Here is a 57,438-nt window from a genome sequence, read left to right on the forward strand (position 1 = left end):
GTATGCGCGAAATCAGACGCGCAACATGCTCCTGCGAACAGGCGACTGCACTGAATGACTGGTTTGGTTTGCCCTCAATGCTGTAACTCCGGCGATCGCAGCTGCGCGAGATAAACCCGTCAGGATGATGGGTGTCGACGGTCAGGGTAAACAGCGCAAAAGGTTTACCGGCCTGTGAGAGTTCCTGATATTTCTCAAAGACTTCATCCAGCACGGTGTCGTCGTAATAACCCCAGTTATTGCGGTAGGTGGGATCGGCAACGCGGCTTTTCAGTTCCTGCGAACCATACAGGTTTTCGGGATCGAAACCGTGCGATTTCAGGAAGATATCTTTACCGGCAAAGCGCAGATCGGCGCCCTGAATAAACCAGTTCTGGTAGCCGGAGTTTTTCAGGATGTCGCCCAGACAGACGTTCTGGGGATAGAAACTGGAGAGTGACGCCGACGCATTGCCATCAAACGGCGCAAACAGTGGAATGCCACACTGTGAGGCAACCATGCCCGCGATAGTGTAATCGGTGCCAGGCAGCTGTTCGGTTTCGCTGAAGTCGATGCTCTGCTCTTTCTGCCGGCTTAGCTCCGGCGCTAAGCCAGGAAAAGCGATGGGGTTAAAATAGGTGCGCTCTAAGCTTTCACCATAGATGTAAACCACGTTGAGGTGCGGCTGCTCAATGCGATTACGCGGCACTCTGTAGAAGTTGTCGAAGTCAGAATCCGCCAGTTGGGTATGCGACACAATCAGCGTCGCGACCTGGCGAAAAGCCGGGGTGGTCTGCACGGAGCCGAGCGCGCAGACAGCCGCAAGCAGCGACCAGCCCATGTGATGGGGACGCTTACGCCGACGCAGAATCCACGACAGCAGGCAGAACAGCAGAAACAGTACGATGATCAGGCCAATCGCCGGCACCACATATTTACTGACGCCCGCGCCGGTCAGGCTATTGGTCAGGGTATACAGCACCGCATCGTTGATGCCGTCACCCGTAAAATAGTTGCTGGCATAAAGGGTGGCGTTCAGCACAACGAAAAGCACCAGCAGAATCAGAACAACAATAAACCAGAATTTGTTACGCCCGGCTTTACAGGAATAAATGGCAATAGCGGCCAGAAACAAGGCGACGGACACCAATTCGGACAATGGGAAATCCTCTTTTCAGGGTTACGCGAGGCTTCACGCAACCAGCCATCTTCGGGGGATGGTTTTTCGACAATCTATATTGGCTGTCATCCGGCTGCAACATATCCGGCCCGAATTGTGCGGTGGAGAGCAGATTGGTTAATTGTCATTCCAGAAGGGAGGTTATCAGGCGTGACGGTGGCTGGCGCGCACCGTCGGCAGAGCAGAGGTCAGGACGTTTTTCAGAGTTTGCCGGTGAGATATTGTGCTTCGCCGTCGGCAAAACTCCAGTCACCTTTGTCGTTGGTGATAAAGCTGATCATTAAATCGTTGCCCTGCACACCACAATGTTCGCGCAGCTCACGTGCCAGCTCCGCCATAAAATGCTGTTTCTGTTCGCTGCTGCGTGGGCTGGTATAGACCCGCACCATCACCAGATTATCGCTGCGTGTAAATCCCAGTCCGGTATCCTGAAACACCATCTGATAGCGCTTGTTTTCCTGAACAATCTGGTAGCGATCGCGTTCAGGCACGTTAAAGGCCGTAAGCACAGCGCGGTGTGCTGCATCCAGTAGTGTACGAAGTTCGGATTCTGAACGACCCTGAATAACATCAAATTGCAGCAGTGGCATAGCGAATTCCTCATCATGATTAATAACGCTATGGTGACCGCTTTATCCGGCGGGAAAAAGCGCGTAGCCTGAAATGATTATTCACTATAGTGAACAATCACAATGAAAGAGATGAAAACGGATGCGCTGTGGGATCATCTGCACTGGCTGACCGTACTGGCAGAGCAGGGCAGTTTTACCCGCGCGGCAGAGCGGCTCGATGTCAGCAAAGCGGCGATGAGTCAGAAAATCAAAGAGCTGGAAGAGATGGCGGGTGTGTTGCTGGTACAGCGCACCACGCGCAGTGTGCGACTGACGTCAGCAGGCGAGAAGCTGGTGGAGGACCTCCGCGAACCGTTTTCCCGCATCGAGCAGAGTTTTTTCAGCGTGAGGGATACCGCCGGACCTGTGCGGGGTCTGGTGCGGATGACCGCGCCAGTGGCGTTTGCCCGTCAGCAACTGGTGCCAATCATTGGCGAGTTTCTGCGTGACTATCCGCAGGTGCGTCTGCAGCTGGATGTGACCGACCGCATCGTGTCACTGAGCAGCGAAGGCTTTGATCTGGCGATTCGACACAGTGACACGCTACCGGAAACCCATGTCGCGTTGCCGCTATGCGATACCCGGACGTTGCTGGTGGCCTCACCCGCCTATCTCAGCCTGCAGGGTGTACCGCAGTCGCCACAGGATCTGAAACAGCACAACTGTCTTTACTACCCACGTGGCATCGAGTCACCGCGCTGGCGGTTTGAGACGACAACGGATAGCGAACAGGTGCAGGTGCGGATTCAGGGCAGCTTTGCCACCAACAACAGCGAGTCAATACGCGATGCGGCGCTGCAGGGACTGGGGATTGCGATGCTGCCCGATTTCAGCGCCCGTGAGGCGCTGGCAGCCGGTACATTGCGGCAGGTGCTGCCGGCGTGGCAGCCTGTTGAGGCCTTTGCCGCCCGCCTGTGGATCGTCCGGCCCTGGGCGGCGCAGGTCCCCCGCGCGGTCACCACGTTCACGCAGTGGCTACGCGCGCGCTTTGACTGCTGAGGGCAATGCCAGCGCAGGTGGCGTGGTCTGCATCATCTCGCCGATCAAACTGCTGCGGTTATACAAACCCAGCCGCAGATTGAAGTCGAGATGCAGTCGCTCGTTGCCGGTTAATTTGATAATCGGCGGTGGCGTCTGTGGCCGCTGATGAAACATCACGGACTGCGCAAAGGCGCTGCTGCTGTCGGCATGTAAACGCTGATAGTACCAGGCGCTGGCTTCGCCTTTACGCAGATAGAGATTGGCCCGCCGGTATTCACGCATTGCAACCTGCTGTGCCAGCGACAGGAGCTGGCGCGAGGGATTATCAATATTCTGCACAATCAGCGGAAAATCATCGCGCTTCTTCAGTTCATGGAAATAGTTGCGGATACCGACGTTTTTAACCGGCGCCAGTTGTTTCAGCCATTCGCGAATAAACGGGTTTTGCGGTGGCGCGGCCAGAAACCAGCTCTCAGTAACCGGCGCCAGCAGGTTCATCGTTGACTGCTCGCGGTAGTAACCGATGAGATCCATTGGCCGTGCCTCGTGCGCGCGATGCACCCAGACGAGGTTCTCAAACAGCAGGGTGCTGCAGTCGATGCCGATGCCACCATAACGGTGAATCAGCTCAAGCCGGATAATTTCACTTTTATGTGCCAGCGTCAGATCCGAAGAGATAAAGCTGAGTTCGGGCAGCCACTGCGACAGCGTGCGCTGTGTAATCAGATACACCTGGTGATCGGGATTATCCCGCCGGATTTTACTGATGTTCAGCGCCATTGAGGTGGGCAGGTGATCGTTATGCCAGACCATCCAGACAATTTTTGGAATCTCCGGCAGATCTTTCTGCTGCGAGACCAATACGACATTATCTTCCTGTCCCGGATCATATTCCGGTGCCTGACAGAGTCTCTGCTGTTTCTTATTCCATAACATCTGGCTACTGAACGATATTCTTTTCCAGTTACGCCAGATTTTATGCGCTGGACGTTGGCGATGTGAAGTCATGGTGCACCTGTTATTTTTATTTTCCCGTCACAGTACAGGCTCTGCCCGTTCCGCGTGCGGCGGCAACGGCTGGCATTGCATACTGGCTGCAATTCCGATGAGTGCGGGAATGAATGAATGGTTTTCCCTGGTGGCGACGCAGTGGTTTAGCGCGCGGAAGTTTCCTCACGGCTGTTTAATTGCACTGCACCTTTTTAATAAAGCATTATTTACCCATTAGCTATGTCTTTTTTTGATTTTAGGATAATACGGAAATAATCCGGTCACCTTAGCGAAATAATAATATTGTCGCTGTTAATCATTTATTTAAATATGACGAAATCTTTAATTAAGGAATATCTTAATATCATGCTTTATTATCGGGCTGACATAAGGCCTGGTCACCGCAGTCGTGAATATTGCACTTAATAGGTGGGGTAAGCCCGGCTCATCAATCCGCAGCATCAGACAGGCTGAAGAGGATTGTCTACGCTTAAGAAGAACTTACTGAGAAAGGAGTGCGCATGCAGAGTGAAGCTTACGGTTTACTGGCGGTCGATAAGCAGGGTAATCGCGTCCTGTTTCTTAATCCGGAAACCTTCGCGGTCGAGCGGGAACTGAACGCTTTTCCACCGCGGCCGCATGAACTCCTGATGCTGGTCCCCTGGGGTAAGGCCTATGTGCCTATTTATGGCGACGGCGTTCATGATAATAACCCGCATCCGGGTCATAAAGTGGCGGTCATTGATTTACAGCGTCGCGAGATCAGTGGCTTTATCGATCTGTCGCCGCTGCGGGCACCCCACAGCGGACAGCTGGGGCGCGATGGCAAAGTCTATCTCTGCTGTGAGCAGAGTGCCGCCGTGGCGGTGATCGATCCGCAGACTGACAAAGTAGAAAAAATTATCCCGATTCCTTCTCACAATGCGCATCGCCTGACGCTGTCACCCAGCGGCCGCAAGCTGTTCACGGATAACGAAGAGGATGCGACCATCACCGTTGTGGATCTCTGTGAAGCGGAAGGACGAGTGATCGATACCATCCTGCTTCCTGGCCCGATTGCGGGCATTGCCGCATCACCGAAGCACCCTTATCTGGTCGCCAGTGCCGCTGACGCGCCGCTGCTCTATCTGATCGATCGGCAGAGCCACCGTATTCGCCAGCGCATTACGTTGCCGGGTCATCAGCAGCCTTGTCAGGTGGTTCGCTTCAGCGCCGATGGCGAACAGCTGGTGGCAATAGGGGATCAGGAACCGCGGGTGACACTGTTTGACGATCTGCTGAATCCGCTGGGCGATATCAGCGTGGGTAACATGCCGATGGATGGCTGCTTCACGCCCGACAGGCAACAGCTGCTGATTGCCAATCAGGATGATGGCACGCTGAGTGTGATCGATCTGGCACAGCGTAAAGTCATTGCCACGCCGCGTGTTGGCACGGGCTGTGAGGTACTGGGCTATTTTCCGCTCGGTCAGATAAACGGACGATGATAGATCGCAGTGCTCCAGTGCCGGCTGCTGGCATGCTTCTCTGCCTGCCAGCCGCGTTTTCGTAACTCACGCGCAATCATTTTGTTCATGATGCCGTGGCCCAGCAGCAGTACCGTGCCTTGCTGTGAATGATCGATCAGTTTTTCTGCCGCCGCCGAAGCGCGGCTGCGTGCATGTTGCAGCGACTCCGCGTCGCCTGCATAACCGCAAAACCACAAAAGCCGCAGCAGGGCCAGCCAGCACACGGTCGGTAATTGTACCTCACCGGTTTTCACCAGCGGCACGGCGACTTCGCTGAACAGCGCATCAACCTCATGGGGTTCCAGACCGAGCTGGCTCAGTGAGGATTGCGCGCGGGGCAGGGGACTGCAGACGATAAACGTAGCCTGACGGGCAATTTCGATGCTGCGCGGCGGCGGTCCGTCACTGACCTGTGACAGATCGTACGCTTCGCACCAGTCAGCCAGTGCCTGCACACTCTGGCGACCCGCCGCCTGGTGGTCAGGTTTACCGTGTCGCATCAGAATAATTTTCATCGTATCTCTGTCCGGCCTTTTGGTCAGGGTAACGCATTGCCTGTGTTTACGGTGATTTTTCAGAATAAACAGCCAGTGTCATTTGCAGGTAATCTGCGCGTGCGATAACTGAAAATGATGAAGGGAACGTTGCCCCTTTTATCGTGCTTAATGATTAGTGAATCAGATAACTTACAGGCGCTGGTAACTTTTTTTGTGCAATAAGAAGGCGTTTAACTCGCTGAATTTGCGCAAAAAATGGGTGATGACGGAATGTTATAATGAAGTTTTTCTAACAAATATCGTCAGGATCTATTGATTTATCTACGCGCGTAGATACACTAAGTCCCCAGTGATTGCTCACGGTGCCCGATGCACAGTAGGCTCCATCGATTGTTAAGTTATATTCGCTCAGTTTAAGCGACCGGTGAAAAATACACCGGCGAAAGGGGGCGATGAATACGATTCCAACACCAGGGAATCCTTTAACCTTTCATCATGGTTCGCCCACTGAACGTCGTCACCGGGGGATTCCGCTTTCATCAGGGAATCGACCCATGGACGGGCGTTTATCGATCTGCATACTCATTCAGGGATAGGGTTATGACGGCACACAATTCCGTTAAGCAGCAGGCATCACTGTCATCCACTTCAGCCGCCGATGAGCGGTTTGACACCCCTTCAGGCCGCAAAGATTTCTGGCGCGCCACTTTCTCATGCTGGCTCGGAACGGCAATGGAGTACGCGGATTTCGCGCTCTATGGCCTGGCTGCCGGTATCATCTTTGGCGACGTCTTCTTTCCCGAATCAACCCCAGCCATGGCGCTGCTCTCCAGCTTCGCGACCTGGTCAGTCGGCTTTGTTGCCCGGCCCATCGGCGCGTTGTTTTTTGGCTGGCTCGGCGATCGCAAAGGCCGAAAGGTCGTCATGATCTCCACCATTATTCTGATGGGTGCTTCCACAACCTTTATCGGCTTAATCCCGGGCTACGCCTCTATTGGCGTATGGGCGCCTGCCTGCCTGGTTCTGCTCCGCTTTACACAGGGATTCGGCGCGGGTGCGGAGTTATCGGGCGGCACGGTGATGCTGGGCGAATATGCGCCGACAGAGCGCCGCGGACTGGTCTCTTCTGTGATCGCGCTGGGTTCCAATAGTGGCACGCTGCTGGCTTCGCTGGTCTGGCTGCTGGTGGTGCAGATGGATCAGCAGAGCCTGCTGGAGTGGGGCTGGCGCATTCCTTTCCTCAGCAGTGCGCTGATTGCACTGGTTGCGCTGTGGATTCGCCGTCATTTGCGAGAAACGCCGGTGTTTGAGCGCAGAAAAGCGGAGATGGAAGCGGAACGTGCTGGCATGAAGGCAGCGTCGGTGGTCGATCAGCGGCCTTTCTTCCAGCGTACCCGCGCTTTCTGGACCATGGTTGGCCTGCGCATCGGCGAAAACGGCCCTTCCTATCTGGCGCAGGGCTTCATCGTGGGTTACGTCGCAAAAGTGCTGATGGTGGATAAGTCTGTACCGACCACCGCCGTGTTTCTCGCGTCGCTGCTGGGCTTCCTGATCATTCCTTTAGCGGGCTGGCTCTCTGACCGCTTTGGTCGCCGGATCGTGTATCGCGTTTTCTGTCTGTTGCTGATGTTTTACGCCTGGCCTGCTTTTACGCTGCTGGATACCCGTGAACCGATGCTGGTGATTCCGGTAATCGTGGTCGGTATGGCGCTGGCGTCACTGGGTATTTTTGGCGTGCAGGCGGCCTGGGGTGTCGAGATGTTCGGTGTTCATCATCGCTATACCAAAATGGCGGTGGCTAAAGAACTGGGCTCGATTTTGTCCGGCGGCACCGCACCGCTTGTTGCCGCTGCTATGCTTTCTTATACCGGTCACTGGTGGCCGATTGCAGTCTATTTCTCGGCAATGGCCGCCATTGGATTCTTTACTACCTTTGTCGCGCCTGAGACGCGAGGGCGAAATCTGAATCTGCCTGAAGATGCCATCTAGCAGTACCTGAGGATCTCATCTGCCAGAAGAGAGCGACAACCAGCAGGCCGTGTAAAGCGGCCTGTTTTTATGGAGGGACATGATGTGCCTAAGTCATTAACGGGAAAAGTGACCCGCAGAGAAGTTGCGAAAGCGGCAGGCACCTCAGTGGCAGTCGTCAGTTATGTCATTAACAACGGGCCGCGTCCGGTCGCTGAGGCCACCCGTCAGCGGGTACTTGAAGCGATTAAAGCGACGGGTTACCGGCCAAATGCCGCAGCACGCGCACTGGCATCCGGTAATACCAAGACCTTTGGATTGGTGGTGCCTAATATCGGCAATCCTTTTGTCGCCTCCATGGCGCACATGTTGCTGCAGGAGTCGATGAACCACGGTCACGTTATGCTGCTGGGAGATGCCGGTGATGACCGCAGGCGAGAACTGGAGTTAATTCAGGGACTGCTTAACCGTCAGGTGGATGGGCTGTTTTACAACAGCGTCGATCGCCATCCTTACATTGATTTGATTAAAGCCAGCGGTACGCCGCTGGTGATGCTGGAGCGGGTTGAGCCACAGCCGGGCGTTAACATGCTGCGGGTGAATGAACGTCAGGCCGCCTGGCAGGTAACGGCGCATCTGTTAAGTCACGGCTATCAGCAGGTCGGCATTATCAGCGGTCCGGTCGATATGCTCAATGCACAGGATCGCATCCAGGGCTGGCGTGATGCAATGCAGGATCGTGGCCTGCACATTGATGAGTCGCTGATGTTTCCCGCCAGCTACACCCCTCAGGGTGGCTACGAGGCAGCGCAGGCTATGATCGCGCGGGGTTGTGTGCCGCGTGCACTGTTTACCAGTAACGAAGGTCAGGCGATTGGTGCGCTTCGCGCCTTTTCCGAACATCAGATTCGGGTGCCGCAGGATGTGGCGCTGGTCTGCTTTAACGGAACCAATCACTCGTCATTTCATGTCCCGAAATTAACGACTGTGCGCCAGCCACTGCGTGACATGGCCCGCTCTGCGATTCAGATGCTGAAAGAGGGCGAGAGCGAAGCGCAATTGAAGGAGTTTCCACACTATCTTGAAATCGGTGAATCCTGCGGTTGCCAGCCGCAAAGTCAGAGTTAACGTATAAAAATATGAAAAGAATCATTATTGATTGCGATCCCGGCAACGGTATCGCGGGTGCCAACACCGATGATGGGCTGGCGATTGCGCTGGCATTAGCTTCACCTGCACTGTCGCTGGAATTAATCACTACCGTGGCGGGCAATACACCCAGCGACGTGGGCGCGCGCGTCGCCAAAGATCTGATTGTCCGGCTGGGATCGTCTGTTCCGGTCATCCAGGGTGCGACGCAGGCGTTACAGGAAGATCCTGCGCCGTGGCGTGAAACGCTGGATAATCGGGTCAATCAGCTTGCGCTGAGTGAGCTGTGGAAGGGCGTGCGTCAACCAGCAGATGTTGCAGCGGATGCGTTTGATGCTGCTGACGCGATGGGCAAACTGATTTGCGACAATCCGGGCGAAATTACCCTGGTGGCGATTGGCCCGCTGACGAATGTGGCGCTGGCAATGCAGCGCTATCCTGCGATGGCAGACTCTGTGGCAGAAATTGTCATCATGGGTGGCGTGTTTACGCTGGATGATTATATCAAAGACACCAATTTTGGCCTGGATCCGGAGGCTGCGCATCAGGTATTGCACAGCGGTGCCGCCGTGACGCTGGTGCCAATGGATGTCACCACGCAGACGCTGCTGACCCAGCAGGATCTCACCCGTCTTACTGCTGTCGATCATCCGCTGGCCGATTTTGTGCGAGACACGCTGCGTCCATGGATCAACTATTCCATGGAAACGCGTCAACTGGCGGGATGCTGGATCCACGATGCACTGGTTGTGGCCTGGCTGCTGAACCAGCGGGTCGCGTCTGGCATCGATTACCGTGTCGATATCGAGCTACGTCCCGGTGCAACGCGCGGTAAAAGCTGGCGTTATCGTCAGCCGCTACGGCTTGCTGTCGGCGTACCTGAGCACTGCGGCGCATGGGTTCATGTGCTGCACCGCGTCGATAACACGATGCTGTTGTCGATCATCGAAGAAGCCTTTAAGCGGCTGACTGAGATGGGCGATTAACTCACCCGCTTACTGGCGCGCCTGATAGGTTTGCATGATGCGGCAATGACCCTCAAAGGCTGATAAACGCTGTCAGGAGGTGTGCAGCATCAGGGCTGGATCAAGAGATGCAAAGCATTACATCGCTTCGCACACGTCGATCCAGCGGGCGTTGGTCAGCTCAGCCATCTGCTGTGGCGAGATGCGGACGGCACTGTGGATAGCGCCAGCGGCGGGTAACACTTCGTCGAAACTGCGCAGTGAGACATCACAGTAAACGGTCAGCGGATTCTCCAGACCGAACGGACAGACGCCGCCAACCGGATGGCCGGTCCAGTTAATAACCTCATCAACGCTCAGCATCCGCGCTTTTGCGCCTAGCGCGGCTTTCAGCTTGCGATTGTCCAGCCGGGCATCGCCGCGTGTCACAATCAGCACGACGTCGTTTTTCACTTTCAGTGACAGGGTTTTCGCAATCTCTCCTGGCGTCACGCCATGGGCGCGCGCAGCCATTCCGACCGTTGCAGTGCTTTCTGCCAGCTCGATAATTTCAATTTCAGGGGCGTGTTCGGCAAAGAACTGGCGCACGGACTCCAGACTCATCTTTCTCTCCAGGCTGATCGAAGGCGTAAAAATTGCCACAAGCCTCAGTGCCTGTAAACGAGATAAACGGAGAATTCGTGGTAATTACGTCTGTTTAGCTGCCGCTCAGGGTGCAATTGCCGCATTGTTCGACATCAGGAATGCGATACCGCTGGCAACAGCTGCGACGGACCAGTTCGCCATTACGCATGATCATGGTGCGGTAGAGCGGATTTTCGCTGCCATCCAGCAGTTTCTGGTTAAAGAATAGCGCCTGCTCCAGTTGCAGCACCAGCGTCTCATCGATCTGACTTTTCAGCTCACCCAGAAACCACTGCAATGAGTAGCCCATGTTGTTCCAGATGAGTCGGGCGTTGATATCACCATGCTGAGTAATACCATTAACCACCGGGATCAGATGCTGCTGAATCAGCCGATCAATGCGCTGCTGAGGGTTAAGATAGCGGGCTTCTTCATCCTCCTGCACATCAATCCAGAACGTGGCCGGATGACCATTCTCATGAAAACCGACACGAATATGCTCTGGTGAGCAGTCCAGCGCGCGCGACTCCTGTAACAACGCCATGATCATCGGGGGCAGCAGCAGGCCAAAATACCATTGCGCCCACAGAGAGAGCACCGGCTTTGCTTCACGAACCGCATCAGGATGATCGCGATAGAGATAATCGCTGTAGCGCTGGATAAGTTGGGCAAAAGCCTCTGATTGTGACCAGGCAACGAGTGTCTGCGTGTCGTGCGGAGCGGGCTGGCTGAATTTAACAGAATCAAGAAGATAACTACGCTGTTGCTGCAGCTGCTCGTGCAGACTTTCCGCCAGTGGACGGTCATTCTGCCGAAAGATCATCGACTGAGCGTTGAAACGCTGTTCCTGAGCTGAAACGGTTGCCATGACGACTCGCGAAAAGTGTAGATAAGAAAGCAAATGATAATCGTTATTGATTAACTCTACAAGTCGCGTAAAAAAACGTCGCTGCCATCGGGGATTGGGTGGGGAATGCGATCAGCGAACAAACCCGTCTGCGCAGTGCAGAACCGGCCATAGCGCGGCAATGTCAGGGTTATTACCAGCCGAGTTGTGCTTAATCAGGCTGGTTCACTTAAGGTCTCATGCTGTTTTCGCGGAAGATCTTCCCAGGCAAGAATAGTATTCCGGCCCTGATTCTTAGCCACATATAATGCGCTGTCAGCATTGGCTACCGCCTGATCAAAATCATTATCGTAGATAGGCGCAATGCCGGCGCTGATGGTGACGTGGGTTGAAACAGTCTCATTAAAAAGATGGGGTATTTCTAAATCCAGCACATACTGACGGATGCGCTCTGCCAGTTTCATGGCGATGGAGCTGTTCACATTGGTCATTAACACCAGAAACTCTTCGCCGCCATAGCGGGTGACGACATCGCGTGAACGGACTGCATCCCGAATAGCCACAGAGACCCGCGCCAGTGCCTGATCACCCATCGCATGCCCATAATTATCGTTGTAGGCTTTGAAATGATCGATATCCAGCAGCAGCACATAGTGGCTGCCAGCATGGTTTTCCAGAATATTGTCCAGTCGGTTCTTCAGGCCACGACGGTTATACAGTCCGGTCAGTGGGTCGAGCATGCTGAGGTCACTGAAGGTCTCTTTCTCTTCATAGAGTTGGTGCATCAGCCGCAGGGTAAAGTTGTCGGCACGGCGACGCATAAGATGCTGGAGTGAGAAACCAATCAGCGGCAGCATAATGGTCAGCAGAATCAGCGGCAGGTGCTGCCCATTATCAAGTAGTAATACGGTGAGCACCGGTGGCGCGACATGGAGACAAAAAGCCCCCAGATAATCGCTCAGGGCGATGGCACTAACAAATAACACACTGATCAAACTGATAATAAGAAAGCCGCCATCAAAATAGAATACCTGATGAAAACGATAATTAATGTGCCAGGCCCAGAGCGCGCCCAGCACCAGCGCGACAGGATTTAAAAGGGGGAGTTTTACTTTAGACCATATTAAATGTGCAATTAACATTATGCCGCTAAAAGATGCGACACAAATTACCGGCAACGTGGTATCGATTTTCTCATTGCTCATTATTGGCAGCAGATAAAATAGCGAAACGGCGATATTTAAAAACAGAAAAAGCATCACTGAAAGCCGGTATTTACTCTGTTTCAGTTCTTCATATGATTGTAATTTCATTATAAATACTCGTGACGACCCTGAAATACCAAAGCGCAAGCCGGCATAAACAGGTTGTGCCAGACAGTGAGCAAATTATTGCTGGTGCTGTTATTAAAGGTGTTATCGGTCGCAATCTAGCATTTTCCAACTGGTCTGTCATCTTCGTTGCCAGGCGTGACAAAAACAGGCTGCAAGCAAAGCAAAACTGACATATGATAATGGGAATGCTTATCATTTGAGGTTTGCGTCATGGGAATAGCGATTATTGCGGCCTGCGGTTTGTGGGGCGTCAGTTGGGCGCTGGGTAAAAAACTGGATAGTGCGTGGGGCGTATTGTTGCCCTGCATCGCGCTGCCGCTGTTCGCGTTATGGGAACCCAGCTTCAGCCAGTGGCGGCTGGTGATGACAGTTGCGCTGCTGCTGACTGTCGTCATGCTATTTAACCAGCGTCTGCGTCACTATCTGTTATTGCCTTCGTGTCTGGCGTTAGCAGGTGGACTGGCGGCGATCTCTGTGAATTTTCATCTGAGTTAATACAGGCGTAAAGGCGTAAAGCGGGTGTTCAGGGTGTCGCGACCGGGAAAGTGAATGCCACGGGAAGAAAACAAAACAGGAAAGGGATAAAGCGACGCTGCAACAATGCAGCTGAGACCAGCAGGAAAGCCAGAGGATGACAACGTTGGTGCGAAGAGAGGGACTTGAACCCTCACGTCCGTTAAGACACTAACACCTGAAGCTAGCGCGTCTACCAATTCCGCCACCTTCGCATCGAGTTGTCTGTTCATATCACCGCAATGGTGCGAAGAGAGGGACTTGAACCCTCACGTCCGTTAAGACACTAACACCTGAAGCTAGCGCGTCTACCAATTCCGCCACCTTCGCGCAGTGCTCGCGATATGAAACATGTGATTTTGGTGCGAAGAGAGGGACTTGAACCCTCACGTCCGTTAGGACACTAACACCTGAAGCTAGCGCGTCTACCAATTCCGCCACCTTCGCATACCCGTAACATCCTGAGAATGTTACAACCACGGAGGCGCATTCTAGAGATTTTACTCTTTGCGTCAACAACTATTTCGTCGGGCTGAAACGATCGCTGTAAAAAGCAACGTTTTCAGCCCGGCAACGCGATTAATGACGTTAAAAGCCCTTATCGTGTTTTGGCACCACGACCATAGACGGCGCGATAAACTTTAAAGCGGCCGGTCTGTGCGATGACTTCGTGGCTGCCGAAAGCTTCATCCAGCACCTGCGGATAAGGCAGGAACGTGTTCGCAACAATACGCAGTTCGCCACCGGTGTTCAGGTGCTTTACTGCTCCCCGGATCAGCGCCTGTGCGGCGTCGAGGCTGGTCTGGGTGCCTTCATGGAACGGCGGGTTAGAGATAATCATGTCGAAACGGCCGGTCACGTCAGAGAAGACGTTGCTGGCGAAAACTTCGCCCTCGATGCCATTGGCGGCCAGCGTCAATTTACTCGCTTCAATGGCTGCGGCATGCACGTCGCACAGCCACAGGCGTACTTTAGGCGAACGGGCAGGCAGTGAGGCGGCAATTACGCCTGCGCCACAGCCCATATCCAGCACTTTACCTTTAGTGTGCGGGGTAAAGGTCGACAGCAGCAGGGCGCTGCCGCTATCCAGACCGTCACGGCTGAAGACGCCAGGCAGAGTGTGAATGGTCAGACCATCCAGCTGATACTGATGACCAAAGGTGCTGGCATCGAATGCAGGCTGTTTGTCGAGGCGACCATGATAGAGACCACAGCGACGCGCGCTGTCGATCTTCTCCAGCTTCACCCACGACTCCAGCATGCCTTCGGCACTGCGGACGCCGCTGCGGTTTTCACCCACCACGAACACGTCGCAGCCCACTGGCAGCATCGAGAGCAGGTTCTCCAGCTGGAACTGTACTTCCGGCTTATTTTTGGTCCAGAAGTAGACCAGGGTATCGCATCCCTGCACATCTTCCGGCTGCGCAACCATTCCGTAACGCGCCTGCTCGCCCATACGGCGGCTCAGGTTTTGCCAGTGATGATATTGCTGGGTGTGAACGCGCGATGAGGCGGTTTCCAGCTGAGCGGGCAGGTCATCCTGCAGATCGCCAGCAAATAAAACATGGCGGGCGGTAAATTCATCACTGTGGCGCAGAATGACTTCGCTGGCCGGGGTAAAAGCAGACATGTAGGGCTCCTGTAAGATCTGAGCGGGGATTATAGTGGTTTGTTGGCGCATGTTCGATGGGTTTGCTAGCATAGCGTCGCATTCAGCTAGCAGAACAGGTAACACCATGACGTCCAGGCGCGACTGGCTTTTACAGCAAATGGGAATTACGCAGTATCAGCTGCGCCGCCCGCGCGTGCTTCAGGGCGAAATTGCCGTCACGCTGGCACCGGACACGCAGTTAATTATTGTCGCTGACGCGCCACCCGGTCTGCATGAACCGCTGATGCGCGATGTGCTGCATACCCTCAATCTGCAACCCGCTCAGGTAATGACCGTGACGCCGGATCAGCTGCAGATGCTGCCGGAAACGCTGAACTGCGCGGGCTGGCTGCTCGGCGTAGAGAGCGAACAGACTTTTAATGGCGTGGCATTAACCAGCGCCTCTTTCAATGAACTGATCAGCAGCGGCGTCGCCAAACGCGCGCTCTGGCAACAGATGTGTAACCATGACAGCCATCTCTTTACTCACCCCTGACGACCTGGCGCAGGCCTTTGCCATTGAGCGTCGTAGCCACGCGTTTCCCTGGAGTGAAAAGACGTTTGCCAGCAATCAGGGCGAGCGCTTTATTAATTTACGTCTCGACGCCGACGGCAAAATGGTCGCCTTTGCCATTACTCAGGTGGTGCTGGACGAAGCCTCGCTGTTTAACATCGCGGTCGATCCTGACTTTCAGCGCCGGGGATATGGCCGCCAGCTGTTGCAGCATCTGATCGATGAGCTGATCAAACGCAACGTGCTGACGCTGTGGCTGGAAGTGCGGGCCTCGAACCTGCCCGCCATTGCGCTCTATGAGCAGCTTGGATTCAATCAGGTCAGTCGTCGCCCCAACTATTATCCCACCGCCAGCGGCCGTGAAGATGCCATTCTCATGGCCCTGACGCCGTAGTGGTGTTAAGGAGCTTTAATGACAGATAACTGGGACTGCATCCTGTTTGATGCGGACGATACCCTTTTCCATTTCGACGCCTATGCCGGTTTGCAGCGCCTGTTCGCCGGCTATGACGTGCAGTTCACCGACCAGGATTACAGCGATTATCAGGCGATCAACAAGCCGCTGTGGGTCGATTATCAGAACGGCGCCATCTCAGCGTTACAGTTGCAGACTCAGCGTTTCAACCACTGGAGCGAAAAGCTCAGCGTGGCACCAGAGATCCTCAACAGCGGCTTCCTCAGCGCGATGGGCGAGATCTGCACGCCGCTGCCGGGCGCGGTCAGCCTGATGAACCAGCTGCATGGCAAGGTAAAGATGGGGATCATCACCAACGGCTTTACCGCGCTGCAGCAGACGCGTCTGGAGCGCACCGGCTTCCGTGATTACTTCTCGGCGCTGGTAATCTCTGAGCAGGTTGGCGTGCCAAAACCGGCGGCCGCGATTTTTGACTACGCGCTGGAGCTGATGGGCAATCCGGATCGTGAGCGGGTGCTGATGGTGGGGGATACGCCAGAGTCAGATATTCTGGGCGGGATGAACGCGGGAGTGAAAACCTGCTGGCTCGATCATGGCACCCGACCGCTGCCAGAACATATCAAACCCACCTGGCAGGTTAAATCGCTGGGTGAGCTGGAAGCGTTGTTGATTGGCTAACGGAACACGCCTCGCAAATCCACATTTTTCCACTAATAAGGCCGCATTGCATGCCTTCAGACTGCTGAAAAACTCAAATCAAGGCACATCTGGCAACGATTGATTAGCTCAATACGCAGGGAACCGGGTCAGAGGAGGAAAGCGTCCCGCGCCATGGAGGGCGCGGGCCGAGCGGGCCAGGGATTGGCGTAAGCGACTTTCCGATCTGACCCGCTTTCCTGCGCAGGCTCGGTCTCACAGCGATCAGGCCAGGGTTTGTCAGCAGTCTGAGGCCCACACAGCGGGCCTTTCTCGTTTTATCTTTACCGCAGCGCAGAACACTACTCTTTCTTCTCGTCGTCCTCATCCCGGTCCTCTTTCACCGGGGTGCTGGCGGTAAGCAGGAACGGCGACTGCTGCCAGCGGGTGCGGCGATGGCGCAGCAGGGTGCGGGAGAGAATAATGCCGATCGCCAGTGCCAGCAGCATCATCAGACGCAGAATATTGGTGGTGTTATCGACCTGATGCGAGTCGGTGACCAGCACGTGGGTATCCAGCGTCACGCGCAGGAAGCCCAGCGGGCCATCGCTCCCGGCCAGCGGCTGCACAATCTGATGGTTGAAATAGCTGCCTGCGCGCTGACCATCGAGCGCCAGCCGATCACGCACATTAATATTTTCACCGCTGTGCGCCACCAGACTGCCGTCGCCGTCATACACCGACGCATCCAGAATACGACTGTTAGCCGTCATCTGGTTAAGAATGGCTTCTATCTGAGTGCGGTTATTTTCACTGTTGTCCATCAACGGCTTAAGACTAAACGCCACCTGGCTGGTCAGTGTATGTGCCAGCTCCTCGACCTGTTCAGAACGCGCCGCCTGATGACCAAGACTGAACCAGGATGCGCCCTGCATCAGCACAACCAGCAGCGCCATGGAGATCAGAACGATCACGGTCCGATGTAAGCGAAATTTCAGTGCGGTTTTAGCCATTACTCATCCGGGTCATATCACAACAGAAAGCCTGGAGATTATGTTGCCAGAAGCGGCGCAGACAAGGTAGCCTCTTGCGTGGTTTTGTTGTCCCTACAGGAGCTCTGATGCCAAATCGTTTAACCTGGTGCGATCTTCCCGCCGATGTTTCCCTCTGGCCGGGTTTGCCCCTTTCTCTTAGCGGTGATGAAGTGATGCCGCTGGATTATCGCGCTGGCCGCACCGGCTGGCTGCTGTATGGCCGCGGGCTGGACAAGCAGCGGCTCACCGATTACCAGCACCAGCTGGGGGCCGCGATGGTGATCGTCAGCGCCTGGAACGTCGATGAGTATCAGGTGATTCGACTGGCAGGATCGCTGACGCCGTTTGCCAGCAAGCTGGCGCACGATGCCGGGCTGGATGTTGCGCCGCTGGGCAAAATCCCGTATCTCAAGACGCCAGGCCTGCTGGTGATGGATATGGACTCGACCGCGATTCAGATCGAGTGCATCGATGAGATTGCAAAACTGGCGGGCTGCGGCGAGCAGGTGGCGGAAGTCACGGAGCGTGCGATGCGCGGCGAACTCGACTTCACCGCCAGCCTGCGTCAGCGCGTCGCCACGCTGCAGGGCGCAGATGCCAATATTCTGAAACAGGTACGTGATGCTCTGCCATTAATGCCAGGCTTAACGACGCTGACGCAGAAGCTGCAGGCGCTGGGCTGGCAGATTGCTATCGCTTCCGGCGGCTTTACCTATTACGCCGAATACCTGCGCGACAAGCTGCATCTGTCGGCGGTGGTGGCCAATGAACTCGAAATTCGCGACGGCAAACTGACCGGCAACGTGCTGGGTCCGATTGTCGACGCACAATACAAAGCCGATACCCTGAAGAAGCTGGCGGAGCGTTTTAATATCGCGCCGGAACAGACGGTGGCGATCGGCGATGGTGCCAATGACCTGCTGATGATCAAAGCCTCAGCGCTGGGCATTGCGTTCCATGCTAAACCTAAGGTGAATGAGCAGACCGCGGTCACCATTCGCCATGCCGATTTAATGGGGGTGTTCTGCATCCTTACCGGCAGCCTGATCCACGAAGAGCGTTAACTGAGGTATTGATTTGGCCAAAGCGGCAAAACGCGCATTTGTCTGTAACGAATGTGGCGCAGATTACCCACGCTGGCAGGGCCAATGCAGCGCCTGTCACGCCTGGAACACCATCACCGAGGTGCGCATTGCTGCCTCGCCTGCTGCTGCGCGTAACGAGCGCCTGAGTGGCTATGCCGGCAGCGCCGGAACCAGCCGGGTGCAGAAGCTCTCTGAAATCAGCCTGGAGGCGTTACCGCGCTTCTCGACCAGCTTCAAAGAGTTTGACCGGGTGCTGGGCGGCGGGGTGGTGCCGGGCAGCGCCATTCTGATTGGCGGCAGTCCTGGTGCGGGGAAATCCACGCTGCTGCTGCAGGTGATGTGCCGGTTGTCTGAGGGGATGAAAACCCTGTACGTCACCGGTGAAGAGTCACTGCAACAGGTTGCGATGCGCGCCCATCGTCTGGGATTACCCACCGAAAATGTCAATATGCTGTCGGAAACCAGCATTGAGCAGATCTGCCTCATCGCCGAACAGGAGCAGCCGCAACTGATGGTGATCGACTCGATCCAGGTGATGCACATGGCGGAGATCCAGTCATCACCCGGCAGCGTCGCGCAGGTGCGCGAAACCGCCGCTTACCTGACGCGCTTCGCTAAAACGCGCGGCGTCGCGATCATCATGGTCGGTCACGTGACTAAAGATGGCTCACTGGCCGGGCCGAAAGTGCTGGAGCACTGTATCGACTGTTCGGTGCTGCTGGATGGCGATGCCGACTCCCGTTTCCGCACCCTTCGCAGCCATAAAAACCGCTTCGGTGCGGTCAATGAGCTGGGGGTGTTTGCCATGACAGAGCAGGGCATGCGTGAAGTCAGCAACCCGTCCGCTATCTTCCTGTCACGGGGCGAAGAGGTTACCTCTGGCAGCTCGGTGATGGTGCTGTGGGAAGGCACGCGTCCACTGCTGGTGGAGATTCAGGCGCTGGTCGATCACTCCATGATGGGCAACCCACGCCGCGTGGCGGTGGGTCTGGAGCAGAACCGCCTGGCGATACTGCTGGCCGTTTTACATCGTCATGGCGGATTGCAGATGGCGGATCAGGATGTATTCGTCAACGTGGTTGGTGGTGTTAAAGTCACCGAAACCAGTGCGGACCTGGCGCTGATGCTGTCGATGGTGTCGAGCCTGCGCGATCGTCCGTTGCCGCAGGATCTGGTGATCTTCGGCGAAGTGGGACTGGCCGGTGAGATCCGTCCGGTGCCCAGCGGTCAGGAGCGCATCTCTGAAGCGGCGAAGCATGGCTTCAAACGCGCCATTGTACCGGCAGGGAATGCACCGAAAAAACCGATTGCCGGGATGCAGGTTTTCAGCGCGAAGAAGCTGGCCGATGCGCTGGCGATTCTGGACGATCTGTAATGCGCCTGCGGCCTGCCAGCCGGCGTCGCGGGCAGGCCGCTCCCACCTTAACCGCATTGATGCAGGAGGCACGACATGTCGTCGTTTGATTATCTGAAAACGGCTATTCGCCAGCAGGGCCATACGCTGCAACAGGTCGCTGATGCCAGCGGCATGACCAAAGGCTATCTAAGCCAGTTGCTCAATGCCAAAATCAAAAGCCCCAGCGCGCAAAAACTGGAGGCGCTTCACCGATTCCTGGGCCTTGAATTTCCGCGCCGCGATAAAACGGTGGGCGTGGTATTTGGTAAGTTTTATCCGCTGCACACCGGCCATATCTATCTGATTCAGCGCGCCTGCAGTCAGGTGGATGAGCTGCATATCATTATGGGTTATGACGAGCCGCGTGACCGTGAACTGTTTGAGAACAGCGCGATGTCACAGCAGCCTACGGTCAGCGATCGCCTGCGCTGGCTGCTGCAGACCTTTAAGTATCAGAAAAATATCCGCATCCACGCCTTTGATGAGGAGGGGATTGAACCCTATCCGCATGGCTGGGATGTCTGGAGCAAGGGCGTCAGCGCGTTTCTGAGCGAGCACGGCATTGCACCTGATTGCATCTACACCAGTGAAGCGCCCGATGCGGAGATGTATCAGCAGCACCTTGGCATTCAGACCGTGCTGGTCGATCCCAACCGATCCTTTATGAGCATCAGTGGCGCGCAGATTCGTCAGGATCCGTTCCGCTTCTGGGATTACATTCCTACGGAAGTGAAGCCGTTCTTTGTGCGCACCGTGGCGATTCTCGGCGGCGAGTCGAGCGGTAAATCGACGCTGGTGAATAAGCTCGCCAACATCTTTAACACCACCAGCGCCTGGGAATATGGCCGCGACTATGTCTTCTCCCATCTGGGCGGTGACGAAATGGCGCTGCAATATTCCGATTACGACAAGATCGCGCTGGGTCAGGCACAGTACATCGATTTCGCCGTTAAATACGCCAATAAAGTGGCGTTTATCGACACCGATTTTGTGACCACGCAGGCATTCTGTCTGAAGTATGAAGGGCGCGAACATCCCTTTGTGCAGGCACTGATCGATGAATACCGTTTTGATCTGGTGATTCTGTTAGAGAATAACGTGCCCTGGGTCGCAGATGGATTGCGCAGTCTGGGCAGTTCCGTGGATCGGCGGGAGTTTCAGTCGATGCTGGTGACAATGTTGCGTGAAAACAACATCGAATTCCTGCACGTGCAGGAAGATGATTATGATGCGCGTTTCCTGCGCTGCATTGAGCTGGTCAAAGCGATGCTGGGCGAGAAAAACGCCCAGCCGTAACGCCAGCTGTGACCCGGTCTGCCGCACGGCAGCCGGGTCAGCGCATTAATAGACCATGACCACTTTGCCGCGCATGTGGCCTTCCAGCACACGCTGATGGGCGGCAGTTAACGTCTCAACGCTTAAGCCGTGCAGCGTTTCGCTCAGCGTGGTTTGCAGTTTACCTTCATCCAGCAATGCTGATACCGCATCCAGAATCTCGCCCTGACGCGCCATATCCGGGGTATTAAACATGCTGCGGGTGTACATCAGCTCGAAGTGCAGTGCCGCACTCTTCAGCTTCAGTTGATCCATCGACAGCGGATGTTCGTTTTCCACGATGGTGCAGATATGACCCTGTGGTGCGATCAGCTTCGCCATCGTCTCCCAGTGACCGTCGGTATCGTTCAGGCAGAAAATATAATCAACCTGCTTAATGCCCTGTTTCTCCAGCTCACCGATCATATCTTTGTAATTGATCACCACATCGGCTCCGCGATCGCGGCACCACTGGGCGGAATCTTCACGCGAGGCAGTCGCAATGATCTTCACTTTGCTGCGCAGCTTCGCCAGGGGGATCGCCAGTGATCCAACACCACCTGCGCCGCCAACGATCAGCAGAGTCTGATCTTCCGATGCCGTCTCCAGGTTCAGTCGTTCAAACAAACCTTCCCATGCGGTCAGGGCCGTCAGTGGGATCGCGGCAGACTGTGCCCAGTCCAGACTCTCTGGCTTATGGCCGGTGATGCGTGAGTCCACCAGCTGCTCAGTGCTGTTGCTGCCTGGACGGGTCAGATCGCCGGCGTAGAAGACTTCATCGCCAGGCTTAAAGTTGCTGACTGAGCTGCCCACTTCCAGCACAACGCCGCTGGCATCCCAGCCCAGGATACGTGGCTGCTGTAAGCCGTTCTTCTTCGCCCCTTTGTGCACCTTGGTATCAACCGGGTTGACCGAGGCGGCTTTGACCTCGACACGCAGGTCATACTCGCCTGGCGTGGGGGTTTCAGGGAAAATTTCAGTAAAGTGTTCAGGATTTTCGGGATTAATTGCGATAGCGCGAATAGACATAACGTTTTCCTGTGTAGTTAAGCAAAGAGTCTGGCTCTTTTCTCTGACAGCCTGGTCGGGAGTCGGTGTACATACTCTCTATGGCAAGACCAGCTGTAATGATGAAGACAGGCCTTAAGTGTAGAACCTGATTTTAACGGTGATAAGATGGACAATCTTTCATAGAGTGTTCGTCTGAGGTGAACAATGGCATTTCGTCAGTGGCAGGACATGGCGCTGTTTGCGCTGGTGGCGGAGTGCGGCAGCTTTACCGGCGCGGCAGAACGCGCAGGCCTGCCTAAATCCAGTGTCAGTCAGCGTATCAGCCAGCTGGAGCAGCGGCTGGGGATTCGTTTGCTGAATCGCACCACCCGCCAGCTCAATCTGACTTTTGCCGGTGAGCGCTATCTGCTGCATTGTCAGGAGATGATGCAGGCCAGTGAACGCGCCGATCAGGCTATCGCCAGCCTGCGTGAAAACCCCAGCGGTCGTCTGCGCATCACCAGTCCGGCGGGCATTGGGGCCACACTGCTGGCGCGCTGTAATGCAGCGTTTTTGCGTCTCTATCCTGATGTGACGCTGGATGTCTCGATTTCCGATGAGATGCGGGATCTGGTACAGGAGGGCTTTGATGTGGCGCTGCGCACCGGTCAGCCGCAGGAGTCCTCGCTGATTGGCCGCCGGATAGGCAACTGCCCACGACTGCTGGTGGCTTCGCAGCACTATCTTAATCAGCACCCGCCGCTGCTTCACCCACAGCAGCTGTCAGCTCACCGCTGTATCGCGCATCGCGCATGGAATGAATGGGTATTGCAGCGTGATGGCGCGTTCTATCGCTGGCTGCTGCCGCCTGGCCATCTCACCGACAATTTACTCTATGCGCGCGAATCGGCGCTGGGCGATGCAGGCATTACGCTGCTGCCGCACTTTCTGACCGATGGGGCGATGGCGGATCCCCGGCTGGTGCCGGTGCTGCCGGAATGGGAAGTGGAGGGAAATGAGCTGTGGCTGGTCTATCCGGGCCGTAAACTGAATTCGCCTGCGCTGGCGCGCTTTATTGAGTTTGCGCTGCAGTCACCGGTGTTCAGAGAGTTTTATCGCTGAGTGAACCATCAAAAAGGGCGGCATCGCTGCCGCCCGTTTATTCGATTACTTCGTCATACGCTTGTACTTGATGCGCTTCGGCTCCAGTGCGTCGGCGCCGAGAGTACGCTTCTTGTACTCTTCATATTCGGTAAAGTTACCTTCGAAGAATTCGATATTACCCTCATCCTGGTAATCCAGGATGTGCGTCGCGATACGGTCCAGGAACCAGCGGTCATGCGAGATGACCATGGCACAGCCCGGGAACTCCAGCAGGGCGTTTTCCAGCGCGCGCAGGGTTTCGATATCCAGGTCGTTGGTCGGTTCATCGAGCAGCAACATGTTGCCGCCAACCTGCAGCAGTTTCGCGAGGTGCAGACGACCACGCTCACCACCCGACAGTTCGCCAACGCGTTTGCCCTGATCGACGCCTTTAAAGTTAAAGCGGCCAACATAGGCGCGGCTTGGCATCTCGGTGTTACCGATACGCATGATGTCCTGACCACCGGAAACTTCTTCCCACACGGTTTTGGAGTTATCCATGCTGTCGCGGAACTGATCGACGGACGCCAGTTTCACCGTCTCGCCCAGCACAATGCTGCCGGAATCAGGCTGTTCCTGACCGGACATCATGCGGAACAGCGTCGATTTACCCGCGCCGTTAGGACCGATAATCCCGACAATTGCCCCTTTTGGCACGGAGAACGAAAGATCGTCAATCAGCACACGGTCGCCATAGGACTTACGCAGATTGCTGACTTCCAGCACTTTGTCACCCAGACGGGCACCAGGCGGAATAAACAGTTCGTTGGTTTCGTTACGCTTCTGGTAGTCCGTGTTGTTCAGCTCTTCAAAGCGAGCCAGACGGGCTTTTCCTTTAGACTGCTGGCCTTTTGGCCCTTTGCGCACCCACTCCAGCTCTTTCTCAATCGACTTACGACGCGCGGCTTCAGAAGAAGCTTCCTGCGCCAGACGCGCATCTTTCTGCTCCAGCCAGGAGGAGTAGTTGCCTTCCCACGGAATACCTTCACCGCGGTCAAGTTCCAGAATCCAGCCTGCCACGTTATCCAGGAAGTAACGGTCATGCGTAATCGCGACCACAGTGCCTTCGAAGTCATGCAGGAAGCGCTCCAGCCAGGCGACAGATTCGGCGTCCAGGTGGTTCGTCGGTTCGTCCAGCAGCAGCATGTCTGGTTTTTCCAGCAGCAGGCGGCAGAGGGCGACGCGGCGACGTTCACCACCGGAAAGGGTGGCGATCTTCGCGTCCCAGTCTGGCAGGCGCAGCGCATCGGCAGCACGTTCCAGTTGGGTATTCAGGTTGTGACCATCGTGCGCCTGGATGATCTCTTCAAGACGGCCCTGCTCAGCGGCCAGCTTGTCGAAGTCTGCATCCTCTTCGGCATAGAGCGCATAAACTTCGTCGAGACGTTTCAGTGCGCCAACTACTTCTGACAGCGCTTCTTCAACCGACTCGCGCACGGTGTGTTCAAGGTTAAGCTGCGGCTCCTGCGGCAGGTAGCCAATCTTGATGCCTGGCTGCGGACGCGCTTCCCCTTCGATATCTTTATCGATGCCGGCCATGATGCGCAGCAGGGTAGATTTACCCGCGCCATTCAGGCCGAGTACGCCGATTTTTGCGCCGGGGAAGAAGCTGAGTGAGATGTTTTTCAGGATATGTCGCTTCGGCGGGACCACTTTGCCGACGCGATGCATGCTATAGACGAATTGAGCCACGTTGGATTGAGCCTCTGGGTCTGTTGGTCGTTGGAATGATGTCGAAGTTTAGCCTTTTTCACCGTTTAATCCCAGCCGGGGGGCGGCGAATAATGCCCTGAGGGCGGTGATGCCGGACAACGTATGAAATAACTGTCTGATTTCCGCGCGTAATCGCTGAAATGACGGCAGAGGCAGGCTCAGGGCAGGCGAAGCGGTATCGCCTGCTGCGCCAGCCAGTTCTGTAACGCCTGATCGGGTGCGCTGTCACTCACCAGCAGGTCAAAACGCTGCAGCCCGGCAATGCGGGCAGGCAGCACCTTGCCATATTTACTGCTGTCAGCCACCAGTACCGACGTTCGGGCACGCAGCATGGCGTGATGTTTCATCATCAGTTCATTGGTGTTGTAGCAGGTCGCCCCCTGATCTTTGTCGATACCCGCCGCAGAGATCAAAGCCAGCGTCGGACAAAGATCGTCCAGGATGGTGTGTACGCCAATCGGTGTAAACAGAGCGTTGTCAGCATGAAATTCACCGCCACTGAGAATAACGTTACAGCCAGGTTTCTCTTTCAGCGTCAGAAAGGTGTTCATAGCACAGCAGATGGCAGTGAACGACAGCGTGTCGGGAATCGCATCAACGATATAGGGCAGGGTAGTGCCGCAATCGAAAAAGACCGTATCGTTTTCGTTAATCAGGCTGGCCGCCGCCTGCGCCAGTCGCTGCTTTCTGGCCGCATTCTGCCCATGCTGATCGCTGACAAAATAGTGGCCGGTATGACTTTTTGGGTCGCTGACAATGTAGCCGCCCAGTAACACCACGCTGGAGCCCGGTTCGGTTAAATCGCGGCGAACCGTCATCTCTGAGACACCCAGCAGCTGGGCCGCGTCTTTGAGATGCAGTTTATCGGTGCGTTTAAGCGCCTGTGTCAGCTTGTGAATGCGTTCGTCGCGCCGGGTTTCCATGGTCATCTCTGTTTACCTATCCTGCAATGCGGAGGAAAGACGCCGGAACCGACGTCAATACGCGACAAACCTCACAGATTTTAATGAGTTGCGTCTCATCCGCCAGGCTGGCAACCAATCTTACCCGCATTCTGAAAGGCCCGCAAACCTCCGCTGTGCGGTGACTACCGCTCATCGCCGCAGGCGTTCACATTGCTCAGCCAGCAGGCTCAATGATGTTATTTTGTTATAATAGTAACACTTAAAATCCCGCTCCCTGTCGCATATTGTCGATTTTGCGCACTCATGTTGTGGTTTTTGTCACACATTTAACTTTTAAGAAAGGTTATTGTGACTTTAATAACATTTGAAGTTTGCAAAATATCCAGGAGAAATGGTCATGACAATTGCGGTCATCGGCTCAAACATGGTCGATTTGATTACCTATACCAACAGCCTGCCGAAAGCGGGCGAAACCCTTGAAGCGCCTGACTTTGCGATTGGCTGCGGCGGTAAGGGCGCTAACCAGGCGGTTGCGGCGGCGAAAATGGGCGGCAGCGTGATGATGGTCAGCAAAGTTGGCGACGATCTCTTTGCGCCCAACACCGTCGCGAACCTGCAGCAGCAGGGCGTGGACACGCGATTTGTCACCACTGCACCAGGCAACTCCAGCGGTGTGGCACCGATTTTTGTCGATGACCAGTCGCAAAACCGCATTCTGATTATCAAAGGTGCCAACCAGCAGCTGAAACCGGCTGATATCGACGACGCGGCAGAGGCGCTGAAAGCCTGTGAGCTGATCATCCTGCAGCTGGAGATCCCGCTGGAGACGGTCTATTACGCCATCGATTTTGCCCGCCAGCATCAGATCAACGTGATCCTGAATCCGGCACCGGCCGTCGCTTCGCTGGATATTCACTACGCCTGCAAATGCGACTTCTTTATGCCGAACGAAACCGAACTGGAGATCCTCACCGGCCTGCCCGTCAGCACCGATGACGAGGTGATCCTGGCGGGGCAGTCGCTGCTGAAGCGCGGCCTTAAAAATCTGATCATTACTCTGGGCAGCCGGGGCTCGGTCTGGATGAGCGGCGACAAGGTGCATCGCGTGGCCGCGACGCCGGTTCAGGCGGTCGATACCAGCGGCGCAGGTGATGCCTTTATCGGCTGCTTTGCCTATCTGCTGGTGAAAACCGGCGATGTGGCCGCCGCCATGACACAGGCGTCGGCCTATGCCGCCTGCAGCGTCACCGGGCGCGGCACGCAGCGCGCTTATCCCGACGCAGAGACTTTCCAGCGTTTTCTCAACCGTAACTGAGGTTCTGCTATGCAACAGAAAATTGTTCAGCAATCTGATGGCTATCTGAATAAAACGCCGCTGTTCCAGTTCATTCTGCTGTCGTGCCTCTTCCCGCTCTGGGGCTGTGCAGCGAGTCTCAACGATATCCTGATTACCCAGTTTAAAAGTGTGTTTGCCCTGAGCGACTTCGCCAGTGCGCTGGTGCAGAGCGCCTTTTATGGCGGCTATTTTCTGATTGCGATCCCCGCCTCGCTGGTGATCCGCAAAACCAGTTACAAGATGGCGATTATGATCGGTCTGGCGCTCTACATTGCCGGCTGTATCGCCTTTTATCCTGCTTCGCACATGGCGACCTACACCATGTTCCTCGCGGCGATCTTTGCGATTGCCATTGGCCTGAGTTTCCTGGAAACGGCGGCCAACACCTACAGCTCGATGATTGGTCATCGTGATCATGCGACGCTGCGCCTCAACGTCAGCCAGACCTTCTATCCGATCGGTGCGCTGATGGGGATTGTGCTGGGTAAATATCTGGTGTTCCAGGATGGCGACAGTCTGGAGAGTCAGATGGCAGCCATGACGGCAGAGCAGGCGCATGCTTTCCGCCTGACAATGCTGGAGCACACGCTGGAGCCTTACAAATATCTGGTGATGGTGCTGGTGGTCGTGATGCTGCTGTTTATGTTCACCCGCTATCCGCGCTGCAAACCAGAGAGTAATGAGACATCCCGGCCGTCACTGGGCGAGACCTTCCGCTATCTGGCGGCTAACCGTCACTTTAAACGCGGCATTTTGACCCAGTTCCTGTATGTCGGCATGCAGGTGGCGGTCTGGTCATTTACCATTCGTCTGGCGCTGACGCTGGGGGCGGCCAATGAACGTCACGCCTCTAACTTTATGATCTACAGCTTCGTCTGCTTCTTTATCGGCAAGTTCGTGGCGAACTTCCTGATGACCCGCTTCCGTGCCGAGAAAGTGCTGATCGCCTATTCGGTGCTGGGCGTGCTGACGCTGGCTTATGTGATGCTGGTGCCGAACTTTACCGCCGTCTACGCCGCCGTTTTTGTCAGCGTGCTGTTTGGGCCCTGCTGGGCAACGATCTACGCCGGTACGCTGGCGACGGTCGATAATAAATACACTGAAGTGGCGGGCGCGTTTATCGTGATGGCGATTGTCGGCGCGGCCTTTGTCCCGGCGCTACAGGGCCTGGTGTCTGACACGCTGGGATCAATGCAGCTGGCGTTTGGCGTCTCGCTGCTCTGCTTCGCCTGGGTCGGATTCTACTTCTACGGCGAACTGCGCCATAAAAAACAGCCGGTTGCGGCCGGTCGTCTGGTGGAGGAGTTACCATGAGAACCCGTTTACCCTTAGCGCGTGACCAGTTTCACACCACGCCCTCGCTGCTGCTGGAAAGCGATGACTTCCGGGTTGAGGTGTTTCGCTATCCGGCAGGAATCGAGGCAGTGCGCATTCATAACCGGCGCGGCAGCGTGACCGTGCTGCCGTTTCTCGGGCAGATGATCTGGGACGTGCAGTTTGACGATCATAACCTGACCATGGGCCACAGCTTTAAGCAGCCGCTGCCCGCGAATTCGATCATAGATACCTATGGCTGTTTTGCCTTTCATTCGGGGCTGCTGGCTAACGGCTGTCCCGCGCCAGAGGACAATCATCCGCTGCACGGGGAAATGGCCTGCGCCCGCATGGATAGTGCCTGGCTGGTGCTGGACGATCAGACACTGTCGCTGGAAGGGGAGTGTGAATATGTTAAAGGCTTCGGCCATCATTACCTTGCGGCACCCGCCGTTCGCATTCAGGCCGACAGGCCCCGTCTGACGATAGAGATGACGGTGACCAATCTGGCGGGTGCACCGATGCCGTTGCAATACATGTGTCACCTCAACAGCGCGTGGATCGATCAGGGGCGCTTCCGGCAGTCGATCCCCGAAGGGGCATTCCAACTGCGTCGCTCGATCCCGGCGCACCTGCGACCAACGCCCGCCTGGCGGGATTACACGGATCAACTGGCGCGCGATCCGCAGGCGTTACAGCAGCTCGATCAACCGCAGCTCTGCGATCCCGAGATCGTCTTATTTGCGGACGATCTGCCGCAGTATGGTGATGAGGTACAGTTTGAGTTGCATGCGCCGCAGGGCTACGCGCTGATGACGCGCTTCTCTACCGCGCAGTTCCCGCACGCGACCCGCTGGCTGCTGCACAACCATGACCAGCAGGTGGCGGCCTATATTCTGCCCGCCACCTGTCGGCCAGAGGGTTTTCTTGCCGCGCAGCAGGCCGGCACGCTGATCACCCTGGCGAGCGGCGAGCAGCGTCACTTCTCTGTGGAGACCGGCCTGCTCTGAGTCGGGTTTAAATCGCCACCAGGCCGCGCACACCTTCTGCTTCCATGGTGTCGCCGCGGCCACGCTGCACAATTTCACCGCGCGACATCACCAGATAGCTGTCCGCCAGTTCTGCCGCGAAGTCATAAAACTGCTCAACCAGCAGGATCGCCATATCTCCCCGTTGCGCCAGCTGGCGGATTACCGCGCCGATCTCTTTGATCACCGAGGGCTGGATCCCTTCGGTCGGCTCATCAAGGATCAGCAGCTGTGGCCGACAGGCCAGCGCCCGGCCGATCGCCAGCTGCTGCTGCTGACCACCCGAGAGATCGCCGCCCCGGCGTGACTTCATCGCCAGCAGCACCGGAAAGAGCTGATAGATCTCCTCCGGCACTTCACGCGCCTGCGCCGCCGGAAAGCGCGACAGGCCCATCAGCAGGTTCTCTTCGACCGTCAGACGCGGAAAGATTTCCCGTCCCTGCGGCACATAGGCGATGCCCGCCTGCACCCGCTGGTGCGGCTTGCGGCCATTCATCCGCTGCTGCTGCCACTGAATCTCGCCTGACTTCGCCGGGATCAGCCCCATCAGGCACTTCAGCAGCGTGGTTTTTCCCACGCCATTGCGCCCAAGCAGACAGGTGATTTCGCCAATTTTTACCTCAAACGACAGGCCGCGCAGAATATGACTGCCGCCATAATATTGATTCAGTTCAGTAACCTGTAACATTTTAGCGCCCCAGATAAACGTCGATAACCTGCTCACTGGCCTGAACCTCGCGCAGCGAACCCTCGGCCAGCACCTGCCCCTGATGCAGCACCGTGACATGGTCGGCGATGGTCTCGACAAAGCCCATGTCATGCTCCACTACCATCAGGGAGTGTTTGCCCGCCAGGCTGCGGAACAACTCGGCGGTGTAGGCCGTCTCTGCGTCAGTCATGCCTGCCGCCGGTTCATCCAGCAGCAGCAGATGCGGCTCCTGAACCAGCAGCATGCCAATCTCCAGAAATTGCTTCTGGCCGTGCGATAGCAGGCCCGCACGGCGCTGGCGTTCGCCACCCAGCCGCAGCAGTTTCAGCACCTCATCAATTCTGTCGCGCTGTTCGCTGCTGAGACGAGCGCGCAGGCTGGCCCAGACCGATTTATTGGCTTTAAGCGCGATCTCAAGATTCTCAAATACGGTTAATGCCTCAAACACCGTAGGCTTCTGGAACTTACGGCCAATGCCGGCGCGGGCGATCTCTACCGGCGACAGACGGGTCAGATCGCTGTCCTGGTCGTAGATCACCCGGCCGGCGTCGGGGCGGGTTTTGCCGGTGATCACATCCATCAGCGTAGTTTTGCCTGCGCCGTTGGGGCCGATCACGCAGCGCAGTTCCCCGATGCCGATCTGCAGCGAAAGATCGGTCAGCGCCCGGAAGCCGTCAAACGAGACGCTGATCTTCTCCAGTTGCAGGACGGGATCGCGCTGCGCCCGATGGCGATCCGCGAGCTGAGGCTGGGTAAACAGGGCATCACTCATTTTTTCCTCCGGCGCAGCAGGCCAATCACGCCGTGCGGCAGAAACAGTGTCACCAGGATGAACATCAGTCCCAGGAAAAACAGCCAGTATTCAGGGAAGGCGACGGTGAAGAAGCTGCGTGCGCCGTTAACAATTGCTGCGCCCAGCAGCGGGCCAATCAGCGTACCGCGTCCACCCAGCGCCACCCAGATCGCGGCTTCTATTGAGTTGGCTGGTGACATCTCTCCCGGATTGATAATGCCGACCTGCGGCACATAGAGCGCCCCGGCAAGACCGCACAGCACGGCGGAGAGCGTCCAGACTAATAGCTTGAAGCCGCGCGGATCGTAACCACAAAACATCAGACGGTTTTCGGCATCCCGCACCGCAGTCAGTACCCGGCCAAACTTGCTGCGCGCCAGGGTGAAGCCAATCACCAGGCTCAGCAGCAGCAGCAGTACCGTGGCGATAAACAGCCCGATGCGGGTTCCGGTCGCCGTCACCGAAAAGCCGAGCAGGGTAGTAAAGCCGGTGAAGCCGTTGTTGCCGCCAAATCCGGTTTCATTACGGAAGAACAGCAGCATACCGGCGTAGGTCAGCGCCTGGGTCATGATGGAGAAGTAGACGCCTTTGATCTTTGAGCGAAAGGCGAAGAAGCCAAACAGCAGCGCCAGCAGGCCCGGCACCAGCATGCTCAGGCAGAGCGCCCAGGCGAAGTATTCGGTGCCGGTCCAGAACCAGGGCAGCTCTCGCCAGGAGAGAAAGGACATAAAGGCGGGCAAGCCTTCGCCTGCGGCCTGGCGCATCAGGTACATGCCCATGGCATAACCGCCGAGGGCAAAGAACAGCCCGTGGCCCAGCGACAGCAGTCCGGCGTAACCCCACACCAGATCCAGCGCCACGGCGACCACCGCATAGCAGAGGATTTTGCCGACCAGCGTCAGGGTATAAGTGGAGATCGCCAGCGGATGGGCGGCGGGCAGCAGCGCCAGAAACGGCATCACCAGTAACGCCAGAGTGATCGCCACGCCGATGCTGATCGCCAGGCGCGGCGCGGTGCGCGCCATGCGAAGTGTGATGGGTTGCGTCATCAGTCAGTCACCCTTCCTTTAACCGCAAACAGTCCCTGCGGACGTTTCTGAATAAACAGCACGATAATCACCAGAATCAGGATCTTACCCAGCACCGCGCCAATCTGCGGCTCCAGCACTTTGTTCAGAATGCCCAGGCTGAACGCGGCAACCACGGTGCCTGCCAGCTGGCCGACGCCACCCAGCACCACCACCAGGAACGAGTCAATGATATAGCCCTGACCCAGCTCTGGTCCGACGTTACCAAGCTGCGACAGCGCCACGCCTCCCAACCCGGCAATGCCCGAACCAAGGCCAAACGCCAGCATATCGACGCGACCCGTTGGCACGCCGCAGCACTCCGCCATGGCGCGGTTCTGGGTCACGGCGCGCACGTTCATGCCAAGGCGGGTCCGGTTCAGCAGCAGCCAGGTGAGCGCCAGCACAAACACCACAAACAGGATCACCGCGATGCGGTTCCACGGCAGCACCAGGTTGGGCAGCAGCTGCAGGCCACCTGAGAGCCACGACGGATTCGCCACTTCCAGGTTTTGCGCCCCGAACAGCACCCGTACCAGCTGGATCAGCATCAGGCTGATTCCCCAGGTAGCGAGCAGCGTCTCAAGCGGACGGCCATAGAGATGGCGGATGATGGTGCGTTCCAGCGCCATGCCGATGGCGGCGGTGACCATAAAGGCGACCGGCAACGCCAGCAGTGGATACCAGGCTAAATAGTCCGGTGCAAACTGCTGAAACAGGCTCTGCACCCACCAGGTGGCGTACGCGCCGAGCATCAGCATTTCACCGTGCGCCATGTTGATCACCCCCAGCAGCCCGTAGGTGATCGCCAGGCCCAGCGCGGCCAGCAGCAGGATGGAGCCCAGCGACAGGCCGCTGAAGGCCTGCCCCAGCAGATCGCCCCACATCAGCCGTTTCTGAATCTGTTGCAGGCTTTCGGCCGCTGCCGCCCGTACCGTGACATCTGGCTCATTCGCGGGCTGGGTCAGGCGTTGCAGGCTGGCCTGCGTATTGGGATCGCTGGACTCACCCAGCAGTTTCACCGCCCGCAGGCGCACCATCGGTTCGCCATCCGCCAGTTGCAGATTCGCCAGTGCCAGCGCTAATGCAGCATGTACCCGGCTGTCCTGTTCAGCGGCCAGCCGCTGTTCCAGCAGCGGCAACTGGTCTGCGGCACCCTCATTTTGCAGCTGCTGCGCTGCGCGCAGACGCAGGGCCGCATCACTGCTCACCAGCTGGTGCGCAGCCAGCGCGTTGTTTACCAGCACGCGCAGGCGATTGTTCATAAATAGCTTTTTCAGGTTACCCGTGGGCTGTGCCACCGCATCCAGCGGCTGCAGCGTCGATCCCTGCTGGCTGAATGGCTGTTTGTTCTGGTCGATGACCACGGTTTCTGCTTTTAACGCTTCCAGCAGCGGCAGACGCTGACTGTCCGGCGCGGCAGCCCATTGTTGCAGCAGCGTGGCCTGCTGGCTGCGGCTGGCGGCGGTAAAGTCTGCCGCCGGTCCGGCGCTGGCAAACAGCGGCAGCAACAGAAGCAGGCTGAAAAAACAGCGACATAGATTCATAAAAGGAGCCTCGTTTGGGGAGGTCAGCACGGCAGTCGAATGACCACTGCCGTGCTGCCGCTTTACAGCGGGTGACGCTTTCTTATCAGCAACGAAAATTACTGCGCAGTCTTCACCGGGTAATCGGGCTTCTTGTCGTTACCGGCAATGTACGGGCTCCACGGCTGGGCACGCACGGGTTTATCGGTCTGCCACACCACGCTGAACTGGCCGTTCTCTTCCACTTCACCAATCATGACGGGCTTATGCAGATGGTGGTTGGTCTGGTCCATGGTCAGGGTAAAGCCATCCGGCGCTTTAAAGGTCTGACCGGCCATTGCCGCCCGCACTTTGTCCGGGTCCGTCGTGCCCGCTTTTTCCACCGCCTGCGCCCACATATGGATGCCGACATAGGTCGCTTCCATCGGGTCGTTGGTCACCACGGTGGCGGCGTTCGGCAGGTTATGTGCTTTGGCGTAAGCGCGGTAATCGGCAACAAATTTCGCGTTGGTCGGATTATCGATCGACTCGAAATAGTTCCAGGCCGCTAACTGACCCACCAGCGGTTTGGTGTCGATGCCGCGGAGCTCTTCCTCTCCCACTGAGAAGGCGACCACCGGAATGTCAGTGGCTTTGATGCCCTGGTTAGCCAGCTCTTTGTAGAACGGCACATTGGAGTCGCCGTTGATGGTGGAGACCACCGCCGTTTTACCGCCTGCCGCGAATTTTTTAATGTTGGAGACAATGGTCTGATAGTCGCTGTAACCAAACGGCGTGTAGACCTCTTCGATATCTTTATCTGCCACGCCTTTGCTGTGCAGGAAGGCACGCAGGATCTTGTTGGTGGTGCGCGGATAGACGTAGTCGGTGCCCAGCAGGAAGAAGCGTTTTGCACTGCCGCCATCTTCGCTCATCAGGTATTCCACTGCCGGAATCGCCTGCTGGTTAGGCGCCGCGCCGGTGTAGAAGACGTTAGGTGACATCTCTTCCCCTTCATACTGCACCGGATAGAAGAGCAGGCCGTTCAGCTCTTCAAACACCGGCAGCACCGATTTGCGTGATACCGAGGTCCAGCAGCCAAACACCACCGCCGCTTTATCCTGGGTCAGCAACTGCCGTGCTTTCTCGGCAAACAGCGGCCAGTTAGAGGCGGGATCGACCACTACCGGCTCCAGCTTTTTCCCCAGCAGGCCCCCTTTGGCGTTGATCTCATCGATGGTCATCAGCGCCACATCTTTCAGCGGCGTTTCAGAGATCGCCATGGTGCCGGAGAGCGAATGCATGATCCCCACTTTGATGGTGTCAGCCGCTTGCGCACTCCAGGCGAAACCCATACTGACAACGGTAGCGGAGAGGGCGAAAGCCTTGATCAACGAACGTCTTTTCATCATTTAAACCCCTGAGTGGTTGTTATGTTATTCGGTGAGCTGGAGCCGGGCCTGCTGGAGGCGGTGCAGTGTGATCTTCCTGACCTCCGCCTTACTGACAGCGATGTGATCGGTCAGGATGCGTTGCGCCTCGCCTGTCTGCTGCTCAAAAATCGCCTGTAAAATCTGAGCATGTTCCTGATAAGTCGCACAGATGCGATCATCGCGGGTGAAGTCGAGCCGACGGATGATGCGGATCTTCTCGGTGAGTTCGGCGTGGATGCGCGCCATCTCCGGGTTACCCGCGGCCGCGACCAGCGCCATGTGAAACGCTTCGTCATGCTGCGACACCACCAGACCTTCGGTGAGCGCCTCCGCTTCACACCAGAACTGGTTGAGTTCGTGTAACAGCGCGGCACACTGAGGCGCGGGCAGGGCGCAGAGGCGTTTTACCGCCTCGCACTCCAGCACGGTGCGCAGGTCATACAGCGATTCGAACCAGGCAAAATCGAAGTTTTTGATCTGCCAGCCGCTGCGGAACCAGACTTCGACAAAGCCTTCGCGCTCCAGCCGGAATAGCGCCTGGCGAACCGGCGTGCGGCTGACCGCCATCCGGCCGGCGATTTCGCTTTCGCTGAAGCGATCGCCCGGCATCAGGCGAAAGGCGAAAATATCGGCCTTCAGCGCCTGATAGACCCGTTCGGCCAGCGCTTCCGGGCGCGCTTTAGGGGATTGAGGTTGGGTTGTCATCGGCGCTCCTTATTCCAGCCACAGCAGGGTATCGCCAGGGCTGACCGGGCGGCCCGCCTGGCAGGCGATCCGCGTCACCCGACCGGCCTGCGGCGCGACAATCGCCAGCTCCATCTTCATCGCCTCGACGATAATCAGCGTCTGTCCGGCGCTGACCTCGTCGCCCGGCTGCACCAGCACTTTCCAGATGTTGCCATTGAGGTCGGCCTGCACCGCCAGTCCGCCTTCATCCGCTTCACTCACGTTGTCCGGCACCTCATCCGCCGCCGGTGCGTTCTGTTCTTCCTGCGCCCATAACTGCACTTCCTGTTCAAAGGCGGTCGCCTGGCGCTGACGGAAGTCCGCAATCTCAGCGGCATGGTCGGCGAGGAATTGCTGGTGCGCGGCAAAATCAAACTGCGTCTCTTCGATGCGCAGGCTGGCGCGGCCTTCACGGAAATCTTCGCGCAGCTGGTTGAGCTCGGTTTCACTCACCGGATAGAAGCGCACCTGATCGAAGAAGCGGAGCAGCCACGGCGCATCGGCTGTGAACTGCGGATTCTTCAGGAAGGTGTTCCAGATGGGCAGCGTGCGGCCTACCAGCTGATAGCCGCCGGGCGAATCCATGCCGTAGATGCACATGTACATGCCGCCAATTCCGACCGTGCCTTCGGCGGTAAAGGTACGCGCCGGACTGTATTTGGAACTCAGCAGGCGATGGCGCGGATCGATCGGCACGGCGCAGGGCGCGCCGAGGTAAACATCGCCCAGCCCCAGCACCAGATAGCTGGCGTTGAACAGGGTGTCGCGCACCTCATCGCGGCTGCTTAAGCCATTAATGCGCTGGATAAAGTCCACGTTGTTGGGCAGCCAGGGCGCACTGGCACGCACCGTCTCCTGATAGCGGCTGACCGCACCCAGCGTGGCGCTGTCTTCAAACGCCATCGGCATCCACACCACGCGCGACGGGACTTTCAGCGTGCTGACATCACCCAGCGTCGCTTCCAGCGCCAGCAGCAGCGACATCAGGGCGGACTGTGAAATGATGCGGCTGTCGTAGCGTACCTGCAGTGAGCGCACGCCTGGCGATAGCTCCTCAACGCCTGGCTCCGCCTGCGCCGTCAGCGCATTCATCAGCAGGTGCACGCGCAGACGTAGCGCCAGGGCCAGCACGTTGTCGCCATACTCAATCAACACATATTTGTCGCCGGCCTGACGATAGACCACTTTCGGCGTGCTGCCGGTGGCCTCAATGGCGGACAGAATCGTGGCGGAGCCGTGGGCGGTTTCAGCCAGCGACGGCACGGCAAAGGTCGGGGGATGTTCCGGCCGCAGGGTGTCGATCAGGTGCATCTGCGCTTTTTCCCGCGCCAGTGCATCGTCTGCGGTAATCGGGTGGAAGCGGATGGTGTCGCCCGGTTTGACCTGGCCCACTTTCCACAGCTCGGCTTTGGCGATGGTCACCGGACAGACGAAGCCGCCCAGGCTCGGGCCGTCGTGTGTCAGGATCACCGGGAAGTCGCCGGTGAAATTGACCGCGCCGATGGCATATTCACAGTCGTGAACGTTGGAGGGATGCAGGCCTGCTTCGCCACCGTTGGCGCGGGTCCAGGTCGGTTTCGGACCCACCAGCCGAACGCCGAGGCGGTTGGAGTTGTAGTGCACCTGCCAGTCGCTGGCAAAGAATTCGTCGATGGCGGCCTGGGTGAAGAAGTCCGGTGCGCCGTGCGGGCCATAAAGCACGCCGATGCGCCATTCGCTGCCGTAGTGGGGAATCAGCGTCGCATCAAGCGGCTGCGGATCGCTGACCGGGGCCGGTGTAGTGCAGGCTGCCCGTTCAGGCCGGGAGATTGCCAGCATATCGGCCACCCGCAGGGTGCGTCCGGCGTGACCGCCAAACTGGCCCAGTGAAAAGGTGCTGCGGCTGCCCAGATATTCCGGCACGTCGAAGCCGTTGCGCACCGCCAGATAGCTGCGGCAGCCCTGCCGGGCGCGTCCCAGTGCCAGGGTCTGTCCCGCTTTCACCGCCAGCGGCTGCCAGGCGCTGACCGGTTCGCCATCAAGCCGGGCGTCGCAGTCCGCGCCGGTCAGCGCCAGAATGGCATCACAGTGGAAACGCAGCGTCGGCCCCTGCAGGGTAAACTCCAGGCCTGCTGCTGCCTCGTGGTTACCCACGATTCGGTTTGCCAGACGGAACGCGAAATCATCCATCGGGCCGGAAGGCGGCACGCCGATATCCCAGTAGCCGAGGCGGCCGGGATAGTCCTGCACCGAACTGAAGGTGCCGGGTTGCAGCACTTCCACCACGGAGGCGGCAGGCACAACGCTGTCGAGATAGCGCGTCCAGACGTTGCCGCTGCGAAACGCGTCGCTGCGGGTGATCTGGCGCAGATAGTCGAGGTTGGTGGCGATGCCATGCAGCTGAGTCGCATCCAGCGCATGATGAAGTTTTTCCAGTGCCGCCTCGCGCGTGTCGGCATGCACAATCAGCTTGGCGATCATCGGGTCGTAGAAGCTGGAGACCTCGCTGCCGGTTTCGATGCCGCTGTCGACCCGCACGCCGTCAGGAAAGGTGACACCGGTTAACAGGCCGGGGCTGGGCTGAAAGTTCTTCAGCGGATCTTCCGCGTAGAGCCGCACTTCAATCGCTGCGCCCTGCGGCGCCTGCTGCAGACGTGACCAGTCCACTGCATCGCCCGCCGCCACCTGCAACATGCACTCCACCAGATCGAGGCCGGTGACGCATTCGGTGACCGGATGCTCCACCTGCAGGCGGGTGTTCACTTCAAGAAAGTAAAAGGCCTGCTGGCTGACGTCGTAGATATACTCCACGGTGCCTGCGCTGCGGTAGTTGACCTGCTCGCCAAGCCGCACCGCCGAGGCGAGCAGGGCGTCACGCGTGGCCTGCGACAGGCCGGGCGCCGGTGTTTCTTCCACCACCTTCTGATTGCGGCGCTGCAGTGAGCAGTCGCGTTCGCCCAGCGCTACCACGTTGCCTTTGCCGTCTCCAAAAATCTGCACTTCAACGTGCCGGGCGCGATCGATACAGCGTTCCAGAAATACGCCTGCATCACTGAAAAACTGCTCACCAAGACGGCGCACGCTCTCCCAGGCGCTGGCGAGCGCATCGGCGTCGGCGCAGCGCGTCAGGCCAATGCCGCCGCCGCCCGCCGTGCTTTTCAACATCACCGGATAGCCAATCTTATCAGCTGCCTGCATTGCCTCTTCCAGCGAGGCGAGCAGGGGTGTGCCAGGCGTCATCGGCACACCCGCGCTGGCGGCCAGTTCACGAGCGCGGTGCTTAAGGCCGAACTCCCCAATCTGCTGTGCGGTGGGGCCGACAAAGGCGATGCCTGCCGCGTCGCAGGCGTCGGCAAACGCCTGGCTTTCAGAAAGAAATCCGTAGCCGGGCCAGATAGCCTGCGCGCCGCTCTGCTGCGCCGCCGCCAGAATTTTGTCGATGCGCAGATAGCTGTCGCTGGCCTTCTCGCCGCCCAGGGCGATGGCGATATCCGCCTGCTTAACGTGCTGCGCATTACGGTCAGCGTCTGAATAGACCGCGACGCTTTTCACGCCGAGGCGTTTCAGGGTCCGAATGGCGCGGCAGGCAATTTCGCCGCGGTTGGCAATCAGTACGGTAGTGAACATGATCAGTGACTCCCCTGTGATGCCAGCCAGTTGCGCCAGCCGCCCGTCTCAGTGATTTCCAGCGCACTCTTCAGCGCTGAGCCTTCGCAGATAAAGCCTTTAACAACGCGGCCGTCGGCCAGCGTCAGGCTGCCGATCCCCAGTGGGGCCGGAATCTCCGCCACAAACTCGCCGAAACGGGCCAGTGGGATATCCCACAGCTCAACGGTGATCGCCGCTCCCTGTTCGTCACGCATCAGGCCCGGTTTTTTGATTGCACCTTCCAGCAGGGCAAAGAGGCGGTAGTGTGGCGCGGTCTTCGTCTCTTCCACCCAGACGGCATTGCGTTCGGTGAGCTGGAAATTGAGCGGCATGCCGGTGAGATGCGCGCCCACTACCGCCAGCCGGACGTGGTCAGGTGAGACAGGTAAGGTTGTGGATCGGGTCGGCCAGGGCTGACCGGTCGCGCCCAGCGGCAGTGCAAGCTGCTGCTGCCAGCGAAGGCCAAATTCCGCCAGCGCCCGATCGTGCCAGGCGGGTGCAATCAGCGTGATGCCTGCCGGAAGATCGTCGTTGCGGAACGGTGCGGGCAGCGCCAGGGCAGAGAGGTCGGCGAGATTGGTGAAGTTGGTGTAGGTGCCAAACTGCGAGTTGAAGTAAATCGGCTCCTGTTTCATCTCCTCCAGGGTGTGAATGGTGGGTGAGGTCGGCACCACCAGCGCATCAAACTGTGCCAGCGTCTCCTGAATCTGACGCGTCAGTTCGGCCCGCAGATACTCCGCCTTGTAGGCGTCCACCGCGCTGTATTTCAGGCCGCTGGTGACGATCTCATGCACTACCGGGTCCATCTCCGCCGGACGGTCAAGCATCTCACCCACCGCCGCTGTGCGTTCGGCAACCCAGGGACCGTAGTAGAGCTGTTCAGCGAGCGTCCGGAATGGCGTGAAGTCGATGGGGTGCAGCGTCGCGCCGCCCGCCTGCAACGCTTCCAGTGCCTGATCCCAGGCCGCTTCAGCGGCAGCATCATCAAAAAACGCCGGGTGCGCCGGAATAGCGAAACGGGGATGACGCGGCAGGCTGGCTGGGGCGGTGCGCGGATTAATACGCGAATAGGCATCACCGGCATCGTAGCCACCCATGATACTGGCGACGCTAAACGCATCTTCTGCCGTCAGCGCAAATACCGAAATGGTGTCGTTAAGGCGACAGGCGGGCACCACGCCGCGTGCAGAGAACCAGCCCTTGGTCGGCTTGAGTCCGACGATATTATTAAAGCCCGCCGGCACGCGGCCCGATCCTGCGGTATCGGTGCCCAGTGAAAAAGCGACCAGTCCGCGCGCCAGCACCGATGCCGAGCCAGAGCTGGAGCCACCGCTGACGTAATCAGCGTCAAAGGTATTACTGACCGCGCCATAGGGCGAGCGGGTGCCGACCAGGCCGGTTGCGAACTGATCGAGGTTGGTTTTACCGATGACGACTGCGCCAGCGGCTTTCAGCCGGGCGACGGCGACCGCATCTTCGCTGGCGGTATAGGTAAACGCAGGGCAGGCGGCGCTGGTCGGCCAGCCTGCGACATCAATGTTATCTTTTACGGCGAAGGGCACACCAAACAGCGGCAGCGACGCGGGATCGCGTTCATAGTCTGCCAGCAGCGGTTCAATCTGTGCCGCTAACTGGTCAGGTGTCGCCAGATAGATCCAGGCATTATCGTGTGTGTCGAGCGCTGCCAGGTGCGCACTCAGCAGCGAACGGATCTGTTGTGGTGCCTGCTGAGTGCGCTGCTGCCAGGCGGGAAGCGTCAGGCCGAAGGTAGAAGTCATACGAAGAATTCCAGCTGGTATACAAGATGGAATTCAACAGAGCAAAGCGTGTGCCAGTTTTTAACGCAATGATTCAACAGTTTAAATCGCTGGGTGATAAGATTTACTGATGATAATTTGCACAATCACGGCGCGTACGCTGAGCGATGACGGTGCGTTAACTGTCTGTATGCGTAAATTTTGTGAAGAACATGGCAAGAGTGCGGTGGCCCGGTTAGCATGAAGACTGTCTGGCAAGTTGCCGGCCCCAGCAACAGAGGAGATTTACGTGGTGAAGTGGCGTAACTGGATGATAGGGATCTGCCTGGTCGGTTCGGCCAGCAGCGCATGGGCCGATTCGCTTGATCAACAACGGCAACGTTATCAACAAATTAAACAGGCCTGGGACAGTAACCAGATGGCCACCGTGGATCAGCTGTTGCCTACGCTACAGGACTATCCGCTCTATCCTTATCTGCAATATCGCCTGCTGGCTCAGGATCTCGATCAGGAGACCACCCTGGCCGTGCAGAACTTTATTCGCCAGTACCCGACATTGCCTCCCGCGCGATCGCTCAGCACCCGCTTTATCAACGTGCTGGCTTACCGACAGGACTGGCAGGGCGTGCTGAACTTCAGCCCGACCGAACCCAAGCCGGTGCAGGCGCGTTGCAACTGGTATTACGCCAAATGGGCCACCGGGCAGCAGCAGGCCGCGTTTGATGGCGCGAAGCAGATCTGGCTGCGTGGCACGGCGCTGCCTGCGGATTGCGATAAGCTCTTCTCGGTCTGGCAGGCGTCCGGTCAGATTTCGCCGATTACTATCCTGGAACGTATCCGGCTGGCGATGAAAGCCGGTAATGACAACCTGGTGAGCTATCTGGCGAAGACGCTGCCTGCCGATTATCAGACCATGTCTGACGCGATACAGGCCCTGCAAAAGGATCCTTTAACCGTCAGCACCTTCGCCAGTGCCGTGGGGCCAACCGACTTTACCCGTCAGGCCACCATTTACGCCTTTACGCGTGTGGCGCGGCAGGACATGGAAAATGCCCGCAGCCTGATTCCGATTCTGGTCCGGGCCCAGAAAATGGGGCCGGAAGATGAGCAGGCGCTGAAGGAGATTGTGGTCTGGCGCATGATGGGCAGCGATCTCACCTCTGAGCAGGCACGCTGGCGCGATGCAGTAGTGATGAACAGCGAGTCTACCGCGCTGGTGGAACGCCGGGTGCGGCTGGCGCTCTCTCAGCATGACCGACGCGGCCTGAACACCTGGATTGCTCGTCTGCCGCTGGAAGCCAAAGAGAAAGATGAGTGGCAGTACTGGCAGGCCGATCTGCTGTTTGAGAAAGATCGTAAAGAGGAAGCGGAAGAGATCCTGCGCAAGCTGATGAAAGAACGCGGCTTCTATCCGATGGTGGCTGCTCAGCGGCTGGGCGTAGACTATCCGTTGCAGATTGATGAAGCGCCGAAGCCTGACAGCGCCACCCTCCAGGGACCCGAGCTGGCCCGCGTTCGCGAGCTGATGTACTGGGGGCTGGATAACCTGGCCCGTAGCGAATGGAGCAATCTGATCGGCAGCCGGACGCATACGCAGCAGCAGATGCTGGCGCGCTACGCCAACGAGCAGGACTGGTGGGATCTCAGCGTGCAGGCGACTATCACCGCCAAAATGTGGGACAGCCTGAAAGAGCGTTTCCCGCTGGCGTGGCGGAGTGTCTATGAGCGAAATACCGAGGTGAAGCAGATCCCACCGAGCTATGCGATGGCGATTTCGCGTCAGGAGAGCGCCTGGAACCCGAAAGCGCGTTCGCCGGTTGGTGCCAGTGGTCTGATGCAGATTATGCCTGCCACGGCGGCGCATACTGTGAAGATGTACGATATACCTGGCTACAGCAACACCAGCCAGCTGCTTGATCCGGAAACCAATATCCAGATTGGTACGCAGTATCTGGAGTATGTCTATCAGCAGTTCGACCAGAACCGGATTTTCGCCTCAGCGGCCTATAACGCCGGGCCGGGCCGGGTGCGAAGCTGGCTGAAAACCAGCGCGGGCAATCTCGACGCCGTAGCATTTATTGAGACCATTCCGTTCTCTGAAACGCGCGGCTACGTGAAGAGTGTGCTGGCGTATGACGCCTACTATCGTTACTTCATGGGCAAGCCTGACAAGATCCTGTCAGATGCTGAGTGGAATCGCCGTTACTAGCTGTGCTAAGCTTCCGTACTCTTTAGCGAGTACGGAAGCCTCTTCATGACCCATTCTGATTCCCTCTCTACCGATGCACATCCGGCAGAAGATAGCTGGCAGCGCTTTGTCGTGCTGATGCAGCAGGCCTTTGCAGATGGCCACGCACTGCCTCTGATGCAACTGATGATGACGCCCGATGAGCGGGAAGCGTTCGGCACCCGTCTGCGGATTATCGAAGAGTTAATGAATGGCGAGATGAGCCAGCGCGAGCTAAAAAATGAGCTCGGCGTCGGCATCGCGACGATTACCCGTGGGTCTAATAGCCTGAAAGAGGCGCCGCCGGAGCTGAAACGCTGGCTGGAAGCGCGTCTGGGACGCGCCTGATTACTGTTGATAGAGCGGATGAACGAACGGGCAGAGCGCCAGAATCAGTGCCTGATGATAGACACTGGATCGGCTGAGCAGGCCGTTCGTAAACGCCCCGATTGCGCCACCCTTGTGTTTGATATTGTCGATGCCGGTTAATCGCGCCATCTCTTCGCCGAGTTCACGGCCTTCACGCAGACCCGCCAGCACCACCGGAGGCAGGGTGAAACTGGCCGAGCGCGACTCGCCACGCTGTTTCTGATTTTCCACCACCATCCAGGCAAATGCGCTGTCATCTTCGATGCCCGCCTCAATGGCGACCCAGAATGCCGCTTCTGGTCGGACCTGCCGGGCATTCATCACGCGCTGACGTGCGCCAGTTCGCGTTTCGAGATGGGTTAACGGTTGTGCAGCAACGCCGCTATCGACCTCGACCCCTTCAATATGGCAGGATCCCTCGCCGAAAACGTCGCTGAAAGCCTGAGCAATCGCGTGAATCTTCGCTGGGTTGGTTGTGGCTGCGACAACATGGTACATAATTGATTAAACCCTCAGATGATTAAGCGCCTGACCCATCCGGCTGTTTTCGTTGTCATTCTGAACCCGGGCTGTGCTGACAACCCTCACGTACTGCGTGTACGCCGGATTGTTCCGCGCTGCCTGTGTCTGGAATGTCTGCAACAATGACGTTTGATGGAACAGGGTCTAAAGCGATTTTTGTCGCAGTATAACGGAAACTAACATGCTACAGGTCTATCTTGTTCGTCACGGTGAAACGGTATGGAATGCGGAACGCCGTATTCAGGGTCAGTCCGACAGTCCGCTGACGGAAAAAGGTGAGCAACAAGCCTGGCAGGTGGGTGAGCGCGTGAAGCATTTGGGCATCACGCACATTATTGCCAGCGATCTGGGGCGCACGCGTCGCACCGCCGAGATTATCGCAGATGCCTGCGGTTGCTCAGTGACGCTTGATGCGCGCTTGCGTGAACTGAATATGGGTGTGCTGGAGAAGCGTCCGCTGGATGGCTTAACGACGGAAGAGGAGCAGTGGCGCGCTGCACTGGTCAACGGGACCGAAGGTGGCCGTATCCCTGAAGGAGAGTCGATGACGGAGATGGCGACGCGCATGCACGCCGCGCTGAATGCCTGTCTCGATCTGCCTGCCGGAAGCCGTCCGCTGCTGGTCAGCCACGGTATGGCGCTCGGGTCTCTGGTCAGTACAATTCTGGGTTTGCCCGCCTATGCGGAACGTCGCCTGCGCCTGCGTAACTGCTCTATTTCACGTGTGGATTATCAGCAGAGCGCCTGGCTGGCAGAAGGCTGGATTGTAGAGACGGCGGGGGATATTTCCCATCTGGATGCGCCTGCGCTCGACGAGCTGCAACGCTGATTGCTTAAGGCTGCCGTCACGATGACGACAGCCTTAAACTTAGCTGGCTTCAGCCTGCTGGCGGCGAATCGGAATCAGATATTCGCAACGGATCTCAGTCGGTGGCTCCGAGCGCTTTTTACCGCCATGGGTATAAAAGCGTTCGATATCCTGCCCTTCACGGCGGGTCAGCCCCAGCGTTGGCATGCAGGTACCGTAAAGCAGCAGGATAAATTCCTGCAAATTGACACGCGGACCGTTAAAGGTGAACTGCACATAGTCGCCACCTTCCAGAATAACCTTCTGGCCAGAATGCAGGTTCACCGCGCTGTCAGCAGGCACCGCAGTGGTATAAAGAATCTCCTGCTCGTCATCTTTGTCCTGGCTGGCACGCACCTGATGCAGGCCATACAGCACCGGCGGAATCGTGTCCGTTTCCAGCAGGAACTGCTTCCAGAAGTGCATTCGCATTTCATCGCGGTAGCTGGAAATCTGCTCCAGAATACAGGTGTAGTTCTGGGTTTGTCCCACCAGCACCGTTTCCGGCAGGCTGACGAAAGCCGGTTCCGGCTGCGTCTCATCATCCAGGCGAATCGGGGGACGGATACCGAATGAATTCCATTCGGAAGAGCGACGATACCAGGCCGGTGTCTGTGCAAACTGTTTTTTGAATGCACGCGTAAAAGTCTGTTGTGAATCAAAACGATACTGCAGTGCGATGTCCAGGATCGGGCGACTGGTCAGGCGCAGCGCCACGGCGGCTTTAGACAAACGACGGGCACGGATATAGGCGCCGATTGCGTGCCCGGTCACGTCTTTGAACATCCTTTGCAGATGCCACTTAGAGTAACCCGCTTTCTGGGCAACATTGTCCAGTGAAAGGGGTTGATCCAGATGGCTCTCCAGCCAGACAAGCAAATCGCGAATGATACCGGCTTGGTCCATAAAACATCCTCTACTCTGGTGGTGCAGCTAAACGCATTCGAAGAATATTAGCACTCATTGCTCAAAAGACGTGGGACGTTTCTCGGGGAAGGTTGTGCTAAATCAGTACGGGCTAAAACCCGTTTTGGTTTGGTCATTGTATCGATTAACAGTACATTACATTCTCATCTATTCCATTTGCAATGGTAACTCCATGACAATATCCCGACTTATGATCGCTGCGCTGACTACGCTGACCTTTTCCAGCCCGCTTTTTGCCGAACAGATTGGCTCTGTTGATACGGTCTTCAAGATATTCGGGCCTGACCACAAGATTATTGTTGAAGCTTTCGATGACCCGGACGTTAAAAATGTAACCTGCTATATCAGCCGGGCAAAAACCGGGGGAATCAAAGGCGGATTGGGGCTGGCAGAGGATACCTCTGATGCCGCCATTTCCTGTCAGCAGGTCGGTCCGGTTGAAGTGAGTGATAAAATTGCACAGGGCAAAGCAGAGGGGGAAGTAGTATTCCGCCAGCGTACCTCTTTAATCTTTAAGAAGCTGCAGGTTGTCCGCTTCTACGACAAAAAGCGCAATGCGCTGGTCTATCTGACCTATTCCGATAAAGTGGTTGATGGCTCACCGAAAAATGCGCTCAGCGCCGTGCCGATTATGCCGTGGCACTGATAATGTTGTGGCATTCATAATGCCGTGGCACTGAACATAAAAAAACGCCCCAGGAGGCGTTTTTTTATTTGCTGCATCAAACAAGCACTTACTCGTGCAGGTCGCCGCAGAAGCGATAACCTTCACCATGAATGGTGGCGATGATCTCTGGCGTATCCGGCGTGGATTCGAAATGCTTACGGATGCGACGAATGGTGACATCGACGGTGCGATCGTGCGGCTTGAGGTCGCGGCCGGTCATTTTCTTCAGCAGGTCGGCACGGGTCTGAATTTTGCCCGGATTTTCGCAGAAGTGCAGCATGGCGCGAAACTCACTACGTGGCAGTTTATACTGCTCGCCGTTTGGATTGATCAGAGAGCGGCTATTAATATCCAGCTCCCAGCCATTGAATTTATAGCTTTCTACCTGACGGCGCTCTTCCCCTGGCATAGCCAGATTCATGGTGCGCGACAGCAGGTTACGGGCACGAATAGTCAGCTCACGCGGGTTAAACGGTTTGGTGATGTAATCATCAGCGCCAATTTCCAGACCGAGGATTTTATCGACTTCGTTGTCACGGCCGGTCAGAAACATCAGGGCGACATTGGCCTGCTCACGCAGTTCACGGGCCAGCAACAGACCGTTTTTGCCAGGCAGGTTGATGTCCATGATGACCAGGTTAACGTCATTGTCGGTCAGCACCTGATGCATTTCAGCACCATCAGTCGCCTCATACACCACATAACCTTCCGCCTCAAAAATACTCTTGAGGGTATTACGCGTGACCAGTTCGTCTTCAACGATAAGAATGTGCGGGGTCTGCATGTTTAGCTACCTAAAATTTGCCAACAAATTGAAAACAGGGCGTACAGCGGTATGGCGTTCTCCATCATCGAGAGCGGCGGGCCGCGCAGAACCGTTGTACGAAATCATATTTTGATAAGCCATCTATCAACGTCAACAACAGTATTAGCTCAGCCAGTCAGGATGAAAATTGCATGCCCCGGGCGTTAATGATAATGGCGCATATCCTAACTGTATTAACAGCAACCTAACAGCACCAACTACAACCGATAAGCATAAAAACAACGCTTCGTTGACTTATATCAAATGCAATTGTAGCACGTTAACACTTTTGTGAAAAACTTCTCGCAGAATGCCTGTTTAGCTCACAAAAAGCATCATTTTCGTTACATTTTTAACTCATGCAGGCCAGAATTGAACTGGCTGGGAATCACATTTTATCTTATTGAATTTAAATGGATAAATAACGTTTTTTTTAATAAAACGCCTTCTGCCCATAAAAAGGTTCAGGCCATCAGTTTTAACCAGTTTTAACATCATTAATCCACAATTTTCTTATTACCTTCTGGCACCTGAATCTTTAAGAGCCATGTTAATATGACGTTAGATAAATTGACCAATGGATTAAATATGCTTTTCCCACTGATTCTCGTCTCGCCTGCGCGGCCAGAAAACATCGGCGCTGCGGCGCGTGCCATGAAAACCATGGGGTTCAGCCAGCTGCGCATCGTGGCCAGCGACGCCTGGCAGGATCCTGCTGCGCGGCGTGTGGCACATGGTGCTGGCGACATTCTTGATAACATTCAGACCTTTGCTACCCTGGCAGACGCGTTAGCGGACATCGATTTTTCTGTCGCAACCACTGCGCGCAGCCGGGCAAAGTTTCGTTACTACGCCACACCAGAACAGGTTGAAACGCAACTGCTGGAGAAGCGTCAGTGGGTCAACAGTATGGCGCTGGTATTTGGTCGCGAAGACAGCGGGCTGACTAATGAAGAGCTGGAACAGGTCGACCTGCTGACGGGGATTCCGATGGCGAATGACTATCCTTCACTGAATCTCGGTCAGGCGGTGATGGTCTATTGCTATCAACTCTCGAAGCTGAATCAGGTTGAGGCGCCTGTTGCGTCTGCCGCCGATGGTCAGCAGTTACAGGCGCTGCGCCAGCGATTCCATCAGCTGCTGGCGCAACTGGAGGTCAGTGATGATGAGAAGCTGTCAGACTGGATCGATCAGCGGGTAGGTCTGCTGGAACAGCGCGACAGTGCGATGCTGCACCGTCTGCTGCACGATATTGAAAAAAAACTCACAGATAAATCCTCGGCAAAAAGCTGATTTTACAGCAACAGATCGCAGAGGATTTCTGCATGGCAAACGATCGCATAGCGTTTTACGGTTTCAGCGGTGGCTGTGCGCAGTGGTTGAAATCTGTCCACCGGACAAATCGGGTTGACTTAACGTGCGCTTTGCTTTACTTCTGGACGCAAGACGGACAGACAAAAACAGACAGACCATAAATCTAAATGCGTAAAATCAGCCTGAACACCACAATTATTACCACCACCATTACCACAGGTAACGGTGCGGGCTGACGCATACAGGAAAAACAGAAAAAAAGCCCGCACCTAACCAGTGCGGGCTTTTTTTTCGGCTTAAATTCAGGAGAGTTTATATCATGCGAGTGCTGAAATTCGGCGGGACCTCGGTAGCGAATGCGGAACGTTTTCTTCGCGTCGCTGACATTCTGGAAAGTAATGCGCAACAAGGACAGGTTGCAACCGTGCTCTCTGCGCCAGCAAAGATCACTAACCATCTGGTGGCGATGATTGAAAAAACCATCAGTGGTCAGGACGCTCTGCCGAATATCAGCGACGCCGAACGCATTTTCAGCGAGCTGCTGCAGGGACTGGCTGATGCACAGCCGGGCTTTGAGTTTGATCGACTCAAAACCCGCGTTGACCTTGAGTTTGCGCAGTTAAAACAGGTTCTGCACGGTATCAGCCTGCTGGGACAGTGCCCGGACAGCGTGAACGCAGCGATTATCTGTCGCGGAGAAAAACTCTCGATTGCGATCATGGAAGCGCTGCTGCAGGCACGCGGCCATGAGGTCAGCGTGATCGACCCGGTGGAGAAATTGCTGGCAATTGGCCACTACCTGGAATCCACAGTTGATATTGCCGAGTCGACCCGCCGCATCGAAGCCAGTCAAATTCCACCGCAAAACATGATCCTGATGGCGGGTTTTACGGCCGGTAATGAGCGTGGCGAGCTGGTGGTGCTGGGCCGCAACGGTTCAGACTATTCAGCCGCTGTGCTGGCCGCCTGTCTGCGCGCCGACTGCTGTGAAATCTGGACCGATGTAGATGGCGTCTATACCTGCGATCCGCGTCAGGTGCCGGATGCGCGTCTGCTGAAGTCGATGTCCTATCAGGAGGCGATGGAGCTCTCCTACTTCGGTGCCAAAGTGCTGCATCCCCGCACCATCGCGCCGATTGCCCAGTTCCAGATCCCTTGCCTGATCAAAAATACCGCCAATCCACAGGCACCCGGCACCCTGATTGGTGCCGAAGGCGAGCCGGATGAAAGCCCGGTAAAAGGCATCACTAACCTGAATAATATGGCGATGGTGAACGTCTCCGGTCCCGGCATGAAAGGGATGGTCGGAATGGCGGCCAGAGTCTTTGCGGCCATGTCGCGTACCGGCATCTCTGTCGTGCTGATCACCCAATCCTCTTCCGAATACAGCATCAGTTTCTGCGTGCCGCAGAGCGAGCTGGCGCGGGCGCGTCATGTGCTGGAAGAGGAGTTCTATCTGGAGCTGAAAGATGGGCTGCTCGATCCGCTGGATATCATTGAAAACCTGGCGGTGATCTCGGTAGTGGGTGATGGCATGCGCACCCTGCGCGGCATCTCAGCAAAATTCTTCTCGGCACTGGCACGCGCCAATATCAATATCGTGGCGATAGCGCAGGGCTCCTCTGAGCGTTCTATCTCGGTCGTGGTGAATAATGACGAAGTGATCACCGGCGTGCGCGTGGTGCATCAGATGCTGTTCGCCACCGATCAGGTGATCGAAGTGTTCGTGGTGGGTGTCGGCGGAGTCGGTGGTGCGCTGCTGGATCAGTTGCATCGCCAGCAGGCGTGGCTGAAGAAAAAGCATATCGACCTGCGTGTGTGCGGTATCGCTAACTCGCAGGCGTTGTTAACCCACGTTCACGGTATTGATTTAAGCAACTGGCAGTCGGCATTAGCCGAAGCCAAAGAGCCCTTTAACCTGGGCCGTCTGACCCGTCTGGTAAAAGAGTATCATCTGCTCAATCCGGTGATTGTGGATTGCACCTCCAGCCAGGCCGTTGCCGATCAGTATGCTGACTTCCTCAGCGAAGGCTTCCATGTGGTGACGCCGAACAAAAAGGCCAACACGTCATCCTGGAATTACTATCAGCAGATGCGTGCCGCCGCGGCCAAATCGCGTCGTAAATTCCTTTACGATACCAACGTCGGTGCCGGACTGCCGGTGATCGAAAACCTGCAGAACCTGATGAACGCGGGTGATGAACTGCTGCGTTTCTCCGGCATCCTCTCTGGCTCACTGTCGTTTATCTTCGGCAAGCTGGATGAAGGCGTTTCGCTGTCGCAGGCGACAAACATGGCGCGTGAGATGGGCTTCACCGAGCCCGATCCGCGTGACGATCTGGCTGGCACCGATGTGGCGCGTAAGTTGCTGATCCTGGCGCGTGAAGCGGGTCATCAGCTTGAGATGAGTGATATTGAGATCGAGCCGCTGCTGCCCGCCAGTCTGACCGAAATTCAGGATGTTGAGCAGTTTATGCAGCGTCTGCCCGAGCTGGATAACGCCTTTGCCGATCGCGTTGCACAAGCGCAGAATGAGGGCAAAGTCCTGCGCTACGTGGGCGTGATCGAAGAGGGTGGCGTCTGTAAAGTGAAGGTCGACGCCGTTGACGGCAACGATCCGCTCTATAAAGTGAAAAACGGCGAGAATGCCCTGGCGTTTTACAGCCGTTACTATCAACCGATTCCGCTGGTGCTGCGTGGATACGGTGCAGGAAATGATGTCACAGCGGCCGGTGTTTTTGCCGATCTGCTGCGTACGCTGTCATGGAAGTTGGGAGTTTAATCATGGTAAAAATTTACGCACCGGCCTCGATTGGCAACGTCAGCGTCGGCTTCGATGTGCTGGGCGCGGCGGTGTCGCCGGTCGATGGCTCCCTGCTGGGTGACTGTGTCTCTGTGGAAGCAGCTGAGCAGTTTTCTCTGACCAACGCCGGACGTTTTGTCAGCAAGCTGCCCGCCGATCCGAAAGAGAATATTGTCTATCAGTGCTGGCAGCTTTTCTGCGAGACGGTGGGCAAAGCGATCCCGGTGGCGATGACTCTGGAGAAGAATATGCCCATCGGCTCCGGTCTGGGTTCCAGCGCCTGCTCGGTGGTGGCCGGATTAATGGCGATGAACGAATTCTGCGGCAAGCCACTCAGCGACAGCACATTGCTGACGCTGATGGGCGAGCTGGAAGGGCGGATCTCCGGCAGCGTGCATTATGATAATGTCGCTCCCTGCTTCCTCGGTGGCATTCAGCTGATGCTGCAGGAAAATGAGATCATCAGCCAGGCGGTGCCGGGCTTTGACGACTGGCTGTGGGTGATGGCCTATCCGGGCATCAAAGTTTCAACCGCAGAAGCGCGCGCTATTTTACCGGCGCAGTACCGCAAAGAGGACTGTATCAAACATGGCCGTTTGCTGGCCGGCTTCATTCACGCCTGTCATACGCGTCAGCCGCAGCTGGCCGCTAAACTGATGCAGGATGTGATTGCAGAACCCTACCGGACCCGACTGCTGCCTGGCTTCGCCGAGGCGCGGCAGGCCGCGAAAGATATTGGCGCACTGGCGTGCGGTATCTCAGGCTCTGGTCCGACACTTTTCGCCGTTTGCAATCAGATGGAAACGGCACAGCGGATGGCTGACTGGCTGAGCCAGCACTATCTGCAGAATGATGAAGGCTTCGTCCATATCTGCCGTCTCGACACGGCTGGCGCACGACAATTGGGATAACGCATGAAACTCTACAATCTTAAGGATCACAACGAGCAGGTCAGCTTCGCCCAGGCGGTGAAACAGGGTCTGGGTTCGCAGCAGGGTCTGTTCTTTCCGCTGGAACTGCCAGAGTTTGAACTGACCGACATCGACGCGATGCTGGAGATGGATTTTGTCAGCCGCAGCAGCAAAATTCTCTCGGCTTTCATTGGTGACGAGATTCCGGCCCAGCAGCTGCAGGAGCGTGTTAAAGCCGCTTTTGCCTTCCCGGCCCCGGTAAAAGCTGTCAGCGAAGATATCGCCTGTCTGGAGCTGTTCCACGGCCCGACGCTGGCATTTAAAGATTTCGGCGGCCGTTTTATGGCGCAGATGCTGTCGTATGTTTCAGGCTCTGATGAGCAGATCACGATTCTGACCGCCACCTCTGGTGATACCGGTGCGGCTGTGGCGCACGCGTTCTACGGCATGAAGAACGTGCGTGTGGTGATCCTCTATCCGCAGGGCAAAATCAGTCCGCTGCAGGAGAAACTCTTCTGTACGCTGGGCGGCAACATTGAAACCATCGCTATCGACGGCGACTTTGATGCCTGCCAGTCGCTGGTCAAACAGGCGTTCGATGATGAAGTGCTGAAGCGGACGATTGGCCTGAACTCGGCTAACTCCATCAACATCAGCCGCCTGCTGGCGCAGATTTGCTACTACTTTGAGGCGGTCGCACAGCTGCCACAGGAAAAACGCAATCAGCTGGTGGTCTCTGTACCGAGCGGCAACTTTGGTGATTTGACGGCCGGTCTGCTGGCGAAATCACTGGGCCTGCCCATCAAACGCTTTATCGCTGCCACGAATGCTAACGATACGGTGCCGCGCTTCCTCGGCAACGGCGAGTGGCAGCCTAACCAGACGGTCTCTACGCTGTCGAACGCCATGGATGTCAGCCAGCCTAACAACTGGCCGCGTGTGGAAGAGCTGTTCCGCCGTAAAACCTGGCGCTTAACCGATCTCGCCTGTGGTGCGGTTTCTGATGAGACCACGCGCGCTGCCATGCGTGAACTGGCGGAAATTGGCTACGTTTCCGAGCCACATGCTGCCATCGCCTGGCGTCTGCTGCGCGATCAGCTGCAGGAAGGCGAATACGGTCTGTTCCTCGGCACTGCGCATCCGGCGAAATTCCGCGAAAGCGTGGAAACGATTCTTGAGCAGACCCTGACGCTGCCGCTGGAGTTAGCGGAGCGCGCCGATCTGCCGCTGCTGTCGCATCAGATGAAGGGTGACTTCGCCTCGCTGCGGGCGTTCCTGCTGAAGTAATGCGGTGAAAGGCTTCCCGGATTACGGGAAGCCTGTTTATGGCAGGTAGAGTGCGTGGGCGTTACTGCTCCGCGCGCTTGTTACTGCTCCGCGCGCTTAAAGACCAGCTCGCTCTCGCTGCTGCTGATCGCATCAAAACGATAGCCATCCACATCAAACGCCTTAAGCTGTTCCGGCGTTGTCAGACGCTGCTGAATCACATAGCGACTCATCAATCCACGCGCCTTTTTGGCATAGAAGCTAATGACTTTATAGCTGCCGTTCTTCTCATCAAGGAACACCGGCTTAATCAGCTGTGCCTGCAGTTTCTTCGGCTTAACCGCCCTGAAATATTCGTCTGACGCGAGGTTGATCAGCACCTCATCACCCTGTTTTGCCAGTGCGGCATTCAATGTTTCAGTGATGAGATCGCCCCAGAAGGTGTAGAGATCTTTACCCGCCGGATTCGCCAGACGAATGCCCATCTCCAGCCGGTAAGGCTGCATGAGATCGAGCGGACGCAGCACGCCATACAGGCCCGACAACATGCGCAGATGCTGCTGAGCAAAATCGAAATCCTGTTCGCTGAAGGTGTCGGCCTGCAAACCGGTATAGACATCACCTTTAAACGCCAGGATAGCCTGACGGGCATTCTGAGGTGAGAAGTCGGGGTGCCAGCTGTTAAAGCGATCGGCATTGAGGTGCGCCAGTTTGTCACTGATGCCCATTAACGAGGCGATGCTGGCGGGTGACAGATCGCGCGCAATCTCAATCAGCTGTTGTGACTTTTCTAACAGCGCAGGCTGGGTGAAACGCGTTGTCGCCAGCGGGCTTTCATAATCCAGCGTCTTGGCAGGAGAGATCACCATCAACATAGTTGCTTCCTCGGTTAATGCCTGGTTTAACAGGGCATTGGCGGCTTATCAGGCTTCGCAGTGTACCAAAAAAGCCGCAAAGAATGACGAATCACTCCTATTTGTTCGCGCTATCGTAAACGGCATTCCCTGACCTTGCGCCACCGTTGACGCGTGATATTATCGCAACAGCTTTTTTCACACTGACAGTTAACTAAGAGAAAAGAACATGACGGACAAACTTACCTCCCTGCGTCAGCTTACTACCGTAGTCGCCGACACCGGTGACATTGCAGCCATGAAGCTGTATCAGCCACAAGACGCCACCACCAACCCTTCTCTGATTCTCAACGCCGCACAAATCCCTGAATACCGTAAACTGATCGATGAAGCGATTAGCTGGGCGCGTGAGCAGAGCAGCAACAAAGAAGAGCAGCTGCAGCTGGTTTCTGACAAGCTGGCCGTTAACATTGGTCTGGAAATTCTGAAACTGATCCCAGGCCGCATCTCGACTGAAGTCGATGCGCGTCTCTCTTACGACACAGAAGGCAGCATCGCGAAAGCCCGCAGCCTGATCAAACTCTACAATGATGCCGGTATCAGCAATGACCGCATCCTGATCAAACTGGCGTCTACCTGGCAGGGCATCCGTGCTGCAGAGCAGCTGGAAAAAGAAGGTATCAACTGTAACCTGACTTTGCTGTTCTCCTTTGCTCAGGCGCGTGCCTGTGCCGAAGCGGGCGTGTTCCTGATCTCTCCGTTTGTTGGCCGTATCCTCGACTGGTATAAAGCGAACACCGATAAGAAAGAGTATGCCGCGCACGAAGATCCAGGCGTGGTTTCAGTTTCTGAAATCTACAACTACTACAAGCAGCACGGCTATGAAACCGTGGTGATGGGCGCGAGCTTCCGTAACGTCGGCGAAATCATTGAGCTGGCTGGCTGTGACCGTCTGACCATTTCTCCTGCGCTGCTGAAAGAGCTGGCAGAGAGCGAAGGCACCCTGGAGCGTAAACTGAGCTACAGCGGCGAAGTGAAAGCGCGTCCGGCCCGCATGACCGAGTCTGAGTTCCTGTGGCAGCACAACCAGGATCCTATGGCCGTTGCGAAGCTGGCAGAAGGTATCCGCAACTTTGCCGTTGATCAGGGCAAACTTGAGAAGATGCTGGCAGAACTGCTGTAACCGGCTGACCGTGGCGGCGCAGGCTGCCACGGTTTTCCCTTTTCCGACCCTTTCACTTTATATTATCCTCTCTGCTATTCCCCTTTTACTCCACCGCACCGCGGTAAATCACAGCGAAGCTAATCATGAATACATTACGCATTGGCCTGATCTCGGTCTCCGATCGCGCCGCGAACGGCATCTATCAGGATGAGGGGATCCCCGCGCTGGAGAGCTGGCTGAGTCGCGCACTCAGCAGCCCGTTTGAGATTGAGTCCCGTCTGGTGCCTGACGAGCAGCCGATGATTGAGCACGCGATCTGCGAGCTGGTCGATGAACGCTTTTGCCACCTGGTATTAACCACTGGCGGCACCGGTCCGGCCCGGCGCGATGTGACGCCGGATGCCACCTTAGCCGTTGCCGATCGGGAAATGCCGGGTTTTGGTGAGCAGATGCGCCAGATCAGCCTGCAGTTTGTGCCGACCGCGATTCTGTCGCGTCAGGTTGGGGTAATCCGCAAACAGTCGCTGATCCTCAACCTTCCGGGTCAGCCGAAGGCGGTCAAAGAGACGCTGGAAGGGCTGAAGGATGAGCAGGGCAACGTAAAAGTGCACGGCATTTTTGCTTCCGTACCCTATTGTTTACAGCTGCTGGACGGGCCTTATGTCGAAACACATCGCGAGGTCGTAGCATCTTTTCGGCCTAAAAGCGCGATACGTGAGATAAATAACTAAATATTCCCCATTTCAGGCATAAGCTATAGCCTGGCTGGTGTGGCAAAAGATTGACGGTATAGTAAGGCTATCTTTACAACGTTCTCTCTTTGCCTCTGGAATATTATGAATCCGACTCACACACAGCGTCTGACCGGTAAGGATTATAAAACCCTGGCGCTGGCCGCGCTGGGCGGCGCGCTGGAATTCTACGACTTCATCATTTTTGTCTTCTTCGCCACGGTGATTGGCGAACTCTTCTTCCCCGCAGATATTCCGGAGTGGCTGCGACAGCTGCAGACGTTTGCCATTTTTGCCGCAGGCTATCTGGCACGTCCGCTGGGCGGCATTGTGATGGCGCATTTTGGCGATAAACTCGGGCGCAAGAAGATGTTCAGCCTGAGTATTCTGCTGATGGCGCTGCCAACCTTAATGATGGGCGCTTTACCCACCTGGCAGACGATTGGGATTGCAGCGCCACTGCTGATGTTGCTGATGCGAATGTTACAGGGCGCGGCGATTGGCGGAGAGGTGCCCGGCGCGTGGGTGTTTGTCGCTGAACACGTGCCTTATAAACGTATCGGCATCGCCTGTGGCACACTGACGGCCGGGCTGACCATCGGCATTTTACTGGGGTCGCTGGTGGCGACACTGATCAATACCTCGATGTCGCAGCAGGCGATTCATGACGGCGGCTGGCGTATTCCGTTCTTCCTGGGCGGCGTGTTTGGGTTGCTCGCGATGTTCCTGCGCCGCTGGCTGCATGAAACACCGGTCTTCATTGAGATGCAGCAGCGCAAAGCGCTGGCTGAAA

The 57,438-nt window shown here is 56.6% G+C and carries 52 protein-coding genes, 3 tRNA genes and 1 other annotated feature (2 of these 56 running past the window's edge); of the genes, 28 read left to right on the forward strand and 27 right to left on the reverse strand.

All coding sequences use genetic code 11. From position 1 onward, the window contains the following. Window positions 1–1,138, reverse strand: the 5' end (the start) of a protein-coding gene (gene opgB, locus AC6I77_RS02580) for a phosphatidylglycerol--membrane-oligosaccharide glycerophosphotransferase (protein ID WP_497816698.1). Its footprint begins 1,154 nt before the window's first position; 1,138 of the gene's 2,292 nt are visible here — the first part of the coding sequence; its start codon is at window positions 1,136–1,138; the stop codon falls past the left edge of the window. Between the two features lie 221 nt (window positions 1,139–1,359). Continuing rightward, complete coding sequence (locus tag AC6I77_RS02585; protein WP_105099532.1) at window positions 1,360–1,749, reverse strand: tautomerase family protein; 390 nt, start codon at window positions 1,747–1,749, stop codon at window positions 1,360–1,362. A 102-nt stretch (window positions 1,750–1,851) separates the two neighbouring features. On the opposite strand from AC6I77_RS02585, the gene AC6I77_RS02590 reads away from it, so the two are divergent. Beyond that, on the forward strand, window positions 1,852–2,769 hold the full coding sequence (locus tag AC6I77_RS02590) for a LysR family transcriptional regulator (protein ID WP_497816699.1): 918 nt from the start codon (window positions 1,852–1,854) through the stop codon (window positions 2,767–2,769). Here AC6I77_RS02590 and AC6I77_RS02595 read toward each other — a convergent pair. Next, window positions 2,746–3,759, reverse strand: a complete 1,014-nt coding sequence (locus AC6I77_RS02595) for a glycosyltransferase family 32 protein (protein WP_497816700.1) — start codon at window positions 3,757–3,759, stop codon at window positions 2,746–2,748. The genes AC6I77_RS02590 and AC6I77_RS02595 overlap by 24 nt on opposite strands. Window positions 3,760–4,262: 503 nt before the next feature. On the opposite strand from AC6I77_RS02595, the gene AC6I77_RS02600 reads away from it, so the two are divergent. Then, complete coding sequence (locus AC6I77_RS02600) at window positions 4,263–5,228, forward strand: beta-propeller fold lactonase family protein (RefSeq protein ID WP_497816701.1); 966 nt, start codon at window positions 4,263–4,265, stop codon at window positions 5,226–5,228. Here AC6I77_RS02600 and AC6I77_RS02605 read toward each other — a convergent pair. Next, window positions 5,210–5,764: a histidine phosphatase family protein gene (locus tag AC6I77_RS02605; RefSeq protein WP_008925521.1), complete on the reverse strand. Its 555-nt coding sequence runs from the start codon at window positions 5,762–5,764 to the stop codon at window positions 5,210–5,212. The two genes, AC6I77_RS02600 and AC6I77_RS02605, sit on opposite strands and share 19 nt — an antisense overlap. A 582-nt stretch (window positions 5,765–6,346) precedes the next feature. Here AC6I77_RS02605 and AC6I77_RS02610 point away from each other — a divergent pair. The 3 genes from AC6I77_RS02610 to AC6I77_RS02620 all read left to right on the forward strand — a co-directional run bounded on the left by AC6I77_RS02610 (window position 6,347) and on the right by AC6I77_RS02620 (window position 9,849). Next, window positions 6,347–7,735 carry an MFS transporter gene (locus tag AC6I77_RS02610; protein ID WP_008925522.1) on the forward strand — a complete coding sequence of 463 codons (1,389 nt, stop codon included), beginning with the start codon at window positions 6,347–6,349 and terminating at the stop codon, window positions 7,733–7,735. Window positions 7,736–7,819: 84 nt separating this feature from the next. Then, on the forward strand, window positions 7,820–8,842 hold the full coding sequence (locus AC6I77_RS02615; protein ID WP_497816702.1) for a LacI family DNA-binding transcriptional regulator: 1,023 nt from the start codon (window positions 7,820–7,822) through the stop codon (window positions 8,840–8,842). 11 nt (window positions 8,843–8,853) lie between these two features. After that, window positions 8,854–9,849, forward strand: coding sequence for a nucleoside hydrolase (locus AC6I77_RS02620; RefSeq protein ID WP_008925524.1), 996 nt, complete (start codon window positions 8,854–8,856; stop codon window positions 9,847–9,849). Window positions 9,850–9,966: 117 nt separating this feature from the next. On the opposite strand, the gene AC6I77_RS02625 is transcribed toward AC6I77_RS02620, so the two are convergent. The 3 genes from AC6I77_RS02625 to AC6I77_RS02635 form a co-directional block, all read right to left on the reverse strand. After that, window positions 9,967–10,431: a YbaK/EbsC family protein gene (locus AC6I77_RS02625; RefSeq protein WP_008925525.1), complete on the reverse strand. Its 465-nt coding sequence runs from the start codon at window positions 10,429–10,431 to the stop codon at window positions 9,967–9,969. Between the two features lie 94 nt (window positions 10,432–10,525). Then, complete coding sequence (gene fhuF, locus AC6I77_RS02630; RefSeq protein ID WP_375150498.1) at window positions 10,526–11,320, reverse strand: siderophore-iron reductase FhuF; 795 nt, start codon at window positions 11,318–11,320, stop codon at window positions 10,526–10,528. Between the two features lie 194 nt (window positions 11,321–11,514). Next, window positions 11,515–12,612 carry a GGDEF domain-containing protein gene (locus AC6I77_RS02635; protein WP_008925526.1) on the reverse strand — a complete coding sequence of 366 codons (1,098 nt, stop codon included), beginning with the start codon at window positions 12,610–12,612 and terminating at the stop codon, window positions 11,515–11,517. Window positions 12,613–12,843: 231 nt separating this feature from the next. On the opposite strand from AC6I77_RS02635, the gene AC6I77_RS02640 reads away from it, so the two are divergent. Continuing rightward, entirely contained in the window at window positions 12,844–13,128 is a 285-nt protein-coding gene (locus tag AC6I77_RS02640; RefSeq protein ID WP_008925527.1) for a DUF1435 domain-containing protein, read from the forward strand. A gap of 146 nt (window positions 13,129–13,274) precedes the next feature. On the opposite strand, the gene AC6I77_RS02645 is transcribed toward AC6I77_RS02640, so the two are convergent. The 4 genes from AC6I77_RS02645 to rsmC form a co-directional block, all read right to left on the reverse strand. After that, a tRNA-Leu gene (locus AC6I77_RS02645) sits at window positions 13,275–13,361 on the reverse strand. A gap of 28 nt (window positions 13,362–13,389) precedes the next feature. Beyond that, a tRNA-Leu gene (locus tag AC6I77_RS02650) sits at window positions 13,390–13,476 on the reverse strand. 30 nt (window positions 13,477–13,506) lie between these two features. Beyond that, window positions 13,507–13,593 (reverse strand) — tRNA-Leu (locus AC6I77_RS02655). A gap of 151 nt (window positions 13,594–13,744) precedes the next feature. Next, window positions 13,745–14,776 (reverse strand): 16S rRNA (guanine(1207)-N(2))-methyltransferase RsmC, encoded by a 1,032-nt coding sequence (gene rsmC / locus AC6I77_RS02660; protein ID WP_008925528.1) that lies wholly within the window; start codon window positions 14,774–14,776, stop codon window positions 13,745–13,747. A 106-nt stretch (window positions 14,777–14,882) separates the two neighbouring features. Here rsmC and AC6I77_RS02665 point away from each other — a divergent pair, with 106 nt between their 5' ends. Genes AC6I77_RS02665 through yjjG form a run of 3 tightly spaced genes read left to right on the forward strand, consistent with a single transcriptional unit; the run spans window position 14,883 to window position 16,404 of the window. Beyond that, complete coding sequence (locus AC6I77_RS02665) at window positions 14,883–15,293, forward strand: DNA polymerase III subunit psi (RefSeq protein ID WP_003850863.1); 411 nt, start codon at window positions 14,883–14,885, stop codon at window positions 15,291–15,293. Further along, on the forward strand, window positions 15,265–15,705 hold the full coding sequence (rimI, locus tag AC6I77_RS02670) for a ribosomal protein S18-alanine N-acetyltransferase (protein WP_003850861.1): 441 nt from the start codon (window positions 15,265–15,267) through the stop codon (window positions 15,703–15,705). Before AC6I77_RS02665 ends, rimI begins: the two co-directional genes overlap by 29 nt. A gap of 18 nt (window positions 15,706–15,723) precedes the next feature. Further along, entirely contained in the window at window positions 15,724–16,404 is a 681-nt protein-coding gene (gene yjjG, locus AC6I77_RS02675; protein WP_008925529.1) for a pyrimidine 5'-nucleotidase, read from the forward strand. Window positions 16,405–16,724: 320 nt separating this feature from the next. Here yjjG and AC6I77_RS02680 read toward each other — a convergent pair whose 3' ends face one another. Then, window positions 16,725–17,375, reverse strand: a complete 651-nt coding sequence (locus tag AC6I77_RS02680) for a YtjB family periplasmic protein (RefSeq protein WP_008925530.1) — start codon at window positions 17,373–17,375, stop codon at window positions 16,725–16,727. Between the two features lie 107 nt (window positions 17,376–17,482). On the opposite strand from AC6I77_RS02680, the gene serB reads away from it, so the two are divergent. From serB to nadR, 3 genes are all read left to right on the forward strand, one after another. Further along, on the forward strand, window positions 17,483–18,460 hold the full coding sequence (serB, locus tag AC6I77_RS02685; protein WP_187961153.1) for a phosphoserine phosphatase: 978 nt from the start codon (window positions 17,483–17,485) through the stop codon (window positions 18,458–18,460). Between the two features lie 13 nt (window positions 18,461–18,473). Then, a complete protein-coding gene (gene radA / locus AC6I77_RS02690; protein WP_003854897.1) occupies window positions 18,474–19,856 on the forward strand; it encodes a DNA repair protein RadA in 1,383 nt (460 codons plus the stop codon). Window positions 19,857–19,931: 75 nt separating this feature from the next. After that, window positions 19,932–21,173, forward strand: a complete 1,242-nt coding sequence (gene nadR / locus AC6I77_RS02695) for a multifunctional transcriptional regulator/nicotinamide-nucleotide adenylyltransferase/ribosylnicotinamide kinase NadR (protein WP_008925532.1) — start codon at window positions 19,932–19,934, stop codon at window positions 21,171–21,173. A 45-nt stretch (window positions 21,174–21,218) separates the two neighbouring features. On the opposite strand, the gene AC6I77_RS02700 is transcribed toward nadR, so the two are convergent. Next, window positions 21,219–22,220 carry a zinc-binding alcohol dehydrogenase family protein gene (locus AC6I77_RS02700; RefSeq protein ID WP_003854895.1) on the reverse strand — a complete coding sequence of 334 codons (1,002 nt, stop codon included), beginning with the start codon at window positions 22,218–22,220 and terminating at the stop codon, window positions 21,219–21,221. A gap of 186 nt (window positions 22,221–22,406) precedes the next feature. Between AC6I77_RS02700 and AC6I77_RS02705 the strand changes: the two genes are divergently transcribed. After that, window positions 22,407–23,303 carry a LysR family transcriptional regulator gene (locus AC6I77_RS02705; protein WP_003854894.1) on the forward strand — a complete coding sequence of 299 codons (897 nt, stop codon included), beginning with the start codon at window positions 22,407–22,409 and terminating at the stop codon, window positions 23,301–23,303. Between the two features lie 45 nt (window positions 23,304–23,348). Here AC6I77_RS02705 and ettA read toward each other — a convergent pair whose 3' ends face one another. Both ettA and deoR read right to left on the reverse strand, forming a co-directional pair. Continuing rightward, window positions 23,349–25,016 carry an energy-dependent translational throttle protein EttA gene (ettA, locus tag AC6I77_RS02710; RefSeq protein WP_008925533.1) on the reverse strand — a complete coding sequence of 556 codons (1,668 nt, stop codon included), beginning with the start codon at window positions 25,014–25,016 and terminating at the stop codon, window positions 23,349–23,351. Between the two features lie 179 nt (window positions 25,017–25,195). Beyond that, complete coding sequence (deoR, locus tag AC6I77_RS02715; RefSeq protein WP_033743124.1) at window positions 25,196–25,960, reverse strand: DNA-binding transcriptional repressor DeoR; 765 nt, start codon at window positions 25,958–25,960, stop codon at window positions 25,196–25,198. A 379-nt stretch (window positions 25,961–26,339) separates the two neighbouring features. Between deoR and rbsK the strand changes: the two genes are divergently transcribed. Genes rbsK through AC6I77_RS02730 form a run of 3 tightly spaced genes read left to right on the forward strand, consistent with a single transcriptional unit; the run spans window position 26,340 to window position 29,602 of the window. Further along, window positions 26,340–27,257 carry a ribokinase gene (gene rbsK / locus AC6I77_RS02720; RefSeq protein WP_008925534.1) on the forward strand — a complete coding sequence of 306 codons (918 nt, stop codon included), beginning with the start codon at window positions 26,340–26,342 and terminating at the stop codon, window positions 27,255–27,257. Between the two features lie 9 nt (window positions 27,258–27,266). Continuing rightward, window positions 27,267–28,592, forward strand: a complete 1,326-nt coding sequence (fucP, locus tag AC6I77_RS02725; protein WP_008925535.1) for an L-fucose:H+ symporter permease — start codon at window positions 27,267–27,269, stop codon at window positions 28,590–28,592. Then, entirely contained in the window at window positions 28,589–29,602 is a 1,014-nt protein-coding gene (locus AC6I77_RS02730; RefSeq protein ID WP_497816703.1) for an aldose 1-epimerase family protein, read from the forward strand. The genes fucP and AC6I77_RS02730 overlap by 4 nt, the downstream gene beginning before the upstream one ends. A 7-nt stretch (window positions 29,603–29,609) precedes the next feature. Here AC6I77_RS02730 and urtE read toward each other — a convergent pair whose 3' ends face one another. From urtE to atzF, 8 genes are all read right to left on the reverse strand, one after another. Continuing rightward, on the reverse strand, window positions 29,610–30,308 hold the full coding sequence (urtE, locus tag AC6I77_RS02735; protein ID WP_003854882.1) for an urea ABC transporter ATP-binding subunit UrtE: 699 nt from the start codon (window positions 30,306–30,308) through the stop codon (window positions 29,610–29,612). A 1-nt stretch (window position 30,309) separates the two neighbouring features. Next, on the reverse strand, window positions 30,310–31,101 hold the full coding sequence (gene urtD / locus AC6I77_RS02740; RefSeq protein ID WP_008925538.1) for an urea ABC transporter ATP-binding protein UrtD: 792 nt from the start codon (window positions 31,099–31,101) through the stop codon (window positions 30,310–30,312). Continuing rightward, complete coding sequence (gene urtC, locus AC6I77_RS02745) at window positions 31,098–32,171, reverse strand: urea ABC transporter permease subunit UrtC (protein ID WP_008925539.1); 1,074 nt, start codon at window positions 32,169–32,171, stop codon at window positions 31,098–31,100. Before urtC ends, urtD begins: the two co-directional genes overlap by 4 nt. Next, window positions 32,171–33,736: an urea ABC transporter permease subunit UrtB gene (gene urtB / locus AC6I77_RS02750; RefSeq protein ID WP_140033778.1), complete on the reverse strand. Its 1,566-nt coding sequence runs from the start codon at window positions 33,734–33,736 to the stop codon at window positions 32,171–32,173. The genes urtC and urtB overlap by 1 nt, the downstream gene beginning before the upstream one ends. 98 nt (window positions 33,737–33,834) lie before the next feature. Next, complete coding sequence (urtA, locus tag AC6I77_RS02755; RefSeq protein WP_033743125.1) at window positions 33,835–35,103, reverse strand: urea ABC transporter substrate-binding protein; 1,269 nt, start codon at window positions 35,101–35,103, stop codon at window positions 33,835–33,837. 27 nt (window positions 35,104–35,130) lie between these two features. Further along, window positions 35,131–35,832 carry a GntR family transcriptional regulator gene (locus tag AC6I77_RS02760; RefSeq protein WP_110411663.1) on the reverse strand — a complete coding sequence of 234 codons (702 nt, stop codon included), beginning with the start codon at window positions 35,830–35,832 and terminating at the stop codon, window positions 35,131–35,133. A gap of 9 nt (window positions 35,833–35,841) precedes the next feature. Continuing rightward, window positions 35,842–39,459, reverse strand: coding sequence for an urea carboxylase (gene uca, locus AC6I77_RS02765; protein ID WP_497816704.1), 3,618 nt, complete (start codon window positions 39,457–39,459; stop codon window positions 35,842–35,844). Window positions 39,460–39,461: 2 nt separating this feature from the next. Beyond that, the gene (gene atzF / locus AC6I77_RS02770) at window positions 39,462–41,258 is read right to left on the reverse strand and encodes an allophanate hydrolase (protein ID WP_003854868.1); all 1,797 of its coding nucleotides are present in this window, start codon (window positions 41,256–41,258) and stop codon (window positions 39,462–39,464) included. Window positions 41,259–41,526: 268 nt separating this feature from the next. On the opposite strand from atzF, the gene sltY reads away from it, so the two are divergent. Together sltY and trpR are read left to right on the forward strand one after the other, a co-directional pair. After that, window positions 41,527–43,446 carry a murein transglycosylase gene (gene sltY / locus AC6I77_RS02775; protein ID WP_003854865.1) on the forward strand — a complete coding sequence of 640 codons (1,920 nt, stop codon included), beginning with the start codon at window positions 41,527–41,529 and terminating at the stop codon, window positions 43,444–43,446. 45 nt (window positions 43,447–43,491) lie between these two features. Then, a complete protein-coding gene (trpR, locus tag AC6I77_RS02780; protein WP_003854864.1) occupies window positions 43,492–43,812 on the forward strand; it encodes a trp operon repressor in 321 nt (106 codons plus the stop codon). Here the strand turns inward: trpR and yjjX are convergent, their stop codons facing one another. Continuing rightward, window positions 43,813–44,331 (reverse strand): inosine/xanthosine triphosphatase, encoded by a 519-nt coding sequence (yjjX, locus tag AC6I77_RS02785; RefSeq protein ID WP_008925545.1) that lies wholly within the window; start codon window positions 44,329–44,331, stop codon window positions 43,813–43,815. Window positions 44,332–44,536: 205 nt separating this feature from the next. Between yjjX and gpmB the strand changes: the two genes are divergently transcribed. Next, entirely contained in the window at window positions 44,537–45,184 is a 648-nt protein-coding gene (gpmB, locus tag AC6I77_RS02790; protein ID WP_003854857.1) for a 2,3-diphosphoglycerate-dependent phosphoglycerate mutase GpmB, read from the forward strand. 39 nt (window positions 45,185–45,223) lie between these two features. Here gpmB and robA read toward each other — a convergent pair whose 3' ends face one another. Continuing rightward, the gene (gene robA, locus AC6I77_RS02795; RefSeq protein ID WP_003854854.1) at window positions 45,224–46,108 is read right to left on the reverse strand and encodes an MDR efflux pump AcrAB transcriptional activator RobA; all 885 of its coding nucleotides are present in this window, start codon (window positions 46,106–46,108) and stop codon (window positions 45,224–45,226) included. Window positions 46,109–46,301: 193 nt separating this feature from the next. Between robA and creA the strand changes: the two genes are divergently transcribed. Continuing rightward, on the forward strand, window positions 46,302–46,775 hold the full coding sequence (gene creA, locus AC6I77_RS02800) for a protein CreA (protein WP_033743110.1): 474 nt from the start codon (window positions 46,302–46,304) through the stop codon (window positions 46,773–46,775). 88 nt (window positions 46,776–46,863) lie between these two features. Here creA and arcA read toward each other — a convergent pair whose 3' ends face one another. Then, a complete protein-coding gene (gene arcA / locus AC6I77_RS02805) occupies window positions 46,864–47,580 on the reverse strand; it encodes a two-component system response regulator ArcA (RefSeq protein WP_003854852.1) in 717 nt (238 codons plus the stop codon). 609 nt (window positions 47,581–48,189) lie between these two features. Here arcA and AC6I77_RS02810 point away from each other — a divergent pair. From AC6I77_RS02810 to thrC, 5 genes are all read left to right on the forward strand, one after another. Further along, window positions 48,190–48,894: a tRNA/rRNA methyltransferase gene (locus tag AC6I77_RS02810; RefSeq protein ID WP_078804760.1), complete on the forward strand. Its 705-nt coding sequence runs from the start codon at window positions 48,190–48,192 to the stop codon at window positions 48,892–48,894. Between the two features lie 188 nt (window positions 48,895–49,082). After that, on the forward strand, window positions 49,083–49,151 hold the full coding sequence (gene thrL / locus AC6I77_RS02815) for a thr operon leader peptide (RefSeq protein WP_071591720.1): 69 nt from the start codon (window positions 49,083–49,085) through the stop codon (window positions 49,149–49,151). Next, window positions 49,090–49,208, forward strand: a sequence feature (Thr leader region). (Overlaps the previous gene by 62 nt.) 26 nt (window positions 49,209–49,234) lie before the next feature. Further along, window positions 49,235–51,697 (forward strand): bifunctional aspartate kinase/homoserine dehydrogenase I, encoded by a 2,463-nt coding sequence (gene thrA / locus AC6I77_RS02820; RefSeq protein ID WP_008925548.1) that lies wholly within the window; start codon window positions 49,235–49,237, stop codon window positions 51,695–51,697. A gap of 2 nt (window positions 51,698–51,699) precedes the next feature. Further along, window positions 51,700–52,629: a homoserine kinase gene (gene thrB / locus AC6I77_RS02825; protein WP_003854848.1), complete on the forward strand. Its 930-nt coding sequence runs from the start codon at window positions 51,700–51,702 to the stop codon at window positions 52,627–52,629. A gap of 3 nt (window positions 52,630–52,632) precedes the next feature. After that, window positions 52,633–53,916: a threonine synthase gene (gene thrC, locus AC6I77_RS02830; protein ID WP_497816705.1), complete on the forward strand. Its 1,284-nt coding sequence runs from the start codon at window positions 52,633–52,635 to the stop codon at window positions 53,914–53,916. Window positions 53,917–53,996: 80 nt separating this feature from the next. Here the strand turns inward: thrC and yaaA are convergent, their stop codons facing one another. Next, window positions 53,997–54,770: a peroxide stress protein YaaA gene (gene yaaA, locus AC6I77_RS02835; protein ID WP_003854844.1), complete on the reverse strand. Its 774-nt coding sequence runs from the start codon at window positions 54,768–54,770 to the stop codon at window positions 53,997–53,999. A 208-nt stretch (window positions 54,771–54,978) separates the two neighbouring features. Between yaaA and tal the strand changes: the two genes are divergently transcribed. From tal to AC6I77_RS02850, 3 genes are all read left to right on the forward strand, one after another. Further along, complete coding sequence (gene tal / locus AC6I77_RS02840) at window positions 54,979–55,932, forward strand: transaldolase (protein ID WP_003854842.1); 954 nt, start codon at window positions 54,979–54,981, stop codon at window positions 55,930–55,932. A 125-nt stretch (window positions 55,933–56,057) separates the two neighbouring features. After that, window positions 56,058–56,645: a molybdopterin adenylyltransferase gene (gene mog, locus AC6I77_RS02845; RefSeq protein WP_497816706.1), complete on the forward strand. Its 588-nt coding sequence runs from the start codon at window positions 56,058–56,060 to the stop codon at window positions 56,643–56,645. A gap of 105 nt (window positions 56,646–56,750) precedes the next feature. Further along, window positions 56,751–57,438, forward strand: partial view of an MFS transporter gene (locus AC6I77_RS02850; protein WP_039658808.1) — the 5' portion only. 620 nt of this gene lie beyond the right edge of the window; 688 of the gene's 1,308 nt are visible here — the first part of the coding sequence; it begins with the start codon at window positions 56,751–56,753; its stop codon lies beyond the right edge, outside the window.

The organism is Pantoea sp. X-Soil-ISGK-259, assembly GCF_059730705.1.

Coding starts and splice junctions, on each gene's coding strand:
- mog (WP_497816706.1), top strand. CDS start 56,058: ATGAATACATTACGCATTGGCCTGATCTCGGTCTCCGATCGCGCCGCG.
- AC6I77_RS02600 (WP_497816701.1), top strand. CDS start 4,263: ATGCAGAGTGAAGCTTACGGTTTACTGGCGGTCGATAAGCAGGGTAAT.
- urtB (WP_140033778.1), bottom strand. CDS start 33,736: ATGAATCTATGTCGCTGTTTTTTCAGCCTGCTTCTGTTGCTGCCGCTG.
- AC6I77_RS02585 (WP_105099532.1), bottom strand. CDS start 1,749: ATGCCACTGCTGCAATTTGATGTTATTCAGGGTCGTTCAGAATCCGAA.
- nadR (WP_008925532.1), top strand. CDS start 19,932: ATGTCGTCGTTTGATTATCTGAAAACGGCTATTCGCCAGCAGGGCCAT.
- tal (WP_003854842.1), top strand. CDS start 54,979: ATGACGGACAAACTTACCTCCCTGCGTCAGCTTACTACCGTAGTCGCC.
- gpmB (WP_003854857.1), top strand. CDS start 44,537: ATGCTACAGGTCTATCTTGTTCGTCACGGTGAAACGGTATGGAATGCG.
- AC6I77_RS02620 (WP_008925524.1), top strand. CDS start 8,854: ATGAAAAGAATCATTATTGATTGCGATCCCGGCAACGGTATCGCGGGT.
- AC6I77_RS02760 (WP_110411663.1), bottom strand. CDS start 35,832: ATGACAACCCAACCTCAATCCCCTAAAGCGCGCCCGGAAGCGCTGGCC.
- serB (WP_187961153.1), top strand. CDS start 17,483: ATGCCAAATCGTTTAACCTGGTGCGATCTTCCCGCCGATGTTTCCCTC.
- AC6I77_RS02700 (WP_003854895.1), bottom strand. CDS start 22,220: ATGTCTATTCGCGCTATCGCAATTAATCCCGAAAATCCTGAACACTTT.
- AC6I77_RS02590 (WP_497816699.1), top strand. CDS start 1,852: ATGAAAGAGATGAAAACGGATGCGCTGTGGGATCATCTGCACTGGCTG.
- arcA (WP_003854852.1), bottom strand. CDS start 47,580: ATGCAGACCCCGCACATTCTTATCGTTGAAGACGAACTGGTCACGCGT.
- uca (WP_497816704.1), bottom strand. CDS start 39,459: ATGTTCACTACCGTACTGATTGCCAACCGCGGCGAAATTGCCTGCCGC.
- yjjX (WP_008925545.1), bottom strand. CDS start 44,331: ATGTACCATGTTGTCGCAGCCACAACCAACCCAGCGAAGATTCACGCG.
- AC6I77_RS02625 (WP_008925525.1), bottom strand. CDS start 10,431: ATGAGTCTGGAGTCCGTGCGCCAGTTCTTTGCCGAACACGCCCCTGAA.
- thrC (WP_497816705.1), top strand. CDS start 52,633: ATGAAACTCTACAATCTTAAGGATCACAACGAGCAGGTCAGCTTCGCC.
- yaaA (WP_003854844.1), bottom strand. CDS start 54,770: ATGTTGATGGTGATCTCTCCTGCCAAGACGCTGGATTATGAAAGCCCG.
- AC6I77_RS02680 (WP_008925530.1), bottom strand. CDS start 17,375: ATGGCTAAAACCGCACTGAAATTTCGCTTACATCGGACCGTGATCGTT.
- AC6I77_RS02705 (WP_003854894.1), top strand. CDS start 22,407: ATGGCATTTCGTCAGTGGCAGGACATGGCGCTGTTTGCGCTGGTGGCG.
- AC6I77_RS02635 (WP_008925526.1), bottom strand. CDS start 12,612: ATGAAATTACAATCATATGAAGAACTGAAACAGAGTAAATACCGGCTT.
- AC6I77_RS02605 (WP_008925521.1), bottom strand. CDS start 5,764: ATGAAAATTATTCTGATGCGACACGGTAAACCTGACCACCAGGCGGCG.
- urtA (WP_033743125.1), bottom strand. CDS start 35,103: ATGAAAAGACGTTCGTTGATCAAGGCTTTCGCCCTCTCCGCTACCGTT.
- rimI (WP_003850861.1), top strand. CDS start 15,265: ATGACAGCCATCTCTTTACTCACCCCTGACGACCTGGCGCAGGCCTTT.
- fucP (WP_008925535.1), top strand. CDS start 27,267: ATGCAACAGAAAATTGTTCAGCAATCTGATGGCTATCTGAATAAAACG.
- thrA (WP_008925548.1), top strand. CDS start 49,235: ATGCGAGTGCTGAAATTCGGCGGGACCTCGGTAGCGAATGCGGAACGT.
- AC6I77_RS02610 (WP_008925522.1), top strand. CDS start 6,347: ATGACGGCACACAATTCCGTTAAGCAGCAGGCATCACTGTCATCCACT.
- robA (WP_003854854.1), bottom strand. CDS start 46,108: ATGGACCAAGCCGGTATCATTCGCGATTTGCTTGTCTGGCTGGAGAGC.
- urtC (WP_008925539.1), bottom strand. CDS start 32,171: ATGACGCAACCCATCACACTTCGCATGGCGCGCACCGCGCCGCGCCTG.
- AC6I77_RS02595 (WP_497816700.1), bottom strand. CDS start 3,759: ATGACTTCACATCGCCAACGTCCAGCGCATAAAATCTGGCGTAACTGG.
- yjjG (WP_008925529.1), top strand. CDS start 15,724: ATGACAGATAACTGGGACTGCATCCTGTTTGATGCGGACGATACCCTT.
- AC6I77_RS02730 (WP_497816703.1), top strand. CDS start 28,589: ATGAGAACCCGTTTACCCTTAGCGCGTGACCAGTTTCACACCACGCCC.
- urtD (WP_008925538.1), bottom strand. CDS start 31,101: ATGAGTGATGCCCTGTTTACCCAGCCTCAGCTCGCGGATCGCCATCGG.
- fhuF (WP_375150498.1), bottom strand. CDS start 11,320: ATGGCAACCGTTTCAGCTCAGGAACAGCGTTTCAACGCTCAGTCGATG.
- rbsK (WP_008925534.1), top strand. CDS start 26,340: ATGACAATTGCGGTCATCGGCTCAAACATGGTCGATTTGATTACCTAT.
- urtE (WP_003854882.1), bottom strand. CDS start 30,308: ATGTTACAGGTTACTGAACTGAATCAATATTATGGCGGCAGTCATATT.
- rsmC (WP_008925528.1), bottom strand. CDS start 14,776: ATGTCTGCTTTTACCCCGGCCAGCGAAGTCATTCTGCGCCACAGTGAT.
- atzF (WP_003854868.1), bottom strand. CDS start 41,258: ATGACTTCTACCTTCGGCCTGACGCTTCCCGCCTGGCAGCAGCGCACT.
- deoR (WP_033743124.1), bottom strand. CDS start 25,960: ATGGAAACCCGGCGCGACGAACGCATTCACAAGCTGACACAGGCGCTT.
- creA (WP_033743110.1), top strand. CDS start 46,302: ATGACAATATCCCGACTTATGATCGCTGCGCTGACTACGCTGACCTTT.
- AC6I77_RS02810 (WP_078804760.1), top strand. CDS start 48,190: ATGCTTTTCCCACTGATTCTCGTCTCGCCTGCGCGGCCAGAAAACATC.
- AC6I77_RS02665 (WP_003850863.1), top strand. CDS start 14,883: ATGACGTCCAGGCGCGACTGGCTTTTACAGCAAATGGGAATTACGCAG.
- AC6I77_RS02640 (WP_008925527.1), top strand. CDS start 12,844: ATGGGAATAGCGATTATTGCGGCCTGCGGTTTGTGGGGCGTCAGTTGG.
- trpR (WP_003854864.1), top strand. CDS start 43,492: ATGACCCATTCTGATTCCCTCTCTACCGATGCACATCCGGCAGAAGAT.
- thrB (WP_003854848.1), top strand. CDS start 51,700: ATGGTAAAAATTTACGCACCGGCCTCGATTGGCAACGTCAGCGTCGGC.